Genomic DNA, 55,785 nt, shown 5'->3' with positions numbered 1-55,785 from the left:
ATCATGAACCCCGACTCGCGCAAGGTGTTCGAGACCCGGGCCGGGGTGATCAGCGCCATGCGTCGCTTCTTCGAGGAGCGCGGCTTCATGGAGGTGGAAACCCCCATGCTGCAGCCGATTCCCGGTGGCGCCACCGCGCGCCCTTTCATCACCCACCACAATGCGCTGGACATCGACATGTACCTGCGCATCGCACCGGAACTCTACCTCAAGCGCCTGGTGGTGGGCGGCTTCGAACGGGTCTTCGAGATCAACCGCAACTTCCGAAACGAGGGGCTCTCTACGCGGCACAACCCCGAGTTCACCATGATCGAGTTCTACCAGGCCCATGCGAACCACAACGACCTGATGGACCTCACCGAGGAGATGCTGCGCAGCGTCGCCCGGCAGGTGCTGGGCACCACCACCGTGATCAACACCGTGCGTAACAGCGAGGGCGAGGTGCTCGAGACCTTCGAGTACGACTTCGGCAGCCCGCTGAAGCGTATCACCGTGTTCGACGCCATCCTCGAATACAATCCGGACATCCACGCCGAGGCGCTGGCCGATGCGTCCGCCGCGCGCCAGATCGCCGAGCGCCTGGACATCGACGTCAAGGATGGCTGGGGGCTGGGCAAGGTTCAGATCGAGATCTTCGAGAAGACCGTCGAGCACCGCCTGAAGCAGCCGACCTTCATTACCGAATATCCCACCGAGGTGAGCCCGCTGGCGCGGCGCAAGGACAGCAACCCCTTCGTCACCGAGCGTTTCGAGTTCTTCGTCGGTGGACGCGAGATCGCCAACGGCTTCTCGGAGCTCAACGACGCTGAGGACCAGGCCGAGCGCTTCCGTGAGCAGGTGGCCGAGAAGGAGGCCGGCGACATCGAGGCGATGTACTACGACGCCGACTACGTGCGTGCGCTGGAGTACGGCATGCCGCCCACCGCCGGCGAGGGCATCGGCATCGACCGGCTCGTCATGCTGTTCACCGACAGCGCCTCGATCCGGGATGTACTGCTGTTCCCGGCCATGCGCCCTGAGGTGGATTGAAGGGGCTATGCTTCGGCCTGGCCTTTCCTCGCCACTCTCCGCTACTTGCTGTGCTAAGCGAGGGGCGCTGGGGATCAAGCCGAAGAGGAGGTCCTACGCCAGGGATGGCGTAGGTAGCGTACAGGGATGTATTCACAGCGCCTCCTCGAAGGCTTGTCGCCAGTTCAGCCCACGAGCGTCGGGTTATGCGATAGCGGTGGCGGTGGCGAGCGGGGGGAGGAGTTCATTTGCCAAGGAAGACAAATGTAGCGCCCAGGGATGGGCTCGGTGCGCCTCCTCGTAGCCCTGCCCCTGGATCAGCCCCGAGCCTGCTGTGCCCCCAAAGCAGAAGTATTGGTAAGCAGCGGCACTAGCACCCATAATGATCACCGTTTCGACGTCGAGGAGACCGTGATGAAACTGCTCAACCGCTCCGCCCTGAGCGTCAGGCCGACCCGGCATTTCGTGGAATGGATCAATGCGCTGGAACCCACGGTGGGGGACGACGACCTCACTCTGGCCGACGTCGAACGCGAAAGCACCGTCTACCTGATCCCCGAGATGGACACGCCGGAGTCGCTGGAAGGCTTCGTCCGGGAGCGCTACCTGGAGATCCTCGAGACAGAGCTGAGGGCCTGGGAAGAGGACGAGCGTCAGTGGCCCGAGGCCGTGGACTGGGCCCTGTTCCAGCGTTTCCTGCAGGTCGAGCACAGCTATCTGGCCATTGACCTGGACAATGAGGCGGCGCTGGAGATCTCCGAGGTGGACGACTCGCTGCTGCTGGAAACCGATCAAGACTGAGCCAGGCCCTTATGGCTGGCGCATGGTGAAACCGGCTGCGGCCGGTTTCCTCGTTATGGACCCTGGCGTGTTGGAAACCGAATGAGCCGACTCTTCGAGACCCGGCCTGGCGACGATGGGCTACCGGGCCCCGAGCGGCGCCTGGCGGTACTGGCGCTGATTCTCGGCACGCTGATGGCCGTGGTGGACACCACCATGATCAACCTGGCGCTGCCTTCGATCGCCCGCGACCTGGAGGTGTCCGCCGCGCGTGCCGTCTGGGTCTCCAATCTCTACCAGATCGTCTGTGCCGCCTTCCTGCTGGTGTTCGCCTCCTTCAGCGAGATGATCAGCCGTCGCCGGCTCTACGTGGCGGGCCTGGCACTCTTCGTGATTGCCTCGCTGGGTGCCGCCCTGGCGCGCAGCCTGGAGCTGCTGCTCGTCTTTCGCGCTCTGCAGGGGCTTGGCGCCGCGGCGACGCTCTCCATCGGCCCTTCGCTCTATCGTTCCATCTTCCCCACCCGACTGCTGGGCTCCGCGCTCGGGCTGAGCGCGCTGATGGTTGCCGGGGGCTATGCGTCCGGCCCTGCCCTGGGTGGATTGGTCTTGTCGGTGGCCAACTGGCCCTGGCTGTTCGCCCTGCATATACCGTTAGGCCTGATCTCGCTGTGGCTGGCGTGGCGGGCGCTGCCGCGGGAGCCGGGTCGGCGCGGTGGCTTCGATGGTCGGGGAGCGCTGGGCTCGGTGATCATGCTGGGCAGCTTCTTCCTGGCCCTGGATGCCCTGGGGCACAACGCACCGGCCTGGCAGTGGCTGGGCTGGCTGGCCTTGAGCCTGGTGGCCGGGTATCTGTTCCTGCGTCGTCAGCGGCGCGCCAGCCATCCGCTGCTTCCTCCCAGGCTCTTTCAGGAGCCCCGCTTCAGCCTCGCGGTGTCGGCCTCCGGGCTCGCCTTCGTGGGGCAGGGCCTGGCCTTCGTGGCATTGACGTTCCTCTATCAGCAGGAGATGGGCTTTACACCGCTGGAGACCGCCTGGCTGTTCACCCCCTGGCCGCTCGCCATCATGCTGGTCGGCCCCTTTGCCGGCCGGCTGGCGGACAGGGTCAATCCCAGCATTCTGGCCAGTACCGGGCTGCTGCTGCTGCTGCTGGGTCTGGCCTCGCTGGCGCTGCTGGAAAGTGACGCCAGCGTGCTGGACAGCCTGTGGCGAACGGCGCTTTGCGGCATGGGTTTCGGGTTGTTCCAGCCGCCCAACAACCGCGAGATGATGACCAGTGCCCCGCGGGAGTTGAGTACCGCCGCCTCGGGGGTGCTCAGCACCACTCGCACCGTGGGGCAGTCGCTCGGCGTGGCGCTGGTGGGTGCTTTCCTGGCTGCCAATGCGCCGGTACAAGCTACCCTGTGGATCGGCTGTGTGGCCTGTATCCTGGCCCTGGCCGCGAGCCTTGCTCGAATGCCGCTGGCCGGCGCCGCCCAGGTGAGCTCGCGGCAGACGACGTCGCCACCTAGATAGTACAATGAGGCCTTATCCTTCTCCATGGAGCCCCTATGAGTGTCCAGGCCGATATCGAAGCGAAACTGCAGGCCCTCGAGCCCACGTTTCTGACGGTGGAGAACGAGAGTCACCGGCATGCCGTGCCGGCCAATTCCGAGACCCACTTCAAGGTCACGCTGGTTTCCGCGCATTTCCAGGGGTTGATGCCGGTGAAGCGCCATCAGCGACTCTATGCGGTGCTCTCCGATGAACTTGCCGGCCCTGTGCATGCCCTTGCGCTGCATCTCTATACCCCGGACGAGTGGGAAGCTCGCGGCGGTGCGAGGCCTGAATCGCCCGACTGTCGTGGCGGCAGCGCGTGACATCGGAGCCGCAGCGGCTGCAGTATCTGGAAGCCATGGGCCTGACCGCCTGGGTGGCCAGATACAGACTGCCCAATGCCCGGCCCTCCGAGGCGTGTGAGTGGGTCACGCAGGCTCCCGCCGCCGCGGTTGCGCCTGCCGAGCGCCTGCATGCGCTGCTGGAAGAGGCCGAACCGCCAGCAGCGAAGCAGCCCGCCAGTGTGACTTCCCCACCGCCCAGCATGCGAGCCGTGCAGCCGGGTCGAGCCAGGCAGATGCTGGGTGGAGATGCCGGGGAAGCTGGATCCGGCCCGGAGGCGGGCATCGAGGCAGTCGGCCCGCCGCGTGAAACCCCGCTAAACCAGGAGCCGCTGCGCTTCTCCTTGCAGGTGGCGTGCCTGGAAGACCGCTGGCTGCTGCTGAAGCCGGGGGACGAGCCGCCGACGGAAGTTCACCTGAACCTGCTCGGCAATCTGCTGCATGCCGTGGGGATTTCCCTGTCACGCTCACCCCGCTTCCAGGGCTTTCGCTGGCCTCCGGTGGAAGGGCTGCCCGCAGAGGCGCCACTGGAAGAGGCGAGGGAAGGGGTCCAGGCCTTCATTGCGGGAGCGGGTCGGCACGGCTGGGCACCGGAGCGGGTCTTGCTCTTTGGCAGCGACGAGACGCTCGAGCAGGTACTCAACCTGGACGGCGAGCACTGCGAACTGCTGGACCTGCCCGGCTGGCGGGCACCCGACCTCGATGAGCTGGCGAACAGCGCCGAGGCCAAGCGCGGCCTTTGGCCATCGCTGGTTGCGTGGCGTGAGGCCTGGTGCAGCAACAGCAAGGGTGGAGCGCCGTCGGACACTGGTGACGAGGCTCCAGGGCATGATTGAAAGCGTACTCCGGCGCCTGGGTGTGGCCGACCTGGAGCGCCTGGTGGCGCTGGAGCGAACCCGCCCTCGCCCCTGGGGCCGCGATCAGCTCGAAACGCTCCTGACTGACGAAGCGGTTTGCGTTCTGGGTGTCGAGGCGGAGGGACAGCTCGCCGGGCACGCCGTGGTGGCTCGCCTGCCTTTCGAGGCCGAGCTTCAGGCCATGCTGGTGGCACCGCCCATGCGTCGCCGCGGCCTGGCTGCGAGCCTGCTCACGGCAGTGATCGACCAGGCGCTGCGCTGGGAGAGCGAGCGATTGCTGCTGGAAGTCAGGGAGAGTAATGCGGGCGCCATCGCCCTCTATCGCCAGGCGGGTTTCGACGAGGATGGCAGGCGTCGTGGCTACTATCCCGCCTTGTCGCTCCCTGGGCTGGAATCGCCCGATCATGACGCTATCGCTCAGCCGCCGGCCGGCGGGAGAGCCGTCATGCCATCAGGATCAGGGCCAGAGGGGACTTCGGGCGCCGGCGCGGGGCGTGAGGATGCGATACTGATGTCGCGCCGGCTGCTGTAGGCTGGATCAGTCGTTGCTTGTTTCTACCTCTTCGAACTTGCCCAGCAGCGCGGTTAGCCGACGCTCCCACTCCTCGCGCTCCTGCTTGAGGCGGCTGTTCTCCTCGCGCAGCTCCTCGGCTTCCATCTTCAGCAATTCCAGTGCTTCTACGGCGCTGGCGACTTTCTGTTCGAGCCGATTGAAGAGTTCGGTGCTCATCCTGTCCTCCTGAAAAGACGTCCTGTGCGGCGGGCCCATGCCCGCCGTCGATCTCCGACGCGCAGCGTAACGCCGAGGGCCTCGGCTCGGCAAGCGTTGCCGAAAGGCGACGATGAAGCGTCAACTGCCGTCGGCCGGAAGCCGTCGATAAAGCCGCCCGGTGCTGTCCCCGGCGCGTATCTCCCGGTGGAGCTGCCAGCTGACCGGCACCTGGGGAGCCAGCTCCGATTCGGTTTCAAGATAGATATAGGCCTCCTCCGCCAGCCAGCCTCGCTCCAGCCACTCGCAGCAGGGCTGGGCCAGCTGTTGGCGAAAGGGTGGGTCGAGAAATACCAGCGTGAATGGCGGGGTGGCGTCGGTGGGGGGAGCGGCCAGAAAAGCGAGCGCATCGGCGTTAACCACTCGGCCGCGCTGAGTAGCGCCGAGGGTCCCGAGGTTTGTGCAAAGTGCCTGGGCGACGCGGGCGTCGCGTTCGACGAACAGCGCCTCCCGTGCGCCGCGGGAGATAGCTTCCAGGCCCAGGGCGCCGGTGCCGGCGAAGAGGTCCAGCGCACGCGCCCCCGGTGTCACTGGTGCCAGCCAGTTGAACAGCGTTTCCCGAACGCGGTCGGGGGTCGGGCGCAGGCCGGGACTGTCGAGCACCGGCAGCAGGCGGCGACGATACTCGCCACCAATGAGGCGCAGGCGACCGCCGCCATGACTCTTGCGGGGCTCGCTGGCAGTGCGGCGGGAGCGGGAAGGCGTACGGTGTCGTGTCATGGCCGAATTGTACCCCTCGACTTGTCCACAGTCATGGTGCGCGGTGGTAGGATGTAGCGATCATTCACCCGTGAGGCTGAATTCCCCCATGTTCGGTTTTTTCAAGCGCAAGAAGCAGCAGGAAGAGCAGCAGCAGCGGCCAACGGATTCGGAGCACCTGGCCGAGGAAGAGGCATCGGCGACACCGGCCCCGGCGGCTGAGGAAACCTCCCCCGAGCCGGCCCCTTCGGAGCCGGCAATCACCGAGGCGCAGCGGCCCGAGGAGGTTGCCATGGCCGGCCCGGCGGCCGCCGAGGCGCGTGAGGGGACCGATGCGGTCGATTCCCTCGGCCAGGAGGAGGAGAATGAGGTGCTGCGCGAGGAAGCGTTGTCGCCCGAATCCCAGCCCGCCACAACCCAGCCCGAGCCACCGACACCTGAGCCGTCTGGGTCCGAGCCCGAAGCCGAACCGTCGACACCCGAGCCTGAGCCCGGGCCTGAGCCGGCCCGCACGCCGCTGCAGGAAAAGCCGGTCTCCGAGAAAAAGGGCTGGTTCGCACGCATTCGCTCTGGCCTGGGCAAGACCCGCGCCAACCTCACCGATGGTATCGCCGGGCTCTTCCTGGGCAAGAAGCAGATCGACGACGAGCTGATCGAGGACCTGGAGACCCAGCTGTTGATGGCCGACGTGGGCATCGAGGCCACCACCGAGATCATCGACCGGCTTACCGAGCGTGTATCGCGCAAGGAACTCAAGGACCCCCAGGCACTGTATCGGGCGCTGCAGGACGAACTGGCCGTGATGCTCGATGCGGTGGCGCAGCCGCTGGCGCTGCCGCCCAAGGGTGAAGGCCCCTTCGTCATCCTGGTGGTGGGGGTCAACGGCGTGGGCAAGACCACCACCATCGGCAAGCTGACCCAGCGCTTCCAGCGCGAGGGCAGGAGCGTGATGCTGGCTGCCGGCGATACCTTCCGTGCCGCCGCGGTGGAGCAGCTCAAGGTATGGGGCGAGCGCAACAGCGTACCCGTCATCGCCCAGCACACCGGTGCCGACAGCGCGTCGGTGATCTATGACGCCGTCGCCGCCGCCAAGGCGCGCAAGGTGGACGTGCTGATTGCAGATACCGCGGGCCGGTTGCACAACAAGGGGCACCTGATGGAAGAGCTCAAGAAGGTGCATCGGGTGATGGGCAAGCTGGACGGCACGGCGCCCCATGAGGTGATGCTGGTGCTCGATGCCGGCACCGGCCAGAACGCCCTCTCCCAGGCGGCCACCTTCAACGAGGCCGTGCCGGTGACCGGGATCACCCTGACCAAGCTCGACGGCACCGCCAAGGGCGGCATCATCTTCGCCCTGGCCAAGCAGCTCGGCACGCCGATCCGCTTCATCGGGGTGGGCGAGAGCCTGGACGACCTGCGGCCCTTTGCGGCGCGGGACTTTGTCGACGCTCTCTTCGACCAGGACAACGATAGCGACGCTGCCTCCGCATGATCGTCTTCGAACACGTGGGGAAGCGTTACGGTGGGCGTTTCGACGCGCTGGCCAACCTCGACTTCTGCGTGCGCCGGGGCGAGATGGTCTTTCTCACCGGCCACTCCGGTGCCGGCAAGAGTTCCCTGCTGCGGCTGATCATGCGCCTGGAACGGCCGACCCGGGGGCGGGTGCTGGTAGCGGGCCACGATATCGCCCGGCTGCACGCCAGCCAGGTGCCGTTCTACCGTCGCCAGATCGGCGTGGTCTTCCAGGACCACCAGCTGCTGCTGGACCGCTCCATCTTTCACAACGTGGCGCTGCCGCTGGAAATCCGCGGCGTGGAGCCCCGCGAGGCAGCGCGCCGGGTGCGGGCGGCATTGGACAAGGTTGGTCTGTTGCATCGCGAGCGTGCGCTGCCCATTGAACTCTCCGGCGGCGAGCAGCAGCGGGTGGGCATCGCACGTGCTGTGGTCAACAAGCCATCGCTGCTGCTGGCCGATGAGCCTACCGGTAATCTGGACCCTCAGCTCTCTGCCGATATCATGGCCCTGTTCGAGGACTTCAATCGGATAGGTACCACCGTGGTGATTGCCAGCCACGACCTGGCCCTGATCACCCGGCTGCGGCATCGCATGCTGCGGCTGCGGGATGGTCGACTGGTGGCTGACGAGGAGGCAGCATGAGCCGAGGTGCCGCTCGTCAGCCACCACGGGGGGCGCGCAGCCAGGGCCAGGGTCCGCGCGCCGGCAGTCGGCTGCGCGCCTGGGGGCGCCACCATCGTGCCATGTGCCTGGACAGCGCCCGGCGCCTGCTCAGCCATCCGGTGGGCAGCCTGCTGACCATGCTGGCGATCGCCATCGCCCTGGTGCTGCCGGCGGCGCTGTGGCTGGCGCTGGACAGCGCCCGGCTGCTGGACGCCGAGCTGGAGGAGAGCGCCACCCTGACCGTCTACCTGGCACATCAGGTCGATGAAGCCCAGGCTGGACGCATCGACGAAGCAATCGCTGCCCATGAGGGAGTGGCGCGTACCCGCCTGATCACTGCCGCCGAGGGCATGGCCGAGTTCCAGCAGGCGCTGGGCCTGGCCGACGCCCTGGGTCGACTCGATGACAACCCGCTGCCGGCAAGCGTGGTGGTCACACCGGTGGACCCGGCGCCTGAGGCGGTACGCGAGCTGGCCGAGTCGTTGCAGGGTATGACCGGGGTGGATGAGGTGCGCCTCGACCTGGCCTGGCTGGAGCGGCTGCGCCACCTGGCTGAGCTCGGCAGTCGCGTGGCCCTGGCGCTGGGCGTGCTGTTCGGGCTCGGAGTGCTGCTGGTGGTGGGCAACACCATTCGCCTGGCGGTGGAGAGTCGTCGCCGGGAAATCGAGGTGGTGATGCTCATCGGCGCGACCCACGCCTTCGTGCGCCGCCCCTTTCTGTATAGCGGTGCCTGGTACGGCCTGGGAGGTGGCCTGCTCGCCTGGGGGCTCCTGGGCCTCGGCAGCGAGTGGCTGGCGGCCCCCGTCAGCGCCCTGGCGGCCAGCTATGGTGCCACCTTCCAGCTACCTCAGTTGGGCGCCGCGGGCTCGGCAACGCTGCTGATCTGCAGTACACTATTGGGCTGGCTGGGTGCCTGGATCGCTGTGAGCCGCCACCTCGCGGAGGTTCGGCCGCGGTAAAAAGCGGAGATTCGGCCGCGTTAGAGCGGAGATTCGGCCGCGTTAGAGCGGAGATACGGCCGCGGTAAGGGCCAGTGTGTCGGCTCGCTGGCACACACCCGCGGAATCTGCCACGCTAGCCAGTAAATGCGGAACATTCTGTGGTCGTGGCCGTCAAATATGGCGGTCACGAACAGTACGCACCAGGGTTTCGAGGGAGACAACCTGCATATGAGCACCAGTCTTCTACCGGTGGGACAGTTATCACCGGGCCACGACCTAAACGGGTATATTCAGGCGGTAAACGGCATCCCGATGCTGACCGCGGACGAGGAGCGCGAGCTCGCCTATCGCCTTTATGATGAGGGCGACCTGGAAGCGGCGCGCCGGCTGGTGTTGTCGCATCTGCGCTTCGTCGTGCATATCGCGCGCAGCTACTCCGGCTATGGCTTGCCCCAGGCCGATCTTATCCAGGAAGGCAATGTCGGCCTGATGAAGGCGGTGAAGCGCTTCGACCCGAACCAGGGTGTACGCCTGGTCTCCTTTGCAGTGCATTGGATCAAGGCGGAAATCCACGAGTTCGTACTGCGCAACTGGCGGATCGTCAAGATCGCCACTACCAAGGCCCAGCGCAAGCTGTTCTTCAACCTGCGCAGCGCCAAGAAACGCCTGGCCTGGCTGAGCAATGATGAAGTCAATGCCATCGCCAAGGACCTGGACGTCAAGCCTGAAGTGGTGCGCGAGATGGAAGGCCGTCTCTCGGCTCACGATGCCGGCTTCGATGCCTCGCCCAGCGATGATGAAGAGTCAACCTACCAGTCGCCGGCACACTATCTCGACGATGCCAGCTCCGATCCGGCCACCCTGCTCGAGGACAGCGACTGGGAGGACGATGCCAGTCGCCGGCTGCAGTTCGCCCTCGAGGCGCTGGACGAGCGCTCCCGCGACATCCTGCAGCGCCGCTGGCTGGCCGAGAGCAAGGCCACCCTGCACGAGCTGGCCGACGTCTACGGCATTTCGGCCGAACGTATTCGCCAGCTCGAGAAGAACGCCATGAAGAAGATCCGCCAGCAGCTGGGTGATACGCTGGCCGCTTGAGCCGCATCGCTCCCGCTCGCATGGACATCGAAGCCCCGGTCACTCACCGGGGCTTCGTACATAGGGGCTATGTGAATAGGGATTACGGACGGGGGCGTGGAGTCAGGCGCTCTGTCGGGCCTGGCGCATCAGCTGCGCCGAGAGCAGGGCCCACTGGTCCTCCCAGTGTTCGGTGGGAAGGCGCCGGAAGTCGCTGCGAACATACTGGGAGATGCGCCCCTCTACCTGGGCCATCAGCAGGTTGGCTGTCGCCGACACCGGCAGGGTGGGGCGGAAGCCTTCCCGCAGCTCGGCTTCTCGCAGCACCTGCTTGAGCTGGGTCTCCAGGCGCTCGAAGAGCTGATGGATACGCAGGCGCAGCCGGGCAGTCTCACCGGTCAGGACATCGCCGCCGAGCAGGCGTGACAGGCCGGGATTCTTCTCGGTGAAGGCGAGCAGCAGGGTGAGGATCTGCCCGCAACGCGGCACGGCGTCGGGGACTTCCTCGAGAATGCGGGTAATGCGCTCGAACAGCGTCTCTTCGATAAAGGCGATGAGCCCCTCGAACATACGCGCCTTGCTAGGAAAGTGGCGGTAGAGCGCTGCCTCGGACACGCCCACCTGGCGTGCCAGCGCCGCAATGGTGATGCGCTTGCCGCTGTCTTCCTCCAGCATCAGCGCGAGTGCCTGCAAAATCTGCTCGCGGCGGCTGGGTGGGGGAGTTGCCTGCGTCATGTTGGTATCTTTTTTTGGTTGTATTGCGGTACTGAAGGTGTGTCCGCCACGGCACGGTGCCGCGCGGACATCGCGTTCAGCCGGCGTCGTTGCCGTGGCGTTCGGCATCGGTGATCAGGGTGCCGACACCGGCGTTGGTGAATATCTCCAGCAGGGTGGCATGGGGGACGCGGCCGTCGATGATATGGGCGCTCGCCACGCCCCCCTTGACCGCATCCAGGGCGCAGCGAATCTTGGGCAACATGCCGCCATGTATGGTGCCGTCGGCGATCAGCGCGTCCACCTGGACGGTGGTCAGCCCGGTGAGCACTTCGCCCTCGGCATTCATCAGGCCGGCGACATTGGTCAGCAGCATCAGCTTCTCTGCGCCCAGTGCCTCGGCGACCTTGCCGGCCACCAGGTCGGCGTTGATGTTGTAGCTGTTGCCCTTGGCGTCGACCCCGATGGGGGCGATCACCGGAATGAAGTCGCGCTCGGCGAGCATCTCGATCAGGTCGGTGGAGATATGCTCGACTTCACCGACATGGCCGATATCGATGATTTCGGGAGCGGTCATCTCGGGGGTCTGGTGTTCCACCTTGAGCTTGCGCGCCCGGATCTGTGAGCCATCCTTGCCGGTCAGGCCGATCGCCTTGCCGCCGGCCTGGTTGATCAGGTTGACGATGCCCTTGTTGACCAGGCCGCCAAGGACCATTTCCACCACGTCCATGGTCTCGGCGTCGGTGACCCGCATGCCGTTGACGAAGCGTGACTCGATCTTCAGCTTGGTCAGCAGATCGCCGATCTGCGGGCCGCCACCGTGGACCACCACCGGATTGATCCCGACCTCTTTCATCAACACCATGTTGCGGGCGAAGGAGTCGATCAGGGTGTCCTCGGTCATGGCGTTACCGCCGTACTTTACGACGACGGTCTTGCCGGTGAAGCGCTGGATATAGGGAAGTGCTTCGGAGAGCACTTCCACTACCAGGCGCGGATCACGCGTTGTTTCGGTCATGTTCCTTCCTTAAATGAACGGGGTGCTGCCGTCAGCTCGGCAGCGTCAGCGCCGGGTCGACCTGCTTGAGGGCGTCGGCAAACCGTGCATGAATGCGGGCCAGCGCGTCATCGCTCTTGCCTTCGAAACGCAGGACCAGGACTGGCGTGGTGTTGGAGGCACGACACAGGCCCCAGCCGTCCGCGTAGTCGACTCGAATGCCGTCCAGGGTGGTCTTGACGCCATCGTCACCGAAGTCACCTTCGCGAGCCAGCTTCTCGACCAGCTCGAACTTGGTCTCGTCGGTGACGTGAACGTTGATTTCCGGCGTGCCGATATCCTGGGGGTAGCGTGCGAAGAAGGTGTCGGCGTCCTGATCCTGCCTGGACAGGATTTCCAGCAGCCGGGCGGCGCCGTAGATGCCGTCGTCGAAGCCGTACCAGCGCTCCTGGAAGAAGATGTGTCCGCTCATCTCGCCGGCCAGCAGGGCGCCGGTCTCCTTCATGCGCGCCTTGATCAGCGAATGGCCGGTGCGCCACATTTCCGGCGTGCCCCCGGCCTGCTCGATCACGCCGGCCAGGTTGCCCGTACACTTGACGTCGAAGATCACCTTCGCGCCCGGGTTACGTGACAGCATGTCTTCGGCGAAGGCCATCATCAGGTGGTCGGGGTAGATGAGCTGGCCGGTCGGCGTCACCACGCCGAGCCGGTCGCCGTCGCCATCGAAGGCCAGTCCGATATCGGCACCGCTTGCCTTCACCTCGCGGATCAGGTCTTGCAGGTTCTCGAGCTTGCCCGGGTCCGGGTGGTGGTTGGGGAAGGTGCCGTCGATCTCGGCGAACAGGGGGATGGTATCGGCACCGAGCCGTTCGATCAGCTTCGGGCCCAGCTCGCCGGCCACGCCGTTGCCGCAGTCCACCACCGCCTTGAGCGGGCGCGCGAGCGTAATGTCGCCGAGAATTCGCTCCAGGTAGGCGTCGCGCAGGTCGTCCTGGCGCACGCTGCCCTGGCCCTCGCTGAGGTCGCCCGACGCGATGCGCCGGTAGAGCGCGGTGATGGCCTCACCGGAGAGGGTCTCGCCGCCCAGCACGATCTTGAAGCCGTTGTAGTCCGGCGGATTGTGGCTACCGGTGACCATGACGCCCGAGGCGGTGCCTTCCAGAACGTGGGTGGCGAAGTAGAGTACCGGTGTGGGCACCATGCCGATATCGATCACGTCACGGCCGGCGGCGGTCAGTCCGCGGGTCAGCGCCTCGCTCAGCCGGGGGCCGGAGAGGCGTCCGTCCCGTGCCACCACCACGGTGGATTCGTTGCGGGCAGCGGCTTCCGAGCCGATGGCACGACCGATCAGCTCGACGGTCTCCTCGGTGAGGGTGTCATCGACGATGCCGCGAATGTCATAGGCACGGAAGATGGAGGCCGGTACGGGGCTGTTCATGACTGGGCTCATAGCGGTTCCTTGTCAAACAGGTGTGTTTTCATGTGCCAGGTTGCGAGGACCCTGCCGGGCGGCCCGCTCCATGGGACGGCCGGCGCGGTGTTTCGACTATCAGCGACGCCCCGAGCTGCCGAAGCCGCCTTCGCCGCGCAGGCTGGCCTCGAAGCCATCGACGATCTCGAGTTCGGCTTGCACCACCGGGACCAGTACATACTGGGCCAGACGCTCGAAAGGCTCCAGTACGAAGGTAGTGGTGCCGCGGTTCCAGGTCGAGATCATCAGCTCGCCCTGGTAGTCTGAGTCGATCAACCCCACCAGGTTACCGAGTACGATGCCATGCTTGTGACCCAGCCCGGAGCGGGGCAGGATCATGCCGGCGAGACTGGGGTCGCCGATGTGAATGGCGAGACCGGTACGTACCAGTTCGCACTGGCCGGGTTCGAGGGTCAGCGGCGCATCGAGCAGCGCGCGCAGGTCCATGCCCGCGGAGCCCAGCGTGGCGTAGCGGGGCATGTAGTCGTGCAGGCGCTCGTCGAGCAGCTTGACCGCAAGCCTGGGCCTGTCGGTCGGTGGGGTGACGGGCGGTATGGGCTGAGTCTCGGGCATGGTGGTTCCGTTGTGTGCGGCTACATTCGATTTGCGTTTGTCGCGCTCAGTGCGTCGGGCCGTCGGGCAGGCAGCTCAGGGCTCGCCTCAGAATAGCGTCGGCCAGCCGTGTCTTGGTCTGAGCCGGCAGGCTTTCGCTGCTTTCTCCTTCGCCATCACGCCACAGCAGCAGGGCGGCATTGTCATCGGCACCGAAGCCGAGACCTTCGGCAGAAACATCATTGGCGACGATCATGTCCAGCTGCTTGCGCGTCAGCTTATCCCGGGCGTAGGCCTCCAGGTCGCGGGTCTCGGCGGCGAAGCCCACCACCAAGGGGCGGTGGCTGGCCGGTTCGCGCTTGAGGGCGACATCGGCAATGATATCCGGATTCTTGATCAGCTTCAGCGTCAGGCCATCCTCGCCTTCCTGCTTCTTGATCTTGTGCTCAGCGACTCCGTCGACGCGATAGTCGGCCACCGCCGCACAGCCAATGAAAATATCGCACCCGGCGATCAGCCGGAGGCAAGCCTCATGCATCTCCCGCGCCGTTTCCACGTCGATGCGATTGACTCCATCGGGCGTCGTCTGTGTCACCGGGCCGCTCACCAGGGTGACCCGGGCGCCCAGTCGAGCGGCGGAAGCGGCCAGGGCATAGCCCATCTTGCCGGAACTGTGGTTGGAGAGGTAGCGCACGGGGTCCAGCGGCTCCCGGGTGGGGCCGGCGGTGATCACGATATGCAGCCCCTGCGCCGGCAGCTCCTGCGGCGGCGTCTCGGCGGGCTGAGCGAGGAGTTCTGCAACGATGGCTTCGGGCTCCAGCATGCGCCCCGGCCCCACGTCGCCGCAGGCCTGGTCACCGCTGTCGGGCCCCAGCAGGCGCCAGCCATCCTGCTGCAGGCGCTCGGCGTTGCGCTGGGTGGCCACGTGGCGCCACATGGCCTGGTTCATGGCCGGTGCCATGACCTTCGCGGCCTCGCTGGCCAGGCACAGGGTCGTGAGCAGGTCGTCCGCCATGCCCGTGGCCAGGCGCGCCATCAGGTCGGCGGTGCCGGGGGCGATGAGCACCACATCCGCCCAGCGAGCGAGCTCGATATGGCCCATACCGGCCTCGGCCTCGGGGTCGAGCAGAGAGGTGCGCACCGGCTCTCCCGTCAGCGCCTGCAGCGTCAACGGGGTGATGAAGGCCTGGGCGCCCTCGGTCATGACGACGCGCACCTCGCAGCCCGCCTGCTTGAGCAGGCGGGCGAGCTGAGCGCTCTTGTAGGCGGCAATGCCGGCGCTGATACCGAGAAGGACGCGCCGACCAGCCAGCCCGTTGCCTGAAGGAAGCGTTGACATGGCTGATTCCTGAACTGAAATCCGACCGCTTACCATACCATCGTGAGGGGCTTGGCGCAGCCGCGGTAATCTTTTGTGTTGCGTCTATAATGCCTTGTTAACAAGGATGCATGAGGAGAGGGCAGGGATGTCGATTCGTGATTGGCCCGAGGGCGAGCGCCCGCGGGAGAAGCTGCTGGCGCTGGGTGCCGAGGCACTGTCGGATGCCGAACTGCTGGCAATCTTCCTGCGGGTGGGCGTGGCCGGACGCTCTGCCGTCGACCTGGCCCGCGACCTGCTGCTGGCGTTTGGCGGGCTGCGCCAATTGCTGGAGGCCGACCAGTCGCGTTTCTGCGCCGAGCGGGGGCTGGGCACGGCAAAGTTCGTCCAGCTGCAGGCGACCCTGGAGCTCTCCAAGCGCCATTTGGCCAGCCAGCTTGCCCGTGGCGATGCCCTGACCTCGCCGAGCCTGGTGCGGGCCTATCTGGCCGCACAGCTGCGTCACCTGGGGCACGAGGAGTTCGCCGCGCTGTTTCTCGATACCCAGCATCGGGTCATCCAGTTCGAGTCGCTGTTTCGCGGCACCCTCGACAGCGCTTCGGTCTATCCCCGTGAAGTGGCACGACGCGCCCTCGAGCTCGGTGCCGGTGCCATCATCTTTGCCCATAATCACCCCTCCGGCGTGGCCGAGCCCTCTGATGCCGACCGGCGTATCACCCACCGGCTGCGCGAGGCGTTGGGGCTGTTCGAGATCCGGGTGCTGGATCACTTCGTCGTGGGCGACGGTGAGGTGGTGTCCTTCGCAGAAAGGGGGTGGCTTTAACTCTTCCTGATTACGACTCAGCAGGCGCCTGGTGGAGGCCGACGCGTTGGCGGTGATCGTTGGCGTCGGCAACACCGCCGGGAGGCCTGCGCTTCTAGTGAAGCTGCTCCTGCATAAGTAAAAGCAGCTGTAGGAGCGCTGCTCCGCATCGCGACTGGCGCCGCCAGGCGCCTCGGCGGAGGCCTCAGGGCTGGCGATGGCCGCCAACCTCGGCAACATTGCCGGGAGGCCTGCGGCCTCCAGTCGTGAGCTGAAGCTTCCTCCTACAGCGGCGTGGCAACGTTGGTGGAGAAAGTCGCTAAGGGAGGACGATTTATAACGTCTTGACCATCCGAGCTCTTTCAGTGTGGCTCAAGATTGGCCCGATGGCTGATCGAGGCGGGTAACTCTTTGTCGCCGGCAAAGCCCTAGGGCATGAAAGCTTGCGGGAGTAGGGGGCAAAGAGTGTAGAATACGCGGCTGCTATTGCCTGACGGGGTGTACTCTGCTATAAAGTGCAGCCTTTGAATTCCCTTGGGTCAAATGACAACGGGCTCGTTCCCGGTTTGCCCGACAGGTTTTGAACACTCAGGTTGAAATCACCTGGCCAAGCGGTTGGAGGCTCCCATGTCCAAAGTATGTCAGGTTACCGGCAAGCGCCCGGTGACTGGTAACAACGTTTCACACTCCCAGCGCAAGACCCGTCGTCGCTTCTTGCCGAACCTGCACTCCCACCGCTTCTGGGTGGAGTCAGAGAATCGCTTCGTGAAGCTGCGCGTCTCTTCCAAGGGTATGCGTATCATCGACAAGAAAGGTATCGACGCTGTGCTCGTCGATCTGCGCAAGCGCGGCGAAGCCGTCTAAGCGATACAGTCCAGGGAGAGAGCAGTCATGCGTGACAAGATCAGAATGGTGTCCAGTGCCGGTACCGGTCACTTCTACACCACCGACAAGAACAAGCGGAACACTCCGGACAAGCTCGAAATGAAGAAATTCGATCCGGTGATCCGCCAGCACGTGATGTACAAGGAAGCCAAGATCAAGTAAGCCTTGGTCGTCTTCCGCAGGTGTTCAAACCTGTTTTCTGAACCCGGCCCATGCCGGGTTCAGGCGTTTGTGAAAACACCACTGATGGGCGGCGTAGGGCAGTCCATCGACCGAGTTGAGCGAGCGACCCCATGCCCGAGCTTCCCGAAGTCGAGACAACCCGCCGCGGCATCGCCCCTCACGTGGAGGGCCGCGAGATCGTGGAGGTCATCGTGCGCCAAGGGCGCCTGCGCGTGCCTGTGCCCGAAGACTTCATCGATCGCCTGGTAGGCTCGCGCATCGGCAATCTGACGCGGCGCGCCAAGTACCTGCTGCTGCCTATTGAGTCCGGCCAGCCGGCCGGCAGTCTGATCTGGCACCTGGGCATGTCAGGCAGCCTGCGCATTGCAAGGCTGGGCGAACTGCCAAAGAAGCATGACCACATCGACCTGGTGTTCGACGATGGCGGGCTGTTGCGCTACCACGATCCACGCCGCTTCGGTTTCGTCGACTGGCTGGCCGGTGGGGTAGAGCAGGACCCGCGCCTGGCACGCCTGGGTCCCGAGCCACTCTCCGGCGCTTTCGACGGGGAGCGGCTATATCGCCTCTCCCGCGGCCGGCGCATGGCGGTGAAGCCGTTCCTGATGGACAACGCGGTGGTCGTGGGCGTGGGTAACATCTACGCGGCCGAAGCGCTCTTCCTGGCCGGTATCGACCCGCGCCGTTCCGCCGGGCGGATTTCCCTCGAGCGCTATGAGCGGCTGGCGGCAGCGGTTCGGGAGGTGCTTGCGGCCGCCATTACGCAAGGCGGGACTACCCTGCGCGACTTCGTCAGCGGCACCGGCGAACCCGGCTATTTCAAGCAGCGGCTCAACGTCTACGGTCGTCATGGGCAGGCTTGCCGGCGCTGTGGCGGCGAACTGCGACTGGTGACCCTGGGGCAGCGTGCCAGTGTTTTCTGTATCGAGTGCCAGCACTGATCGGCGGCTGCCGTCGACCGGTACCATTTTTTCTGAACTTCCGGGTGCTGCCAGGCATCGCCCGCACTTGCCGAGAAGCATCATGACGAACAACGTGACCCAGAACCTGCGCCTGAAGAAAAACGCCGATCGCCGCCTCAAGGCCGGCCACCTGTGGCTCTACTCCAACGAGATCGACATCGAGGCGACGCCGCTGAAAGGCATGGAGCCGGGCGCCCAGGTGATTGTCGAGGCGGCCAACGGCAAGGCGATGGGCGTGGCCTACGTGAACCCCAACTCGCTGATCAGCGCACGGGTCGTCTCTCGCGACCCCAGCATGCGTCTCGACCGCTCGCTGCTGGTGCATCGCTTCAACCAGGCGCTGGCGCTGCGCGAGCGGCTCTACGCCAAGCCCTTCTATCGGTTGGTACACGGTGAGGGCGACCTGCTCCCCGGCCTGGTCATCGATCGCTTCGACGACGTTCTGGTGGTTCAGCTCAACACCCTTGGCATGGAGCGGCTCGGTGAGGAGGTCGTCGCTGCGCTGGACAAGGTGCTCTCGCCGCGGGTCATCGTGTTCAAGAACGACTCCTCGGGTCGTCGCCAGGAGCAGTTGGAACGACAGGTCGAAGTGGTCAAGGGCGAGCTCTCCGGCCCGGTATTGATGGAAGAGAACGGCGTGCGCTTCAGCGTGCCGGTGCTCGACGGCCAGAAGACAGGCTGGTTCTATGACCACCGCGCCAATCGCGCCTGGCTCAATGGCCTGGTGGCCGGCAAGCGGGTGCTCGACGTATTCAGCTATGTGGGCGGCTGGGGCGTGCAGGCGGCGGCGAACGGGGCCAGCGAAGTGCTCTGCATCGACAGCTCCGCCCAGGCGCTGGAGCATGTCGCAGAGAACGCAACCCTCAACGGCCTGCAGGAGCAGGTGGCGGTAGGCGAGGGTGACGCCTTCGAGGCCCTGGCGGCACTCAAGGCGGATGGCGAGCAGTTCGATGTGATCGTCCTCGATCCGCCTGCCTTCATTCGCAAGCGCAAGGATATCCCCAACGGTGAGCGCGCCTATGCCAAGCTCAATCGTGAAGCGATGCGGCTGCTGGGCCGCGATGGCCTGCTGCTGTCTGCCTCCTGCTCCATGCACCTGGCGCCGGAGCGGCTGATGGAAGTCGTGCGGGGAGCGGTGCGTCATCAGGACCGCCATGGCCAGGTGGTATTCCAGGGGCATCAGGGATCGGATCACCCGGTGCACCCGGCGATTCCTGAAACGGCCTATTTGAAAGCCTTCGGCGTCAGGGTGTTCAGGGATTGACATGAACGCCTACGTTCGCGTCTTCGCCCACTCCAATGCGCTGCTGGTCAGCCACGTTCGCAACGTGCTGGCCGCGGCGGATATCCCGGTGGAGCTGCGCAACATGACCCTGGGCGGTGGCGCCGGCGAGCTGCCCCTGGGGGAGTGCGAACCGGAGGTCTGGGTGGCACCCCACAATCGGGCGCGTGCCGAGGCGCTGATACAGGATGCCATGGCAGAAGGCGATGATCGCGCTGACTGGACTTGTCCGGGGTGTGGTGAAACCCTTGAGGGGGTCTTCGAGTCCTGTTGGCAGTGTGGAACGGCAAGGGAGTGACGGATGAGCCTGGATTGGGATCTGCCTACCCCGTTCGTGATCGATATCGAGGTCGATGCCACCGATATCGATGAGTATGCCCACGCCAATAATACCGCCTACCTGCGCTGGATCGAGCGGGTCAGCTGGGCGCATTCGGAATGCCTGGGCCTCGATCTGGATCGCTACCGGGCGCTGGACCGGGCCATGGCCGTGCATCGTCACGAACTCGATTACCTGGCACCGGCCTTCGAGGGTGAGCGCCTGAAACTGGCGACCTGGATCGTCGATTGCGACGGCCGCCTGACCCTGACTCGCCGCTTCCAACTGATACGCCCGGCCGACGGCCGTACCCTGCTGCGGGCACGGACACGATTTGCCTGTATCGAGCTCTCCAGTGGCCGGCCGCGACGGCTGCCGGTCGAGTATGCGGCGACCTATGGCGATGCGCTGGTGGCCGAGTAAGTCTTCGTTGATTTCCTGACAAATGCTTTTCTGATGAGATGATTTTCTGCACAAATTCTGAGTTTTGCGATTTTTTATCGTATTGATCCGTGGATACTTCGTGTATGGACTGGCTGTGCTGTAATGGAAGCCAAGAGCAACAATAACGCTGTCCATGCCTCAGGAGTTTCCATGAAGATTGCCGTGCCGAAGGAAATCAAGAACCATGAATATCGCGTCGCCCTGACCCCGTCCGGGGTGCGGGAGCTGGTGGCCCGTGGCCATTCGGTTGCCGTTCAGACCGGCGCTGGCGAAGGCGCCGGCTTTCCCGATGCCAGCTACGAGGCGGCGGGCGCCAGCCTCGAGGCAAAGGTGGACACCCTCTGGCGTGACGCGGAGCTGATCCTCAAGGTCAAGGAGCCCCAGGCGGAGGAGTTGGCGCGTCTGACAGCTGGCCAGACGCTGTTCACCTACCTGCACCTGGCTGCCGAGGAGACGCTGACGCGGGGCTTGATGGAGAGCGGTGCCACCTGCATCGCCTACGAGACCATCACCGACCGCCAGGGTGGCCTGCCGCTGCTGGCGCCGATGAGCACCGTGGCGGGGCGTATGGCGGTTCAGGCCGGGGCGCACAGCCTGGAGAAGGCCCAGGGCGGTGCCGGCGTGCTGCTACCCGGCGTTCCCGGCGTTGCTCCCGGGAAGGTGGCGGTGATCGGTGGCGGGGTGGTGGGCGAGAACGCGGCGCGCATGGCGCTGGGGCTGGGCGCCGAGGTCACGGTACTCGATAAGTCCATTGAACGCCTGGAAGTCCTCGACGACCGTTACCAGGGGCGCATGAAAACCGTATTCTCCACTGCCGATGCGCTGGACCAGGTAGTGCGCGAGTCCGATTTGATCGTGGGGGCCGTTCTGATTCCCGGTGCCGCCGCCCCCAAGCTGATCACTCGTGCGATGCTCGCTGACATGAAGCCCGGCAGCGTACTGGTGGACGTCGCCATCGACCAGGGTGGCTGCTTCGAGACCAGCCGTGCGACAACCCACGACGATCCGACCTATATCGTCGATGGCATCGTCCACTACTGCGTGGCCAATATGCCGGGGGCGGTGGCCCAGACCTCCACGCTGGCACTGACCAACGCCACCATGCCCTTCGTCATCGCCCTGGCTGACAAGGGCTGGCAGCAGGCGCTTGCCGACGATGCACACTTCCTGCCGGGGCTCAACGTCCACGACGGCCAGGTCACCTACCGTGCCGTGGCCGAGGCCTTTGGGCTGGAGAGCGTCGACCCCTCTAGCCTGATTCGGTAATCGTCGAGTGCGCCTCAATAAGTGGCACTTTGGCGAGCGGCACCGTGGACAGGCCTTAGTGGAGGCCTGGTGCCATGGAAGGCCTCTTGCTCTTGTGGGGCAACAAGCCCAACTGGCTGTGTACGGCTGAGCCGCAGCCAGCGGGGCTGTTCCGGCGGCAAAGGTTGCCAATGAGGCGCTGTAAATCCTTCCCTGGACGCTACATTTGCCTTCCCTGGCAAATGACCTCATTGGCAACCTGCCCCCGGCGCCCCGCTATCCTGGCCAGTCGCCTTGTCCGCCTCCTCGCGTTACCATAGCGGGCATTTCCGCTAGCAGAGTCCGCCTTTCATGAGTGCAGCATCCCAGAAGACACGCGTTCTCACCGGCATCACTACCACCGGTACCCCCCACCTGGGCAACTATGTCGGGGCGATCAAGCCCGCCATCGCCGCGAGCCAGGATCCCACCGTCCAGTCCTACTACTTCCTCGCCGACCTGCATGCGCTGATCAAGTGCCAGGATCCCCAGCGGGTGCAGGAGTCGCGCCTGGAAATTGCCGCCACCTGGCTGGCGCTGGGCCTGGATACCGACAACGCCATCTTCTATCGTCAGTCCGACGTGCCCGAGATTCCCGAACTGACCTGGATGCTCTCCTGCGTCTGCGCCAAGGGGCTGATGAACCGCGCCCATGCCTACAAGGCGGCGGTGGCCGAAAACGAGGCGGCCGGCAACCAGGATCCGGACAAGGGCATCACCATGGGGCTGTTCGGCTATCCGGTCCTGATGGCCGCGGATATCCTGATGTTCAACGCCCACAAGGTGCCGGTGGGCCGCGATCAGATCCAGCACATCGAGATGGCCCGCGATATCGCCGGGCGTTTCAACCATCTCTACAAGGGCGACTTCTTCACCCAGCCCGAGGCGGTGGTGGACGACAACGTCGCTACGCTGAACGGACTCGACGGACGCAAGATGTCCAAGAGCTACAACAACACCATTCCGCTCTTCGTCGCCGAGAAGAAGCTGCTCAAGCTGGTGCGCAAGATCAAGACCAATTCGCTGGAGCCGGGTGAGCCCAAGGATCCGGACACCTGCACCCTGTTCCAGATCTACTCGGCCTTCGCCAGTGTTGAAGAGACGGCGGCCATGCGCTCGGAGTACCAGGCTGGTATCGGCTGGGGCGAGGCCAAGAACCGGCTGTTCGAGATGCTCAACGAGCAGCTGCGTGAGCCCCGGGAGCGTTATCTGGCGCTGATGGAGGATCCGGGGCATATCGAGCAGGTGCTGCTCAAGGGTGCAGAGCGGGCGCGCGCCGAGGCCGCGCCGTTCATGGATCGTCTGCGTCATGCCGCGGGGCTTGGCCGCTTCGTCTGACGGCCCAGACCAACCGCACCACCATGAGGGCGCCTTACGGGGCGTCCTCGCGCTTTCAGGCTGCACTTACCCGTCGCACTGTTCCCGCGCATTCCGAGCGGCTAGGCTTAACGAGTCGCAGTATTCGCGAATAGGTATCGTTGCCTGAGCCATTCGGCTGCATCAATCGAGGGAGTCAGCTAATGAACACGACGCTGGAGACGGGCAGGCCGCTGGTCGCCTCCCAGGTGCTGGCCGTGCTGCTACTGGCGGGTGCGCTGGCGATCGGTGTCGCCTTCGAGGCAAGAATGGGTGTGCTGATGGTGGTGGGGGCCGCCCTGGGCGTGGCGCTCTACCATGCCGCCTTCGGCTTCACGGCCGCCTGGCGGGTCTTTATCAGCGAGCGCCGTGGCCGTGGCCTGCGTGCCCAGATGGTGATGCTGGCCATTGCCGTGCTGCTGTTCTTTCCTGCGCTGGGTGCCGGCACCCTGTTCGGTCGCGAAGTGACAGGATTCGTCGCGCCCATCGGCGTTTCGGTGGTGGTGGGCGCCTTCCTGTTCGGCATCGGTATGCAGCTGGGCGGCGGCTGCGCCTCGGGCACCCTGTTTACCGCCGGCGGCGGCAATGCCCGCATGATGATCACCCTGCTGTTCTTCATCGTCGGCTCGGTGATCGGCAGCGCCCATTTCAGCTGGTCGATGGCGCTGCCGGCATTCCAGCCGACTTCCCTGGTGAATGAATTTGGCACCGGTGGCGGGATTCTGGTCAGTCTGGCCCTGTTTGCGGCTATCGCCTTGGTCACCGTCATCATGGAGAAGCGCCGTCATGGCCAGCTCGAAGAGGCGCCGAGGGTCAATGTTCTCAACCAGCGCTGGCTCGTGGGCCCCTGGCCGCTGCTGGCTGGGGCCGTAGCGCTGGCGCTGCTCAATTTCGCCACGCTGGCTCTGGCCGGGCGGCCCTGGGGTATTACCTCGGCCTTTGCACTGTGGGGTGCCAAGGGTTATGAGCTGCTGGGCGGCGACGTCAGCGGTTGGGGCTACTGGCAGGCACCCGGTAATGCCGCGGCGCTTCGCGCCAGCGTATGGAGCGACATCACCACGGTCATGAACGTGGGCATCATCCTCGGCGCCATGATGGCGGCCACCCTGGCCGGGCGGTTCGCCCCCAGCTTTCGTATTCCACTGAAATCATTGGCTGCCGCAGTGATCGGCGGGTTGATGCTTGGCTACGGGGCTCGCTTGGCCTTCGGCTGCAATATCGGCGCCTATTTCAGCGGCATTGCCTCGGGTAGCCTGCACGGTTGGGTGTGGCTGGTGGCGGGCTTCGCCGGCAACATGGTGGGTGTCAGGCTGCGCCCCCTCTTCTTTTCCGGTGGGCCGAGCCAGCCGCCACGGGTAAAGGGTAGTTGAGCCGGCCCCGGACGGGGCGGAGCATGATAAAGTTGGTGGCAAGGCGCCGTTAGAGCGCCCGTAGCCCGGATTCCAGTCAACGCATCGAGATCACAGATGACCACCGAACAAAGACGCCCACTCTACATTCCCTATTCCGGCCCTTCGCTGCTCGAGATGCCGCTACTCAACAAGGGCAGTGCCTTCAACCAGGAAGAGCGGCTGGAGTTCAACCTGATCGGCCTTCTGCCGCAGAACGTGGAGTCCATCGAAGAGCAGGCCGAGCGAGCCTATCTGCAGTACCGGCAATGTCACAGCGACCTGGATCGCCATATTCACCTGAGGGCCATTCAGGACGACAACGAGACGCTTTACTACCGACTGGTCTCCGAGCATCTCGAGGAGATGCTGCCAATCATCTATACCCCTACGGTGGGGCAGGCTTGTGAAGAGTTCTCCAATATCTATCGTAACCACCGGGGCCTCTTCATTGCCTACCCGGACCGGGAGCGAATGGACGACATCCTGCGCAGTGCTACCAAAGACAGGGTCAAGGTCATCGTCGTGACAGATGGCGAGCGAATTCTCGGCCTCGGTGACCAGGGCATCGGCGGCATGGGGATTCCCATCGGCAAGCTGGCGCTCTATACCGCCTGTGGTGGCATCAGTCCCGCCTATACGCTGCCGATAATGCTCGATGTGGGCACCAACAATCAGGCGCTGCTGGACGATCCCATGTACATGGGCTGGCGGCACCCGCGAATTTCCCAGGAGGAGTACGACGCCTTCGTCGATTCGTTCATCGATGCGGTGAAGCGTCGCTGGCCCAACGTTCTGCTGCAGTTCGAGGATTTCGCCCAGGCAAACGCTGTCCCGCTGCTGGAACGCTATCGCCATGAGCTATGCTGCTTCAACGACGACGTTCAGGGCACGGCATCGGTATGCGTCGGCACCCTCATGGCTGCCTGCCAGGCGCGGGGGGAGACCATGGCGGATCAGCGTGTCGTCTTCGTTGGCGCCGGGTCGGCGGGCTGCGGCATTGCCGAACAGGTCGTGGTGGCAATGCAGACGGAAGGCCTCTCCGAGCGAGAAGCGCGAGGGCGCGTGTTCATGGTGGACCGGGAAGGCCTGGTCACCAGTGACCAGGCCTGGCTGCGCGATTTCCAACGCCGGCTGGCACACGACCCCGCCATGACCGAGGGCTGGGATGGGCAGGCACTGGCCGAAGTGGCTCGGCAGGTGAAACCCACCGTCATGATCGGTGTCTGCGGCCAGAAGGGCATCTTTACCGAGGAGGTCGTGCGTGCCATGCATGCCGGCTGTGAACGGCCACTGATCATGCCGCTCTCCAACCCAACCTCCCGCGCCGAAGCGACACCCTGGGATGTCCTGAACTGGACCGACGGCCATGCGCTGGTAGCCACCGGGAGCCCTTTTCAGCCTGTGGTCTACGATGGCAAGACCTACCCCATCGCCCAGTGCAACAACGCCTATATCTTTCCCGGCATCGGCCTTGGAGTCGTGGCCAGCGGGGCCAGGCGCGTCACCGATGCCATGCTGATGGCCGCCTCACGTGCATTGGCACGGGAAGCACCGCTGGTCAAGGACGGGGAGGGTGCCCTGCTGCCGGCGCTTTCGCAGATCCGCGAGCTCTCCAAGGCCATCGCCTTCGACGTCGCCGCCCAGGCCCAGGGTGAAGGTGTCGCGCTCAAGACCGACGGCATCAAGCTGCGTCAGGCCATCGAGCGCAGCAGCTGGGAGCCGGAATACAGGCGTTATCGTCGCCGTTCTTTCTGAGTGGAACTTGACAGCGCTGCGCCACGCCGAGGTTCGGCGTGGCCTTTCCTGGTCTCATGCCAGTCGACGCGCCGCGTGTAGCGTTGATTCAATGCAGCGCGTTGGCCGGCAAGCGGACGCCAGCTGTTCTAGGCTGCAAAGAAAGGCTGGCGATTATCGAAGGAAGGCCGGCAGGGGGGGAAGGTGGCAGAAACAGACGAAGGGGACAGCACTACCGCCTACATGGCACCCGATATACCGTCCGACGAGGCAGCGCGGCTGGAGGAGCTGCACAGCCTCAAGCTTCTCGACAATACCTCCGACCTGCGTTTTGACCGCTATACCAATCTGGTCGCGGATATCTTCGACTTCCCCATCGTACTGATTACCCTGGTCGATCGTGATCGCCAATGGTTCAAGTCCAGCTGTGGGCTGAGCATGCGTGAAACCAGTCGCGACATCTCGTTCTGCGCCCACGCCATCAATGGCCATGATGTCATGGTGGTACCCGATGCCCGGGAAGACTCTCGCTTTGCGGGTAACCCCCTGGTGACAGGCGGTACCGGTATTCGCTTCTATGCCGGCGCTGTTGTCCACGGCCCTTCCGGCCAGCCGCTGGGCACCCTCTGCGTGCTGGACCGCAAGCCACGCTCGTTCGACGAAGCGCAGTGTCGCCGCCTCAGGGAATTTGGTGATCTGCTCGAAAGTGAAATCGCACACCGCCATGATCTGGAGATTGTGCGCGCCTCGATTCAGTTTTCAGCCTACTACGATCCACTCACGGGCCTGGCCAATCGCCGCCTGCTGCAGGACCGCCTGAGTCAGTTGACTGAGTGGGCCGACGGCGAGGAACGCCCCGTCGGTGTGCTGCTGTTTAATATTTCCGGACTGCGCTTGATCAACCAGAGTTTCGGTAGTGAGGTCGGGGACGACCTGCTCTGCCAGTTCGGGAAGCGCCTTCAGGCCCTGTGCCCGCCGGGCGGCACCCTGGCACGCCTTCAGGCTGATGAGTTCATTCTCTGCTTTTCGCCTCACAAGGGTGATGATCGATACATCGATGCCATGGCCAGTCAGGCCAGAGAAAAGTTGAGCCGTCCCTTTCTGGCTGGGGGGCGCCAGCACTACCTGCAGGTCAAGATCGGTGCCAGTGTCTTTCCCCAGCATGGCACGACGCCGGCGGGGCTGATCGAGCGGGCATCGGCGGCGATTCGTTTCACGGCAAGTGGGGAGACGCCGGGTATCTGCTTCTTTACCCATGAGGAGGCGCTGGATATCTCGGAGCGGCTGAGGATCGAGTCACGGCTTCAGCTCGCCCTGGAAAATTGCGGCCTGGAGCTGGCCTTCCAGCCCATCATCGATCTGTGGACCGGCCAGGTTGCTGCTGTGGAGGCGCTTTGTCGCTGGGAAGATGCAGAGCTGGGCAGGGTCGGTCCGGATCGCTTCATTCCCATTGCCGAGCAGAGTGGCTTGATCCACCTGCTGGGAGGCTGGGTCCAGCAGGCAGCCTGTGAACAGATTCGGCAATGGCAGCAATTGGGCCAGTGCCGGATTCCGGTTGCCATCAACGTGGCCGCAGCGGAGCTGCAGCATCCGGATTTTGCCAGAGACCTGCTGGCCATGCTGGATGCCCAAGATATCGATGCCGGGCTACTCTGGCTTGAAATCACGGAACACTCCCTGGTGTCGGATAGTCCGCTGCTGGCACGCAATCTGGCATTACTGACACAGGCGAAGATCCATCTGAGTATCGATGACTTCGGCACCGGGTATTCGTCGCTTTCCTATCTATGCCGCCTTCCCATCAGCGGCTTGAAGATCGATCGATCCTTCATCGAGCGTCTGCCCGGGGGAGAAAAGGAGCTGGCACTTGCCCGGTCGATTATCCGCATGGCTGATGCATTCGGTCTCGAGACGGTGGCAGAAGGGGTTGAGGATGAGCAGCAGCTGGCATGCCTGATTGATCAAGGGTGCCGTTTTGCCCAAGGGTTCCTCATTGCCCGACCTGTCTCTGCCGGGGAGGTGCCCGCATTGTGTCGACGTGCGTTGGTCCCTGGCCTCGCCCCGCCCGGCTCTTCAGGCAAGCGGTAGAAAGCTCGAGAAGGGCGTCCTTGTACTCTGACCTGACCTCGGCGGAAACCGGCGAGGTCAGGTCTATCCAGGGATGTGATTCAGGCCGTCCCGATCATTTTCCTCAGCACGTAGTGCAGGATGCCGCCGTGACGGTAGTACTCGAGCTCGTTGGCGGTGTCGATACGGCACAGGGCCTCGAGTTTCTTCTCGCCCTTGTCACCTTTCACCGTGACCTTCACCTTGCCTCCCGGGGTGAGGGCGTCCAGGCCTTCGATGGAGATCGTCTCATCGCCGGTCAGCCCCAGGGTCTTGCGGTCCTCGCCTTCCGGGAACTGCAGCGGCACCACCCCCATGCCGATCAGGTTGGAGCGGTGGATGCGTTCGTAGGACTCGGCAATCACCGCACGCACGCCGAGCAGCCGGGTGCCCTTGGCCGCCCAGTCACGGGAGGAGCCGGTGCCGTACTCCTTGCCGGCCACCACTACCAACGGTGTTTCTTTCTCCTGGTACTTCATGGCCGCGTCGTAGATGGCCATCTGCTTGCCCGTCGGCACATGGCGGGTCTCGCCACCGACCACGCCGTCGAGCATCTCGTTCTGGATGCGCACGTTGGCGAAGGTGCCGCGCATCATCACCTCGTGGTTGCCGCGACGTGAGCCGTAGGAGTTGAAGTCCACCGGCTTGATTCCCCGCTCCTGCAGGTAGCGCCCCGCCGGGCTGTCCGGCTTGATCGAACCGGCCGGCGAGATGTGGTCGGTGGTCACCGAATCGCCCAGGATAGCCAGGATGTTGGCGTCCTTGACGTCTTCGATGGGGTTGGGGTGGCGCCCCATACCCTCGAAGAAGGGCGGGTGCTGGATATAGGTGGAGCCCTCCGACCACTCGTAGACCTTGCTCTGGGGCACCTTGAGCGCCTTCCAGGTCGCGTCGCCCTCGAACACCTCGGCATATTCACTGCGAAACATCGAGGTCTTGACCTGCTCGACGGCGTTGGCGATGTCAGCCTGTGACGGCCAGATGTCCTTCAGGTAGACCGGCTTGCCGTCCTTGTCCTCGCCCAGCGGCTCGCTGGAGAGGTCGAGGCGGACGTTACCGGCCAGGGCGTAGGCCACTACCAGCGGTGGGGAGGCGAGCCAGTTGGTCTTGACCAGCGGGTGGATGCGACCCTCGAAGTTGCGGTTGCCCGAGAGCACCGAGGCCACGGTAATGTCGCCATCCTCGACCGCCTTCTCGATGGGCGGCGGCAGCGGGCCGGAGTTGCCAATGCAGGTGGTGCAGCCGTAGCCGACCAGGTTGAAGCCCAACGCATCGAGGTCATCGCTGACCCCGCCGGCCTCCAGGTACTCGGTGACCACCTTGGAGCCGGGCGCCAGGGAGGTCTTGACCCAGGGCTTGGTCTTGAGCCCGCGGGCCAATGCGTTACGGGCCAGCAGGCCGGCGGCCATCATCACACTGGGGTTCGAGGTGTTGGTGCAGGAGGTGATGGCGGCAATCACCACGGCGCCGGGATTGAGCTTGAAGGATTCGCCGTCGTACTCGACATGCTGGCTGTCGTGGTGCTCGTAGCTGTCGTGGACGCCCACGGCAGTCTGGCCGCCCTCGGAGAAGAGCTTGCCCTTCTCTTCGCTGTGGGGCTGCTTGCCCTGGTCCCCCTCCTCCATCAGTTTCTCGAAGGTGGCTTTCATGTCCTTGAGCGCGACCCGGTCCTGAGGACGCTTGGGGCCGGCCAGGCTGGCTTCGACCTCGCTCATGTCCAGATGCAGGGTGTCGCTGAAGATCGGCTCGTGGCCGGGTTCGCGCCAGAGGCCCTGCGTCTTGCAGTAGGCCTCGACCAGTGCGATCACATCGTCGTCGCGGCCGGTCAGTCGCAGGTAGCTGAGGGTCTCCTCGTCCACCGGGAAGAAGCCGCAGGTGGCCCCGTATTCCGGTGCCATGTTGGCGATGGTGGCACGGTCGGCCAGCGGCAGGTCGGCCAGGCCGTCGCCATAGAATTCGACGAACTTGCCCACCACGCCACGGTTGCGCAGCATCTGGGTGACGGTCAGCACCAGGTCGGTGGCGGTGATGCCCTCCTTGAGCTTGCCGGTGAGCTTGAAGCCGACCACCTCGGGAATCAGCATCGACACCGGCTGCCCAAGCATGGCTGCTTCGGCTTCGATGCCGCCGACGCCCCAGCCGAGCACGCCCAGGCCATTGATCATGGTGGTGTGGGAGTCGGTGCCCACCAGGGTATCGGGGTAGGCAAAGATCTTGCCGTCTTCCTCCTTGGTCCACACCGTCTTGCCCAGGTATTCCAGGTTGACCTGGTGGCAGATACCGGTACCGGGCGGCACGACGCGAAAGTTATCGAAGGCGTCCTGGCCCCAGCGCAGGAATTCATAGCGCTCGCGGTTGCGCTCCATCTCGATGGCGACGTTGTCCTTGAACGCGCTGGGATTGCCGAACTTGTCGACCATGACCGAGTGATCGATGACCAGGTCCACCGGCGACAGCGGATTGATGCGGGCGGGATCTTCGCCGAGCGCTTCCACCGCCGCCCGCATGGAGGCCAGGTCCACGACCCCGGGCACGCCAGTGAAGTCCTGCATGAGCACCCGTGCCGGACGATAGCCGATCTCGCGGTCGGAGCGGCCCTGCTGCTGCCAATCGACCAATGCCTGGAGGTCCTCGCGGGAGACACTGTCGGCGTCAGAGAAACGCAGCTGGTTCTCCAGCAGGATCTTCAGTGTCATCGGCAGGCGGTCGATGTTGCCCAGCGCCTCGGCTGCCTTCGGCAGGCTGTAGAAATGATAGGTGGTGCCGTTCGCGTCCAGCGTCTGCCGGGTGTCCGGTATCTCGTCACGGCTCATGTAAGCCTCCTGTCACGGTAGTGAACGGTCCTTTTCTTCGAACTCGTGTTTAGAACATGGTCATCATAGGCTCCCCTTTCAAGCGCTGCCCAGGCTTTCTATGCTGAACGAAAGTTCGTTGTGTGGCGCCGACGTTCCGCCGGAAGGAGGAGCTGGCGCTCAGGGAGACCTGGTTATGAATGAAGAGCGCCTCGATACGCGGCCGATACACTGCCCCTACTGCAACATGCCCTTCGAGCTGCTGGTGGATGCTTCTCAGGGGAGTCACGAGACCTGGGAGGACTGCCCCTACTGCTGCGCACCCATCCAACTGCGCATTATCGTCTCACCCTACGATGGGGAACTGGAGGACGTCCTGGTGGGGCGTGACGACGAGGTCCTTTAGCGGGTCGGTGCGGGATGCGCCGCCCGGGGGGTTGGGCTGCTACAATGGCTCTCTTTGCTTTCGGGGGTCCGGCGCTGGCGGTTGCCATGCCGCAAGAACAGGGCCGGCAACCGATACTCATCTATCCAGCGAGTCACGAGGTTCTCCATGAGCGAAGCGCGTCACGAACGCCTGATCATTCTCGGATCCGGCCCGGCCGGCTATACCGCTGCGGTCTATGCGGCCCGTGCCAACCTCAAGCCGGTGCTGATCACCGGGATCCAGGCCGGCGGCCAGTTGACGACCACTACCGACGTCGACAACTGGCCCGGCGACGACGCCGGGGTACAGGGCCCCGAGCTCATGGAACGCATGAAGCGCCACGCCGAGCGTTTCGATACCGAGGTGCTGTTCGATCACATCCATGAGGTCGAGCTGCGCGAGCGCCCCTTTACCCTCAAGGGTGACAACGGCGCCTATACCTGTGACGCGCTGATCATCGCCACCGGTGCCAGCGCCCGCTACCTGGGGCTGGAGTCCGAGCAGAAGTTCATGGGGCAGGGGGTCTCGGCCTGCGCCACCTGCGACGGCTTCTTCTATCGCAATCAGGAGGTCGTGGTGGTGGGTGGTGGCAACACCGCCGTGGAGGAGGCGCTCTATCTGTCCAATATCGCTTCCAAGGTGACCCTGGTGCATCGCCGCGACACCCTGCGCGCCGAGAAGATCCTGCAGGACAAGCTGCGCGAGAAGGCCGAGAACGGCAACGTGGTACTCGAGTGGAATCACGTGCTGGAGGAGGTGCTGGGTGACAATACCGGCGTCACCGGGGTGCGGATCAAGTCCACCCAGGACGGCAGCACCAAGGAGATCGCCGCGCCGGGCCTGTTCATTGCCATCGGCCATAGCCCCAATACGGGCATCTTCGAGGGACAGCTGGACATGGCCGGCGGCTACATCAAGGTGCAGTCGGGTCTGGCGGGCAACGCCACGGCCACCAGCGTGCCGGGCGTGTTTGCCGCCGGGGACGTGATGGATCACGTCTACCGGCAGGCGGTCACCTCTGCCGGTACCGGTTGCATGGCGGCACTGGATGCGGAGCGTTATCTGGACGAACTGTAACGACACGAGGTGAATACGTGTTGCCGTAAAAAAGAGCCAAGGATAGGCTTTGTGGTATCAGCCCGCGGCTTGTCCGGCGAAAGGCCTTTGAGGAGGCGCTGTAAACCCTTCCCTGGGCGCTACTTTTTCCATCCTTGGAAAAAGACCTCCTCTTCGGCCTTTCCCCGGCGCCGCTTGCAGGGTGTCGACGCTACTCTTTTTCGCGGCGCTAGTAATGCGGCGGCACCTCGTCCTGTGGGGACGGTGCCGCCATATCGACCTCCTGCAGCGCCTGCTGCTGGTCGCGCAGCTTCTGCTGCATCACGCTGTTGATCCTTTCCAGCTGCATCAGGCGCTTCTCCTGGGCCGCCACGGCTTCATCCAGCGTATCCAGCCAGTGCTCCTGGTGAGCGATGCGGCTTTCCAGTGCCTCCAGGCGCGATAACAGCCAGGCGGACGTCTCATCGGGGCTCATGCTAGAATCGTTGCGCTGTGTGTCTCTGTTCATCGTGACACCTTCGTCCGGCGATGTGGCCATATGTCGTATCGTCGTCTGAGAACCTGTCGTTTCACCAACAAGATTTCACCAATAACATTTCACCACAACAAGTGAGCATTACGGATCCATGAATCGCAAGGTTATGTTTCGTTGCACTCTCGTCAGTCTGCTGCTGGCCGCTCCGGCGCCGCTGCTGATTGCCCTGTTCATCTACTTCACCGGCGGCGATACGTCGCGCCAGCTTTTTGCCACCCTGGAAGTCGGCGGCGTCACAGTGGTTTATCTTGCCACCTTGGTAGCCGTTTTCCTGCTGCTGCTGGCTGCCACGCTTTTCGTGCATGACGTGAGCCCGCAGCTTGCCGCCATCGCCGATGTCGAGAACGACGATCGCGAGATCGGCGAGGTCAAATGGTTCAATGTCAACAAGGGGTATGGCTTCATCAAGCGTGACAGCGGGGAGGACGTCTTCGTCCATTTCCGCGCCATCCGCGGCCGCGGACACCGGACCCTGGCCGAGGGACAGAAGGTACGTTACTACGTGATCGAGAATGAGAGGGGGCTTCAGGCCGACGACGTCACCGTGATTACTTAGGCGGAGAAAAGCGGCTTTCGCGAGGTTTGTGGTGCCGCTCGGTAGCTTCTTACAGGTTAATCGTATCCGCTTTTTCCTCATCGCCCCGCCTGTTACGGAACAGGCGGGGCGATGTCGTTTGGGTCACTGGCCGGGATCGGGCCATTCGATGACCGCTTCGCTGCCGTCGGGTAGCACGCGCCAGAAGCGGTCGGGGTCGTCGCCGGGCTGCCAGCTGCCAAGCGAGCAGCGCACCTCGCAGCCGAGGCGGGCGGCGGCTTCCCGGGCGCAGTCGCAGTCGCGCGGCCAGGGCGTATGGGCACTATCGAACCACAGGCTGGCGTAGCCGTCGGCGGCGTTTTCCACCAGCAATACCGGCACGCCATGTCCGTCATGGCGGCCACGGGTCTGCCACTTCCTGCGCCCTGCTGCGCTCAGTGGAGCGCAGTCGAGGCGCTCGCCGAGCCAGGCATTCAGTGCTTCCAGTGGAGCCTTGGCCAGGTAGATCTCGATATCCGGGTAGTCAGTCATGCGAACCCTCAGGGCTTGGCGGTGCCGTTGACGAAGAGCTTGGCCAGGATCGCTTCGTAGATCCGGCTCAGATCGTCCAGGTCGGCGGCTCGGACCTGCTCGTTGGCCTGGTGAATGGTGGCGTTTTGCGGCCCCAGTTCCACTACCTGGCTGCCCAGGGTGGCGATGAAGCGTCCGTCCGATGTGCCGCCGGAGGTCGAGAGCCTTGGCGTGCGGCCGAGTACTGCCTCGACGCCATGCACGGCGGCGTCTACCAGCTCCCCCTCCGGCGTCAGGAAGGGCTCGCCATTGAGCGTCCAGTCAATATGGTACTCGATGCCAAAGTCGCCAAGTATGGCAGCGGTGCGTTCACGCAACTGCTCATGGGTCACTTCAGTGGAGAAGCGGAAGTTGAAGACCACTTCCACGTCTCCGGGTATCACATTGGTGGCGCCGGTGCCCGCGCGGATATTGGAAATCTGGAAACTGGTGGCGGGAAAGAAGTCGTTCCCCGCATCCCAGTGCTCGCGGACGAGTGCGTCCAGTGCCGGCATGGCCTGGTGAATGGGATTTTGCGCCAGGTGCGGATAGGCCACGTGGCCCTGTTTCCCTTTGACATGCAGCACGCCGCCCAGCGAGCCGCGCCGGCCGTTCTTGATCACATCGCCGAGAAAATCCGTCGAGGAGGGTTCGCCCACCACGCAATAGTCGAGCCGTTCGTTGGCCTCGCGCAGGTGCTCGACCACGGCGCGGGTGCCATCCACCGCAGGTCCCTCTTCATCGGAGGTGATCAGGAAGCCGATCTTGCCGTGGTGGTCGGGATGGGCCGCGACGAACCGCTCGACAGCGGTGATCATCGCCGCCAGGCTGCCTTTCATGTCGGCGGCCCCCCGCCCTCGAAGCATCCCCTGGTCATCGATGCAGGGCTCGAAGGGGGGATATTCCCAGTGTACATGTGGGCCGCTGGGTACGACGTCGGTATGGCCGGCGAAGGCCAGCACCGGGCCGTGATGGCCACGTGTCGCCCAGAAATTCTCCACGTCACCGAACGGCAGCCGCTCGATATGGAAGCCGATACGCTCGAGCCGCTCGATCATCAGCGCCTGGCAGCCAAGGTCGTCGGGGGTCACCGACGGGCGACTGATCAGCTCGATGGCGAGCGCCAGTGTCGGAGAGAGGGACTCAGTTGTGGGCATGCAGCGCCTCGTTGAGTGCGATGGCACTCTTGTTGGTCAGGCACTCGATGCGACCGTTCTGCGAATTTCGGCGCAGCAGCAGGTCGTCATGACCGGCAAGGTCGCGGGCGGCCACGGTCTTGACCTCCTGGTTCTGGTCGTCGAGCAGGGTGACCTTGGCACCGGCAGTGATGTAGAGCCCGGCCTCGACGGTGCAGCGGTCGCCGAGCGGAATACCAATCCCCGCATTGGCGCCGATCAGGCAGCCCTCGCCCACCTTGATGACGATGTTGCCACCGCCGGAGAGGGTTCCCATGGTGGAGCAGCCGCCGCCCAGATCGGACCCCTTGCCGACCGTGACGCCGGCGGAAATGCGACCCTCGATCATGCCTGGGCCCTCGGTGCCGGCGTTGAAGTTGACGAAGCCCTCGTGCATCACGGTGGTGCCTTCGCCCAGATAGGCACCCAGTCTTACCCGGGCCGTGTCGGCAATACGCACGCCGCTGGGTACCACGTAGTCGGTCATCTTGGGAAACTTGTCGACACAGTCCACCGAGAGTGAGCGCCCCTCAAGCCGGGCCTTGAGGCGACGGGCGGGCAGCTCCTCGATGTCGATGGGGCCTTCGCTGCTCCAGGCGATGTTGCGCAGCAGGCCGAACATGCCGGTCAGATCGAGCTGGTGAGGCTTGGACAGGCGATGCGACAGCAGATGCAGCTTGAGATAGACCTCGGGTGCGCTCTGTGGCGGCAGGTCGCTCTCCAGGAACATGGCGACCAGCGGCCGCTGGCTGGCGGCAAAGGCGTCGACCAGCTCTGCCTGGGCGGTATGGCCGGCGGCCTTGAGGGCCTCTCCCAGCGCGGCGCAGTGCTCGGGCAGGAAGCTGACCGTGGCGTTGCCGGCGGGGACGTCGAGTACCTTGCCGACGGCGTCGATCAGGCTTTCGTCAGGATTGAGCAGGGGAGCGGGATAGTAGACTTCCAGCCAATCGCCCTGGGTGTTCTGGGTGCCGATTCCGAAAGCAAAGCTCAGCATGGGGTGTCCTCGTGGAAGGTAAGGGGGAGTCGTCAGCCCTTCAGGGCGTCATAGTCGCCGTCGTGATAGCCGACGATGATAGAGTCACCGGTATCGAGCATCGGACGCTTGAGCAGGGTGGGATTGGTCATGATCAGCGAGCGGGCCTTGTTGGCGTCGACCTCCTTCTTTTCCTCTTCGGGAAGGTTGCGCCAGGTGGTGCTGCGCCGATTGAGCGCTTCCATCACCGGTACACGCGCGAGGATATGTTCGAGCAATGCCGCCGACAGGCCATCCTCGCGCAGGTCGTGAACCTGATAGGGCAGGCCCTTCTCATCCAGGGCCTTGCGCGCCTTGCGGCAGGTATCGCAGTTCTTGATCACGAAAAGGGTAAACATCATGCCCTCCTTTCAATGAAGCGGCGAATGCGTTGCGCCGCTTCTACTGTTGGCTCGATTTCAGCCACCAGGGCCAGGCGTATGCGTCCCGCGCCGGGGTTGTCGCCATCGGCCTCCTCGCAGCCCATCCCCTCGCGGGTAGCTGGGCGACCCATATAGGAACCTGGCAGCACGCTGACATGCGCCTCGGCGAACAGCGCCCGGGTAAAGGCCTCGTCGTCGCCCCCCGGCACCGCGGGCCAAAGGTAGAAACTCGCCTCGGGGACCGGGAATTCCATGACCGGTGCGAGTATCTCGGTGACGGCAGCGAACTTTCCGCGATAGGCGTCTCGGTTGGCACGCACATGGGTTTCGTCGTTCCATGCGGTGATCGATGCGTACTGCAGCGGCAGTGACATGGCGCAGCCATGGTAGGTGCGGTAGCGCTTGAAAGGGGCGATCAGCTCGGCGTCGCCGGCGACGAAGCCGGAGCGCAGCCCCGGCAGGTTGGAGCGCTTTGATAGCGAGTGGAACACCAGGCAGCGACGGTAGTCGTGTCGTCCCAGGGCGGCGCAGGCCTCGAGCAGCCCCGGTGGTGGCGCGCTCTCGTCCAGGTAGAGCTCCGAGTAGCACTCGTCTGAGGCGATGATGAAGTCGTGCTGATCTGCCAGGGCAATGAGTGTCTTGAAATCATCCAGCGGCGTCACCGCGCCGGTGGGGTTACCCGGCGAACAGAGGAAGACGATCTGTACCTCGCGCCAGGTCTCGGCGGGCACGGCGTCGAAGTCGGGGCGAAAGCCGTTCTCGGCCCGACAGTCCAGGTAGAGCGGCCGGCCACCGGCAAGCAGGGTGGCGCCCTCGTAGATCTGGTAGAAGGGATTCGGTACCGCGACTCGGGCCGGGCGCGAGCGATCCAGTGCGGCCTGGACAAAGGCGAAGATCGCCTCCCGGGTGCCGTTGACCGGCAGCACCTGGTGCTCGGGATCGAGCCCCTCGAGGCCGAAGCGCCGGCTCGCCCAGCCGGCGATGGCGCCGCGCAGTTCGGCAACGCCGGCCGTGGCCGGGTAGCGGGCGAAATCGAGCTGGTGTTCGTAGAGGGTCTTCAATGCCCCGGCGAAGGGGGCATGCTGCGGCTCGCCGATGGTCAGCGGGATGTGGGTGAGGCCCGTTGGGGGCGTCACGCCAGCCTTGAGCTTGGCAAGCCGCTCGAAGGGGTAGGGCTTTAGAGCGTCGAGATCGGGATTCATCGGTGTCCAGGGCGCCGTGGGCCGGCGTCGTATTTGCGTTGTCATGCAGGGCACGGCGCTACGGGCGTGCGGGCAGAACGCCGATTATAGGGAAGGCCCCGGCTTGCCTCAAACCCGCGAGCAGCAGCAGATCCGTGTTAAGTCCGCCAGGCTGCTAGCCGGAAACGTCCAGCACCTCAATCAGGCGCTCACGCAGGCGCTGCTGACGCTCGGGGTCGGTCAGTGGCATCCCACCCTTGTCGGTGATGAAGAAAACATCTTCAACCCGCTCACCCAGGGTGGCGATCTTGGCCGCCGAAAGGGCGATGTCCTGCTCCATGAAGATACGCCCCACCCGGGCCAGCAGGCCTGGGCGGTCCGGGGCGGTGAGCTCCAGCAGCGTGCGGTCATTGGCCGGGTCCTGTTCGATCCGCACTTTTGTGGCGACATGAAAGTGACGCAGCTGGCGCGGCGTGTGGCGGGTAACGATCTGGGGATAGTCTTCCGGATCGTCCAGCTCCTCCACCAGGTGGCGGCGGATTGCCTCGATACGCTCGGCATCACGTATCGACTCGCCTCGGCTGTCGAGAACGATGAAGGTGTTGAGCGTCCAGTCATTGCTCGAAGTGGCGATGCGGGCGTCGTGGATGGAGAGCCCCAGCTGTTCCATGGCGGCGGCGGTGGCGGCGAACAGGTCGTCCACCGAGCGGGTGTGAATGAACACCTTGGTCCCGCCGTCGGACATGTCATCGGTAGGGGCGCTGATCAGGATCAGCGGCAGCTGTGAGTCGCCGTGGGCAAGAATGCCCATGGTCTGCCAGGCGATCTCGCTGGGCGCGTACTGGAGGAAATAGTCCTCGCCGAGGGACTCCCAGAGGCGGTCGACCCGCGGCAGCTCTGCCCCCACCGTGGCCAGCAGTGAGCGTGCCTCGCCCCGGGTCTCGCCGACCCAGTCCTCGCGATCCAGGGGATTGTCCAGGCCGCGGCGCAGGGCACGCTTGGTCTCGGCGTGGAGCTGGCGCAGCAGCGAGGCGCGCCAGCCATTCCATAGCGTCGGATTGGTGGCGTTGATATCGGCTACCGTCAGCACGTAGAGGTAGTCCAGGCGGATTTCGTCGCCGACTCGGGAGGCGAACTCGCGGATCACGTCGGGGTCGGTGATATCGCGTTTCTGGGCCACCATCGACATTACCAGGTGATTTTCCACCAGCCAGCTGACCAGCCGTGTGTCGCGGCTGCTCAGGCCATGACGCTCGGCGAAGCGCTCCACGTCGCGGGCGCCGAGAATCGAGTGGTCGCCGCCGCGGCCCTTGCCGATGTCATGATATAACCCGGCGATCCACAGCAGTTCGAGCTTTGGCAGTTGATGGACCAGGGTGGCCGCCACGGGGAATTCGTCGTGGGCATCGGGTTCGCGAAAGCGCTGAATGAACTTCAGCAGGCGCAGGGTATGCGCATCGACGGTATAGATGTGAAACAGGTCGTGCTGCATCAGCCCCACGGCCTGGCCGAACTCCGGCAGGTACTTGCCCAGGACGCCGTAGCGATTCATGCGCCTCAGCTGCCGCGCCACGTTGCCGCCGGAGCCGAGCAGCGACATGAACAGATGCTGGTGGTGGGGGTCGTCGCGGTACAGGTCGTCGATCTGATGACGGTGGTCGCGGATCAAGCGAATGGTGTCGGCGCGTACCCCCTCGATCTCGGGGTGTTCCGCCATCAGCAGGAAGAGCTCGAGAAGGGCCGAGGGGTGTTCACGGAAGACCGCCCGGCTGCGGGCCTGAATATACCCGCCTGCGATCTCGAAACGCTCGTTGAGGGGTACCGGTTCCAGGCGCTCACCGCTGCGCAGGATCGCCTCGTCGAAATGCTGCAGCAGCATGTCGTTGAGGCCCGCCAGCGCTGTGACGTGGCGGTAATAGCGTTTCATGAACTGCTCGACGGCCAGCCGCTCGGGGGTATCGCGGAAGCCGAACAGCTCGGCGATGGTGCGCTGATGATCGAACTGCAGACGGTCCTCGGCGCGATCGGTCAGCATGTGCAGCGCGTATCGCACCTGCCACAGGAAGGCCTGGCCCTGGCTCAGAATGCGCAGCTCGGCGTCATTCATGAAGCCGTTGGCCACCAGATCCTCGTAGCGCTGGCTGCCGAAGTGGCGCTTGGCCACCCAGCCAATCATCTGAATGTCCCGCAGCCCGCCCGGCGAACTCTTGATGTTGGGCTCCAGGTGATATTCAGAGTTGTTGAAGCGGTGGTGGCGGGTGATCTGCTCCTGCCACTTGGCCTCGAAGAACTGGTCGGCGGGCCACATGCGGTCGGCGGCGATGCGGGCTTTCATCGCGTCGCGAAGCCGCTCCGGGCCGGCCAGGGTGCGTGACTCCAACAGGTTGGTGATCACCGTGATATCGCCGGCAGCCTCGCGCTCGCAGTCGGAGAGCGAGCGCACGCTGTGTCCGATCTCCAGGCCGATGTCCCACAGGAAGGTGATGAAGGCGGTCAGCGGCTCCCGATAGGGCAGGTCGTCATCGTGCTCGAGCAGTAGCATCAGGTCGACATCGGAGTGCGGGTGCAGCTCGCCTCGGCCGTAGCCGCCCACGGCGAGCAGCGCCACGCCATCATCCGGCCATGGCTGCAGGGACCAGGCGATGGCGAGAAGGCGGTCGAGACACCAGGCACGGCCATGCACCAGGTCGCGGATGTCGGCGCCGGCGTGGAAGCGCTTGTCCAGCCGAGCCTGGATGTCGCCGAGGGCCGCCTTGAAAGGGGCGATGGGCGACCGGTTGCCGGTCAGTTCACTGCGAAATGCCTCGGCGTCGAATAGCGACTCATCCGGCGCATAACGATAGTGGTGCAGGAGCATGGGCGAGCGACTCAGTGGTCGAGGAAGGCGAGATCTTCTTCGCCGCGGGCAGTGAGTACCTCGACGCCGGTTTCGGTGACCAGCAGCGTGTGCTCCCACTGGGCGGACAGGCTCTTGTCCCGGGTCACGGCGGTCCAGCCATCGCGCAGCACCTTGGTCTGGTGCCCGCCGACATTGATCATCGGTTCGATGGTGAAGCACATGCCGGCTTCCAGCACGGCGTCGGCCTCGGGCGCATAGCCGTCATAATGCAGCACCTGGGGGTCTTCATGGAAGGTGGCGCCGATGCCATGGCCGCAGAAGTCGCGTACCACCGAGTAGCCGTTGGCCTCGGCGTGCTGCTGAATGGCGCGGGCCAGCGCGGAGAGGCGCACGCCGGGGCGGACCAGGGCGATGCTGTGGTAGAGGCACTCCTGGGTGACGCGGCACAGGCGCTCGCCCTGAATGCTCTCGCCGATGATGAACATCACGCTGGAGTCGCCGTGGTAGCCGTCGGCGGTCTTCACGGTGACATCGATGTTCATGATGTCGCCCTTCTTCAGCTTCTTGTCGCCATCCGGGATGCCATGGCAAACCACATGATTGATCGAGGTGCAGATCGACTTGGGAAAGCCGTGGTAGTTGAGCGGTGCCGGCGTGGAGCCCAGATCGTTGACGATGTAATCGTGGCACAGGCGGTCCAGCTCGCCGGTGGTGACTCCGGCCTTCACATGCGGTGCGATCATCTCCAGCACGCTGGCGGCCTGACGGCCGGCCTCGCGCATCATCTCGATCTCGTCGGGCGTCTTGATGGGAATGTTCATGGGGTCTCGGTTCTGAGGGGTTGTCGCGCCCGGCAAATAGCGGGTGTACGCGGCGGGCGACTTCATCTCGTCGGCGAACTATGGTATAAAGCCGCGCGCTATCCTGCAATCGTCGACCCTCGCTCAAGGCCGTGGCTCGGCTGAGCGTCGACAGCAGTGAGAGCGTGACAACGAGGCGCATACCGCGTTTCGACAATATAGCCTTGAAAAACACACACGCACCGGCACATGGTCCCGGGTGCTGCCGCGGCGCCGCCTCGGTAGTCGGATCCATGGGGTGCGTGGAGGCCTAACCCGATTTTCAGGAGTCATCATGGCACACGTCAATATGCGCGATCTGCTGAAGGCAGGCGCTCACTTCGGTCACCAGACCCGTTACTGGAACCCGAAGATGAGCAAGTTCATCTTCGGCGCCCGTAACAAGATCCACATCATCAACCTCGAGCACACTCTGCCGGCCCTCAATGAGGTGATCGACGTGGTCGAGAAGATGGCCGCGTCCAACAACAAGATCCTGTTCGTTGGAACCAAGCGCAGCGCCAGCAAGATCATCAAGGAAGAGGCCAACCGCGTCGGCCATCCGTTCGTCAACCACCGCTGGCTCGGCGGCATGCTGACGAACTACAAGACCATTCGTCAGTCGATCAAGCGCCTGCGCGACCTCGAGACCATGCGCGAGGATGGCACCTTCGAGAAGCTGACCAAGAAAGAGGTCCTGATGGCGACCCGCGAGCAGGACAAGCTCGAGCGCTCCATCGGCGGTATCAAGGAAATGGGCGGCCTGCCCGATGCCCTGTTCGTCATCGATGTCGATCACGAGCGCATCGCCATCAACGAAGCGAACAAGCTGGGTATCCCGGTCATCGGTGTGGTAGACACCAACTCCGATCCGGACGGCGTCGACTACGTGATCCCGGGCAACGATGACTCCATCCGCGCCATCCAGATCTACGTCAAGGCGATCGCTGACGCTTGCGCACGTGCGAAGGAAGGCCGTCCCGACGAGTTCGTCGAGGTCACCGAGAGTGAAGGCGGCGACGCGACTGCCGCTGCCGAGTAACGGCGAGCCAACCGGGCAGCGTGCCTGTCCGGTCGCGTCGGGTCTGTTTCAACCCCGGCCCGCTCTTCCGCCCCGGCATCGCCGGGGTGGGAATCCACCGGGCCCCGCAAGGGTCCGGCGCACTTATTTCCAGGTCGAACCGATCCAGGGTTCAACTATCAAGAGGTGAATACCATGGCAGCGATCAGCGCCTCCCAGGTCAAGGAACTGCGCGAGCGTACCGGGCTCGGCATGATGGAGTGCAAGAAGGCTCTCACCGAGGCCGATGGTGACATCGAGGTCGCCATCGAGAACCTCCGCAAGAGTTCCGGTCTCAAGGCCGCCAAAAAGGCTGGCCGCACTGCCGCCGAAGGCGCCGTGGTGACCCGTGTCGCCGAAGACGGAAGCTACGGCGTGGTGGTGGAGATCAACTCCGAGACCGACTTCGTCGCTCGTGACGACAACTTCAAGGCCTTTGCCGACAAGATCGCCGGCGCCTTCTTCTCCGCCAAGAGCGAAGACGTGGCAGCGGTGATGAGCGGCGAGCTCGAGACCGTTCGCGAGCAGCTGGTGCAGAAGATCGGCGAGAACATCAGCGTTCGTCGCTGCGCCGTCGTCGAGGCAGCCGAAGGCGGGCTGGTTGGCGAATACGTCCACGGTGGCCGCATCGGCGTGCTGACCGAGCTCAAGGGTGGCAACAGCGAGGTGGCCAAGGACGTCGCCATGCACGTGGCGGCGATCAATCCGTCCGTGGCACGCCCCGAGGACATGCCCCAGGAAGAGCTCGACAAGGAAAAGGCGATCATCCTGGCCCAGCCCGACATGGCCGGCAAGCCTGAGCAGATCGCCGAGAAGATGGTCGAAGGCCGCCTGAAGAAGTACCTGGCCGAGAACAGCCTGACCGAGCAGCCCTTCGTCAAGGATCCGAACCAGTCCGTTGCCGAGTTCGTCAAGGCCGCGGGTGGTGAGGTTCTCGGTTTCATCCGCTTCGAGGTGGGTGAGGGCATCGAGAAGGAAGAGGTCGATTTTGCCAAGGAAGTCATGGAACAGGCTGGCCGCAGCTAAGGTCAGAGGTTCCAGTTCGAAGAACGGCGTGCGCGGAAGCGCACGCCTTCTCGTATCCGGCCGGCGCGTCGGCCGTAGTAGAAACGCTTCATCCCCTTGCGCCCAGGAGAGTTGCCATGCCTACAACCGAACAGGTCGATAGTTCCGCCCTGCCCCGCTCCGAAAAATCCCGCAGTGAAAAATCCAAGTACAAGCGCATCCTGCTCAAGCTCTCCGGTGAAGCCCTGATGGGCGAGCACGAATTCGGGATCGACCCCAAGGTGCTCGATCGCATGGCACTGGAGATCGGACAGCTGGTCGGCATCGGCGTACAGGTGGGTATCGTGGTCGGTGGGGGGAATCTGTTCCGCGGTGCCGCACTCAACGAGGCCGGCATGGATCGCGTCACCGGTGACCACATGGGCATGCTGGCCACGGTGATGAATGCGCTGGCCATGCGCGACGCCCTGGAGCGTTCCAATATCCGCTCGCGGGTCATGTCCGCCATTCCCATGAGCGGGGTGGTGGAGCATTACGACCGACGAACCGCCATTCGCTACCTGACGTCCGGAGACGTGGTATTGTTTTCCGCCGGAACCGGCAATCCGTTCTTTACCACTGATTCGGCGGCCTGTTTGCGCGGCATCGAGATCGATGCCGACGTGGTGGTCAAGGCCACCAAGGTGGATGGGGTCTATGACAAGGACCCGGTGAAACACGCCGATGCGATCAAGTACGACATGCTGAGCTATGACGATGCGCTGGACCAGAAGCTCGGCATCATGGATTTGACCGCCATCTGCCTGGTGCGGGACCATGACATGCCGGTTCGCGTATTCAACATGAACAAGCCGGGCGCCCTGCTGAATCTGGTGATGGGCGGCAAGGAAGGCACGCTGATAGACAGAGGTTGACACTGTGATCGATGACATCAAGAAAGATGCTGAAAGCCGAATGAAGAAGAGCCTCGAGGCCCTTCACAGCAACTTCAACAAGATCCGTACCGGGCGTGCTCACTCCAGCATTCTCGACGCGGTGACGGTGGACTACTACGGTAGCCAGGTGCCGCTGAGCCAGGTGGCCTCAGTCAACGTGGAAGACGCCCGCACGCTCAGTATCGTGCCGTGGGAGCAGGGTATGGTGGCCAAGATCGAGAAGGCGATCATGACTTCCGACCTGGGCTTGAACCCGGCGAGCGCCGGCACCGTGATTCGCGTGCCCATGCCGATGCTTACCGAGGAGACCCGCAAGGGCTACATCAAACAGGCGCGTGCCGAGGCCGAGCATGCCCGCGTAGCGGTTCGCAATGTGCGTCGCGATGCCAATGGCGACTTCAAGTCCCTGCTCAAGGAGAAGGAGATCTCCGAGGACGAGCAGCATCGGGGTGAAGAGGCGATTCAGAAGCTGACCGACAAGTACATTGCCGAGATCGACAAGCTGCTGGAAACAAAGGAACATGACCTGATGCAGGTCTGAGGAGCGTCAGGCGGAAGCCCCTCAAGGGACTTCCGCCTGGCCCCGCCCATTCCATTGCGAGACATCATGACGTCAGCGCAGACCCCAGGATCCCAGGTGCCGCCGAACGCACCGGGTGGAGACGTGCCGCGACATGTGGCGATTATCATGGATGGCAACAATCGCTGGGCGCGAGCAAGGGGGCTCTCCGGCGTGCGAGGCCATCATGCCGGCGTCGAGGCCGTGCGTGCGGTGATCCGTCGTGCGGCCGAGCGTGGCGTGGAAACACTGACCCTGTTTGCCTTCTCCAGCGAGAACTGGCGCCGCCCGGAAGCCGAAGTGCGTGCCCTGATGGAGCTGTTCCTGATCGCCCTGAAGCGTGAAGTGAAAAAGCTCCACGCCAACGGTATCCGGCTATCGGTGATCGGCGACCGCTCTGCCTTCTCAGCGTCGATTCAGAAGTACATTGTCAGGGCGGAGGAGATGACTCGGGACAACAGCCGCATGCATCTGGTGGTCGCCGCCAACTACGGCGGACACTGGGACATCACCAGGGCCGCCCGGCGTCTTGCCGAGCGTGCGGCCGTGGGTGGGATTGATCCTGCGGCCATTTCCGAGAAGAGCGTTCAGGACGAGCTCTGCCTGGCTCAGGAGGCGCCGGTAGATCTCTGCATACGCACCAGCGGTGAGCAGCGCATCTCCAATTTTCTGCTGTGGCAGATGGCCTATGCCGAACTCTATTTCACGCCACTGCTGTGGCCCGACTTCGATGGTGCGGCACTTGACCTGGCCATCGACGACTTTCGCCGACGGCAGCGCCGTTTCGGCATGACCGACGAGCAGATCGAGGCCCAAGGTGCTTAGACAGCGAATTATCACTGCGGCCTGGCTGGCGCCGCTGATGCTGGCAGGCCTTTTCGGTCTGCAGGGGGGTGCCTTTGCCGCCTTTACTGCCGCCATCGTATTGCTGGCGGCCTGGGAGTGGACCAATCTTGCCGGGGTAGCGGAGCAGAGCCAGCGCCTGGCCCTCGTTGCTGGCCTGGCCGTGCTCATGCTGCTGTTCTGGGCGACAGGTGCCATGCTGGCCGTCTGGCCGCTTTGGCTGGCGCTGGCCGGGTGGCTGGCGAACCTCTACTGGGTGATGCATTACCCCGCCAAGGGGGAGCAGTGGCAGTCGACGTTGCGGCGGCTGTGCATGGGCGTATTGGTATTGTTGCCAGCATGGGTCGGCTTCAATATCTTGCGCGACGCCGGCGCCGTGTGGCTGCTCTTCGTGCTGTTGCTGGTCTGGGGGGCCGACATCGGTGCCTACTTCGCCGGCCGCGCCTGGGGGCGGCGCAAGCTGGCCCCCCGGGTCAGCCCAGGCAAGTCCTGGGAGGGGGTGTTTGGTGGGCTTGCCGTCACCTTCCTGCTGGCGCTGATATTCGCTGCCTGGCAGGGCCTGGGTATGGGCGGGGGCGTGGCGCTGGTGCTCGCTACCGCCGTGGTGACCCTGGTGTCGGTGCTGGGTGACCTGGTGGAGAGCATGCTCAAGCGCTACCGGGGCATCAAGGACTCGAGCAACCTCCTGCCCGGTCATGGCGGTGTCCTCGACCGCATCGACAGCCTGACGGCGGCCGTACCGCTGTTTGCGTTGCTCTCTCTCGGGGTTCTGTAGGTGTTGGCTATCACGGTACTCGGCGCGACCGGTTCGATCGGTACCAGCACGCTGGATGTGGTCGCCCGTCATCCCGAGCGCTATGAGGTTTACGCCCTCACGGCCCATCGCTCCCGCGAAGCCCTGCTGGCACAGTGCCGGTGCCACCGGCCGAGGGTGGCGGTGCTGGACAGGGAGGAGGACGCCGCCTGGCTGCGCCGTGAACTTGCCGAAAGCGGACTGAGTACGGAGGTGCGCAGCGGCGCCGAGGCGCTGGTCGAGGTGGTCGAGGCGGACGAGGTGGACGTGGTAATGGCAGCCATCGTCGGTGCCGCCGGACTGCTGCCGACGCTGGCGGCGGTTCGGGCCGCCAAGCGGGTATTGCTGGCCAACAAGGAGGCGCTGGTGATGTCCGGCGCCCTGTTCATGGACGCGGTGGCTCGGAGTGGCGCCCTGCTTCTGCCCATCGATTCCGAACATAATGCCATCTACCAGTGTCTACCTCACGAGCATCGTGGTGGTCTGGCGAAGCACGGCGTCACCCAGCTGCTGCTGACCGCTTCCGGCGGGCCCTTCCGGGGGTGGTCGCCGCAGGCGCTGGCGACGGTGACGCCGGAGCAGGCCTGCGCCCATCCCAACTGGTCCATGGGGCGCAAGATTTCCGTTGATAGCGCCACCCTGATGAACAAGGGACTGGAGCTGATCGAGGCCTGCTGGCTGTTCGACGCGCGCCCGGATCAGGTAAAGGTGGTGGTGCATCCCCAAAGCGTGATCCACTCCATGGCCGCCTACAGCGACGGGTCGGTGCTGGCGCAACTGGGTAACCCCGACATGCGCACCCCCATCGCCTACGGACTGGCCTGGCCGGAGCGCATCGATGCCGGGGTCGAAGCCCTCGACCTGTTCCAGGTCGCACGGCTGGACTTCGAGGCGCCTGACGAAGCGGCCTTTCCCTGCCTGCGTCTTGCCCGGGAAGCCATGGAGGCAGGAGGGACGGCGCCTGCGGTACTCAATGCAGCCAACGAGATCGCAGTCGATGCCTTTCTTGCCGGACGGTTGGGTTTTGGCGGCATTGCCGAGGTGGTTGAAAGGACGCTGGAGGCGCTGCCTGTGGCGCCGGCCGCCGACCTGGAGGCCATCCTGGAGGCCAACGCGCGGGCTCGCCACATGGCCAGCGACTGGCTGCAGCGTCGTTGAGCCAATCACCGGTGGCGACTGTCATCATGTTACCTAGAAGGAGGCTGACTTGGGCCTGATCCAGAATGTGCTGGCCGTCATCGTGGTGCTGGGCCTGCTGATTACTTTCCACGAGTACGGGCATTACTGGGTGGCGCGGCGCTGCGGCGTCAAGGTGCTGCGTTTCTCGGTGGGCTTCGGCAAGCCCATCTGGTCCCGGGTCGACCGCAACGGTACCGAGTTTGCCATTGCCGCCATCCCGCTCGGCGGCTATGTCAAGATGCTCGATGAACGCGAGGCGCCGGTGCCCGACGAGCAGTTGCATGAAGCGTTCAACCGCAAGACGGTGTGGCAGCGCATTGCCATCGTGGCGGCCGGTCCGCTGGCCAACTTTCTGCTCGCCATCGTTGCCTACTGGGCCCTTTTCGTCGCCGGCACCACCACGGTGGCACCGGTGGTCGGCGATGTGGCCGTCGACTCACCGGCCGAACGTAGCGGTCTGCGCAGCGGTCAGGAGATCGTCGCGGTGGAGGGCGATGCGGTACGCTCCTGGGACGACATCAATCTCCGTCTGATCGCCCGTATCGGCGCCAGCGGCGAACTGTCGTTCCAGGCGCGTGGCGATGCCCGCGAAGAAGCCCGCGAGTTTCGTCTGCCGGTGGAAAACTATCTGGTTCGCCAGGATCCTCCCCAGCCCCTTGCCACCCTGGGTATTACCCCCTGGCAACCGCCATTTCCGGCCAGGCTGGGCCAAGTCATCGACGGCGAGGCTGCCTCCCAGGCCGGGCTTCAGGCCGGCGATGAAGTCCTGGCGGTGAACGGCACGCCGGTCGATGACTGGATGGATTTCGTCAATATCGTGCGCACGAGTCCTGGCGAGAGCCTGGCCCTTGATGTGGCACGCAATGGCGAGCAGCTGAGCCTGACAATGGTGCCCGGCGAACGAGAGCTGGAAACCGGCGTTTCCATCGGCTACGTTGGCGCCGGCGTCGAGAGCGTGGAGTGGCCGGAAGAGTATCGGCGTGAAATTCGCTATGGTCCTGTGGAGGCCCTGGGTCAGGCGGTGGGGCGTACCAGTGACATGACGCTCTTGACCCTGGGCGCTATCCGCAAGATGCTGGTGGGGCTGATCTCACCTTCGAACCTGTCCGGCCCCATTACCATCGCCCAGGTGGCGGGTGATACGGCTCGCACCGGATTGGAAAGCTTTATCAGCTTCCTGGCTTACCTGTCGATTAGCCTGGCGGTGCTCAATCTGCTGCCAATTCCGGTGCTCGACGGTGGCCACCTGCTTTATTATTTCGTGGAAGCGGTCCGCGGCCGGCCGGTTTCCGAGCGGACCCAGGCGATGGGACTGCGTATTGGTTTGGCGCTGATAGCCACGCTGATGTTGATGGCGCTCTATTTCGATCTGATGCGTCTCTGGTAGCGAGCGACACGACCCCCAGCCGGGGGCACAGGGAGAGGTGGAGCCGGACTCCAACCTTGTCAGTCACCCGCACAAATGTATAAGGTGCCTGTCTGGACAGGCAGGCGGATCAACGCGAGCGAAGCGACTGCATGAATATCAAGACCCTCGGACTGGCGGCTCTGCTGCTGGCCGGTTCCAATACGGTGCTGGCCGAATCTTTTGAAGTGACCGACATTCGCGTGGAAGGGCTGCAGCGGGTTTCCGCCGCTTCCGTCTTCAACGCCTTCCCCGTCAGCGCCCGGGATCGGGTGGATGACCGCGAACTGGCGGAGGCGGCACGCAGCCTGTTCGCCACCGGCCTGTTCGACGATATCCAATTGGCCAGGGACGGTGACGTGCTTGTCATCCAGGTGGTGGAGCGTCCCACCATCTCGCGGCTGAACATCAGCGGTAACCGACAGCTATCCGAGGAGGACCTGCGTCGCGGCCTTCGCGAAGGTGGCCTTGCCGAGGGACAGGTGCTGCAGCTCTCCACCCTGGAGGAGATCCAGCGTGAGCTGGAGGGTGTCTACCAGGCGCAGGGCCGCTACAGTGCGCGCATCGAGACCAGCGTGCGTGAGATCGATGAAGGCCGGGTACAGGTCGATATCGATATCAACGAAGGTGCCGTGGCCAAGATCCGCCAGATCAACGTTGTCGGCAATCGTGATTTCGACGACAGCGAGCTGCGTGATGTCTTCGAGCTCAACGACCGTCCTGGCCGCTTCTTCGGCTGGTTCTCGCGTGACGAATACTCCCGTGAAGCCTTGTCCGGCGACCTGGAGCGGCTGCGCTCCTTCTATCTTGACCGCGGCTATGTGGACTTCGCCATCACCTCGACCCAGGTATCGATCAGCCCGGACAAGTCGCGGATCTTCGTTACCGTCAACATCGACGAGGGGCGGCAGTATCGTCTGGGCGACATTCGTTTCGCCGGCGACCTGCAGGTCAGTGAACGTGAGGCGCGGGATCTGCTCCAGGTGGAGAGTGGCCAGATCTTCTCGCGCAGCGACGTGACCGCTTCCACCGAAGCACTGCGTGCTCGCCTGGGTGCCGAGGGTTTCGCCTTCGCCCGGGTTGAAGGCGTGCCGGAGCCCGGTGCCGACGGCTCGACGGTAGACCTCACCATCAGTGTTCAGCCGGGACAGCGGGCCTATGTGCGGCGCATCAACTTCATCGGCAACACCAGTACTCAGGATGAAGTGCTGCGTCGCGAGATGATCCAGATGGAGGGCGCGCCCGCCTCCACCGAGTCGATCAGCCAGTCGCGCCGGCGCCTGGAGCGCCTGGGCTTCTTCAGTCAGGTAGACGTGGATACCCAGCCGGTGGCGGGTGAGTCCGACAAGCTGGACGTTACCTATACCGTCGAGGAGCAGCCCTCCGGTTCGATCTCGGCGAGCATCGGTTTCTCCCAGAGTGCCGGCATCATCTACGGGGCCTCGCTGGCGCAGAACAACTTCCTGGGAACCGGTAACCGGGTCAACGTCGGGGCTCAGCGCAGCGATACCTTCACCAGTCTCAACTTCGGCTACACCGATCCCTACTGGACACTGGACGGCATCTCGCGGGGCTACAATCTGTTCTATCGCGAAACCGACTATGCCGATTCGGATATCTCGACCTTCTCCACCGATGCCTACGGCGCGGGTATCAACTTCGGTTACCCGATCAGTGAACTGTCGCGGCTCAACTTCGGTGCCAGCATCGAGGATCTGACGGTCAAGACATACCGCGACACGCCCTCGGAGATCGTGCGCTACGTCGATGAGCAGGGCGCCGACGCCCAGAGCCTCAAGCTCACCGCCAGTTGGACGCGCAATAACCTTAACCGCGGCATCATGCCAACCTCGGGCAACTATCAGCGTCTGTCGCTGGAGACCGCTGCGCCGGGCAGCGATGCGGAGTATTACAAGCTGCGGGCACGGGCGCAGCAGCTGTTCGCCTTGAATGAAGAGGAGACCTGGGCGCTGAAGTTCGGCTCCACCCTTGGCTATGCCGACAGCATCGGCAGCGACCCCCACCCCTTCTACGAGAACTTCTTCGCCGGCGGCCTCGGCTCGGTTCGCGGTTTTACTGCCAACACCCTGGGGCAGCGCACCACGCCCCGAGAGGCGGGGCGAGACCGTACCCTGGGCGGTAACGTCCTGGTCGAGGGTAGTGCGGAACTACTCTTCCCGATGCCCTTCCTCGAGGATCAGAGGTCGCTGCAGACCGGCTTCTTCATCGATGCCGGCAATACCTTCCTGACCAGCTGTTACCCGGTGGTCGATGGCGATGGCCCTTCGAACTGCTCCTCCGGCGTTGACTTGGGCGAGCTGCGTTACAGTGCCGGTATCGGCCTTTCCTGGCTGACCCCGGTGGGCCCGCTGACTTTTAGTATCGCCGAACCACTCAACGACAAGAGCGGCGACGATACCCAGTTCTTCCAGTTCTCACTGGGTCAGACCTTCTGACCCGGCATTGATCAAGGAGCCGCTCATGCGCAAGTTGTCCGCCATTCTCTGTATTGGCCTGTTCAGTGCCTTGGCATTGCCGACCCACGCCGCCGAGGTTGCCGTGCTGGACTGGCGGCAGGCGCTGCTCTCGTCCGATGCGGCGCAGCGCTCCATGGAGCAGCTTGAGAGCCGCCTGCGCGGCCAGCAGCAGGAAGCCCAGGCGCTGGGTGAGGAACTACAGGGCTTGCAGCAGCGCCTGCAGGGAGGCAGTTTCTCCGATGCTGAGCGCCAGACGATGATGCAGGAGTTCCAGCAGAAGGGTGGTCGCTTCGAGCAGCTGCGCCAGCAGATCATCGAGGAGCAGATGCGCTCCGAGCAGGAATTCCTGCAGCAGTCCGAATCGAAGCTTGAGCAGGCGGTTGAGCAGGTCATCTCCCGGCACGGCATCCAGGTGCTGGTAGACCCCCAGGGTGTGGTTCACTCAGAAGTCGAGCTGCCGAACCTGACCAGGGAAGTGACCGATATCCTCAACTCGCTCAACTGAATCGTCACGGCGGCTTGCCGCCGTGCTCTGCTGACTATCGGGCCTTCATGACACAACCTGCTCTCCCACAGTTCACCCTCGCCGATCTCGCCGAAAAGCTCGGAGCGCGGTTGATGGGTGACGGCTCCCGCCGCATCTCGGGGCTGGCAACCTTGCAGGATGCCGGCCCTGAACAGATCGCCTTCGTGGCCAATCTCTCCTACCTGAAGAGTCTTAACAACACTCGTGCCGGTGCTGTCTTGCTCCACCCCGAGCACGCTAGCGAATGCCCGGTGGATCATCTCGAGCTCGACAACCCTTATCTCGGCTATGCCCATCTGTCGCGGCTATTCGATCCGTTCCTGGCCCGCCCGACCGGTGGTATTCACCCGACCGCCGTGGTGGCCGAAGACGCCCGGGTGGGCGTTGGGGTCGAGATAGGCCCCCAGGCCGTCGTCGAGTCCGGTGTTGAGCTCGGCGACGAGGTCGTGATCGGTCCCGGCTGTGTCGTCGGGGTGAATTCACGCATTGGTGCCCGGTCACGCCTTCATCCCAACGTGACCGTCTGCCATGGTGTGACTATCGGCGAGCGGGCCATTTTGCACAGCAACTGTGTCATCGGTGGCGATGGGTTCGGTTTCGCCCATGACGGAAAGCGCTGGCACAAGATCGCCCAGCTGGGCGGCGTGGTGCTGGGTGACGATGTCGAAGTCGGCAGCTGCTCCAGCATCGACCGCGGGGCGCTGGAAGACACGATCATCGGTAATGACGTCAAGATTGATAGCCAGGTGCAGATCGCCCATAACGTACACATCGGCGACCACAGTGCCCTTGCCGGCTGTGTTGGCATCGCCGGCTCGACCCGGGTGGGGAGCAACTGCATGCTCGGTGGTGGAGTGGGGCTTGCTGGCCATCTGACGATCTGCGATGGGGTACAGGTCACCGGCATGAGCCTGGTCACCAACTCGATTCATGAGCCGGGAGTCTACTCGTCGGGTACCGGCGCGATGCAAAATGCCCAGTGGCGCAAGAATGCGGTGCGCTTCAAGCAGCTCGACGATATCGCCCGCCGCCTGGCCAAGCTCGAAAAGCGCAACCAGGAGGGTTGAGACGAAGTCTGGCGACGTTATAATCCATCGCCTGCCTTTTCTTCCTGCAGGCACTTCGGAAAGCCGGATGCAACATGCCCATGCTGCTCCGGCTTTCCTACTTCCTTTCAGAGGTCGCTACGATGGTAATGGATATCAACGAGATTCGTGACTATCTGCCCCACCGATATCCTTTTTTACTGGTGGATCGGATCACGGAGCTGACACTTGGCGAACTAATCGTTGGCTACAAGAACGTCAGCATCAATGAGCCGTTCTTCAACGGCCACTTCCCGCATCACCCGATCATGCCTGGCGTACTGGTGCTCGAGGCCCTGGCTCAGGTGTGTGGCATCCTGGGGTTCAAGACGGTCAACAAGCTGCCCGCCGATGGCTATGTCTACTACCTCGTGGGTAGCGACAACGTGCGCTTCAAGCGCCCGGTCATGCCGGGGGACTGCCTGGTGCTGGAGGCTCGCGTGGAGCGTGAAAAGCGCGGCATCTGGAAATTCGCCTGCCGTGCTACCGTAGGGGGCGAGCTGGCCTGTGAGGCCGACATCATCTGTGCCGAGAGGAAGGTTGCTTGATACATACCACTGCCATCGTCGATCCCGGCGCGCGACTTGCCGAGGATGTCGAAGTCGGACCTTTTACCGTGATTGGTCCCGACGTCGAGATCGGGGCCGGTAGCCGGATAGGCTCTCATGTTGTGATCAAGGGGCCGACCGTGCTGGGCGCCCGCACTCGAATCTTCCAGTTCGCCTCGGTGGGTGAGGATTGCCAGGACAAGAAGTACGCCGGGGAGCCGACGCGACTGGTGATGGGCGACGATAACGTCATACGCGAAGGGGCAACGCTGCACCGTGGCACCGCCCAGGATCGCGGCGAGACTACCATCGGCTCGCGTAACCTGATCATGGCCTATGTCCACGTGGGGCACGACTGCCTTATCGGCAACGACTGCGTGCTGGCTAACCAGGTGACGCTGGCCGGTCATGTCACCCTGGGTGATTTCGTCATACTGGGTGGGCTCGCCGCGATTCACCAGTTCTGTCATTTCGGCTCCTATGCCATGGCCGGTGGCGGATCGATCATCACCAAGGACACCCCCGCCTTCGTGATGATCAACGGCAACCCGGCCAAGCCCCATGGGCTCAACCTCACGGGCCTCAAGCGCCGCGGTTTTTCGAAAGAGGCGATCCTGGCGCTGAGCGAGTCCTACAAGCTGGTCTATCGGCAGGGGTTGACCGTCGAGCAGGCCCTGGCAGCAATTCGCGGCCGTTTCTCTCTCCCTGAAACCGATGCCTTTGTCGCCTCCATCGAGGTGTCGTCCCGTGGCATCGTTCGCTGACGTGATACGGCCATGACGGTAAGACGTGTCTACATCGTGGCCGGTGAGCTTTCCGGTGACAATCTGGGCACTGGCCTGATGCGCGCCCTGAAGACCCGTCACCCGGACATCGAATTCCGCGGCATCGGCGGGCCGGGAATGATCGGCGAGGGCATGGATAGCCGCTTTCCCCTGGAAACCCTCTCGGTGATGGGACTGGTCGAGGTGATCAAGCACCTCCCCGAGCTGATCCGCGTGCGCCGCTCACTCAGGGCCGACGCCCTGGCCTGGCAGCCGGATATCATGATCGGTATCGATGCTCCCGACTTCAATCTCGGCCTCGAGCGCCAACTGCGCGAGGCGGGCATCACCACCGCGCACTATGTCAGCCCCACGGTGTGGGCCTGGCGCCAGGGGCGGGTCAAGGGTATCGCCCGCTCCGTCGATGCCATGCTCACCTTCCTCCCCTTCGAGGCTGCCTTCTACGCCCGCCACCGGGTGCCGGTGGCCTTCGTCGGCCATCCGCTGGCCGACGAGCTGCCGCTGACCAATGATCGCGCCTCGGCCCGGGCCGCGCTGGGGCTGGACGAGGGCGCGGCGATTCTGGCCCTGCTGCCGGGGTCCCGTGCCAACGAGATCCGCTTTCTCGGCGACACCTTCCTCGACGCCGCCGAGCAGCTGTGCCGAACCCGTCCCGGGCTCAAGGTGGTGATCCCCGCGGCGACGCCAAAGCGGCACGAAGAGCTGAGCGAGCTTCTGACGGCACGCCCCGGCCTCGCCGGTCGGGTGGTGCTACTCGACGGCCTTGCCCGGGAGGCCATGGTCGCGGCCGACGCCGTGCTGCTGGCATCGGGTACCGCGGCGCTGGAGGCGATGCTCTGTCACCGTGCCATGCTGGTGGCCTACAAGATGGCACCGGCCACCCACTGGCTGGCCAAGCGGCTGGTCAAGACGGAATGGATCTCGCTGCCCAACCTGATTGCGCGCGAGACCCTGGTGCCCGAGCTGATCCAGGAAGCGGCCAGTGCGTCGGCCATCGCTGCACGCCTCGGCGAGATGCTCGATGACGACGACTACCGCTTGGCGCTGGAGACGCGCTTCGCCTACATGCATGCCGGGCTGCAGCGCGATGCCAGTCGTCGCGCCTGTGATGCCGTCGAGGCGCTGGTGGAAGGGCGCGCGCTGCCCGAGAGCGTCTCGCCCGCCAGTGCCATCGCCGCTGCCGAGGCGGGGGCGAAGCCAGGACGTGACCGAGCGGGAGAGGTGGGAGAGGAGACGCCCCCGGAGCACGCAGAGACGAGAGAGCGCACCGAGCGATGAAACCATG

56 protein-coding genes (2 of these 56 running past the window's edge) are annotated in these 55,785 nt (G+C 64.2%); 40 read left to right on the top strand and 16 right to left on the bottom strand.

Translation table 11 applies throughout. The features are described 5' to 3' along the window. The 6 genes from lysS to KZO25_RS07840 all read left to right on the top strand — a co-directional run. A protein-coding gene (gene lysS, locus KZO25_RS07865) for a lysine--tRNA ligase (protein WP_066451091.1) crosses the window boundary here: on the top strand, positions 1 to 1,029 show its 3' portion. The gene continues 522 nt to the left of window position 1, outside the view; only the last 1,029 of its 1,551 coding nucleotides appear in the window; its start codon lies beyond the left edge, outside the window; the stop codon is at positions 1,027 to 1,029. Between the two features lie 393 nt (positions 1,030 to 1,422). Next, positions 1,423 to 1,809, top strand: a complete 387-nt coding sequence (locus tag KZO25_RS07860; protein WP_066452386.1) for a hypothetical protein — start codon at positions 1,423 to 1,425, stop codon at positions 1,807 to 1,809. An 81-nt stretch (positions 1,810 to 1,890) separates the two neighbouring features. Beyond that, positions 1,891 to 3,300, top strand: a complete 1,410-nt coding sequence (locus tag KZO25_RS07855; protein WP_066451088.1) for an MFS transporter — start codon at positions 1,891 to 1,893, stop codon at positions 3,298 to 3,300. A gap of 35 nt (positions 3,301 to 3,335) precedes the next feature. Then, positions 3,336 to 3,644, top strand: a complete 309-nt coding sequence (locus tag KZO25_RS07850) for a BolA family protein (protein ID WP_066451086.1) — start codon at positions 3,336 to 3,338, stop codon at positions 3,642 to 3,644. Continuing rightward, positions 3,641 to 4,498: a hypothetical protein gene (locus tag KZO25_RS07845; protein WP_223136521.1), complete on the top strand. Its 858-nt coding sequence runs from the start codon at positions 3,641 to 3,643 to the stop codon at positions 4,496 to 4,498. Before KZO25_RS07850 ends, KZO25_RS07845 begins: the two co-directional genes overlap by 4 nt. After that, positions 4,491 to 5,051: a GNAT family N-acetyltransferase gene (locus tag KZO25_RS07840; protein WP_083517607.1), complete on the top strand. Its 561-nt coding sequence runs from the start codon at positions 4,491 to 4,493 to the stop codon at positions 5,049 to 5,051. The genes KZO25_RS07845 and KZO25_RS07840 overlap by 8 nt, the downstream gene beginning before the upstream one ends. A 6-nt stretch (positions 5,052 to 5,057) precedes the next feature. Here the strand turns inward: KZO25_RS07840 and KZO25_RS07835 are convergent, their stop codons facing one another. Both KZO25_RS07835 and rsmD read right to left on the bottom strand, forming a co-directional pair. Then, a complete protein-coding gene (locus tag KZO25_RS07835; protein ID WP_066451081.1) occupies positions 5,058 to 5,249 on the bottom strand; it encodes a cell division protein ZapB in 192 nt (63 codons plus the stop codon). 120 nt (positions 5,250 to 5,369) lie between these two features. Continuing rightward, positions 5,370 to 6,008, bottom strand: coding sequence for a 16S rRNA (guanine(966)-N(2))-methyltransferase RsmD (gene rsmD / locus KZO25_RS07830; RefSeq protein WP_223136520.1), 639 nt, complete (start codon positions 6,006 to 6,008; stop codon positions 5,370 to 5,372). 88 nt (positions 6,009 to 6,096) lie between these two features. Here rsmD and ftsY point away from each other — a divergent pair, with 88 nt between their 5' ends. The 4 genes from ftsY (at position 6,097) to rpoH (ending at position 10,201) form a co-directional block, all read left to right on the top strand. After that, the gene (ftsY, locus tag KZO25_RS07825; RefSeq protein WP_223136519.1) at positions 6,097 to 7,479 is read left to right on the top strand and encodes a signal recognition particle-docking protein FtsY; all 1,383 of its coding nucleotides are present in this window, start codon (positions 6,097 to 6,099) and stop codon (positions 7,477 to 7,479) included. Then, on the top strand, positions 7,476 to 8,144 hold the full coding sequence (gene ftsE / locus KZO25_RS07820) for a cell division ATP-binding protein FtsE (protein ID WP_223136518.1): 669 nt from the start codon (positions 7,476 to 7,478) through the stop codon (positions 8,142 to 8,144). The genes ftsY and ftsE overlap by 4 nt, the downstream gene beginning before the upstream one ends. Further along, the gene (ftsX, locus tag KZO25_RS07815; protein WP_223136517.1) at positions 8,141 to 9,124 is read left to right on the top strand and encodes a permease-like cell division protein FtsX; all 984 of its coding nucleotides are present in this window, start codon (positions 8,141 to 8,143) and stop codon (positions 9,122 to 9,124) included. The genes ftsE and ftsX overlap by 4 nt, the downstream gene beginning before the upstream one ends. Positions 9,125 to 9,334: 210 nt before the next feature. Continuing rightward, positions 9,335 to 10,201 (top strand): RNA polymerase sigma factor RpoH, encoded by an 867-nt coding sequence (gene rpoH / locus KZO25_RS07810; protein ID WP_223136516.1) that lies wholly within the window; start codon positions 9,335 to 9,337, stop codon positions 10,199 to 10,201. Between the two features lie 102 nt (positions 10,202 to 10,303). Here rpoH and slmA read toward each other — a convergent pair whose 3' ends face one another. The 5 genes from slmA to coaBC form a co-directional block, all read right to left on the bottom strand. Next, a complete protein-coding gene (gene slmA / locus KZO25_RS07805; protein ID WP_066451066.1) occupies positions 10,304 to 10,915 on the bottom strand; it encodes a nucleoid occlusion factor SlmA in 612 nt (203 codons plus the stop codon). 76 nt (positions 10,916 to 10,991) lie between these two features. Then, complete coding sequence (gene argB / locus KZO25_RS07800; protein WP_066451063.1) at positions 10,992 to 11,912, bottom strand: acetylglutamate kinase; 921 nt, start codon at positions 11,910 to 11,912, stop codon at positions 10,992 to 10,994. A 31-nt stretch (positions 11,913 to 11,943) separates the two neighbouring features. Next, entirely contained in the window at positions 11,944 to 13,329 is a 1,386-nt protein-coding gene (locus KZO25_RS07795) for a phosphomannomutase/phosphoglucomutase (protein ID WP_223136515.1), read from the bottom strand. 111 nt (positions 13,330 to 13,440) lie between these two features. After that, positions 13,441 to 13,935: a dUTP diphosphatase gene (gene dut, locus KZO25_RS07790; RefSeq protein WP_223136514.1), complete on the bottom strand. Its 495-nt coding sequence runs from the start codon at positions 13,933 to 13,935 to the stop codon at positions 13,441 to 13,443. Between the two features lie 46 nt (positions 13,936 to 13,981). After that, on the bottom strand, positions 13,982 to 15,253 hold the full coding sequence (gene coaBC / locus KZO25_RS07785; protein ID WP_223136513.1) for a bifunctional phosphopantothenoylcysteine decarboxylase/phosphopantothenate--cysteine ligase CoaBC: 1,272 nt from the start codon (positions 15,251 to 15,253) through the stop codon (positions 13,982 to 13,984). A 127-nt stretch (positions 15,254 to 15,380) separates the two neighbouring features. Here coaBC and radC point away from each other — a divergent pair, with 127 nt between their 5' ends. The 12 genes from radC to KZO25_RS07725 all read left to right on the top strand — a co-directional run bounded on the left by radC (position 15,381) and on the right by KZO25_RS07725 (position 27,959). Beyond that, positions 15,381 to 16,055, top strand: coding sequence for a RadC family protein (radC, locus tag KZO25_RS07780; protein WP_223136512.1), 675 nt, complete (start codon positions 15,381 to 15,383; stop codon positions 16,053 to 16,055). 606 nt (positions 16,056 to 16,661) lie between these two features. Beyond that, positions 16,662 to 16,898 (top strand): 50S ribosomal protein L28, encoded by a 237-nt coding sequence (rpmB, locus tag KZO25_RS07775; protein WP_066451038.1) that lies wholly within the window; start codon positions 16,662 to 16,664, stop codon positions 16,896 to 16,898. 27 nt (positions 16,899 to 16,925) lie between these two features. Continuing rightward, entirely contained in the window at positions 16,926 to 17,081 is a 156-nt protein-coding gene (gene rpmG / locus KZO25_RS07770) for a 50S ribosomal protein L33 (protein ID WP_066451035.1), read from the top strand. Positions 17,082 to 17,212: 131 nt separating this feature from the next. Then, entirely contained in the window at positions 17,213 to 18,040 is an 828-nt protein-coding gene (gene mutM, locus KZO25_RS07765) for a bifunctional DNA-formamidopyrimidine glycosylase/DNA-(apurinic or apyrimidinic site) lyase (protein ID WP_223136511.1), read from the top strand. 82 nt (positions 18,041 to 18,122) lie between these two features. Then, complete coding sequence (locus tag KZO25_RS07760) at positions 18,123 to 19,325, top strand: class I SAM-dependent rRNA methyltransferase (protein ID WP_262488898.1); 1,203 nt, start codon at positions 18,123 to 18,125, stop codon at positions 19,323 to 19,325. Between the two features lies 1 nt (position 19,326). Continuing rightward, positions 19,327 to 19,641, top strand: coding sequence for a DUF2007 domain-containing protein (locus KZO25_RS07755; RefSeq protein ID WP_223136510.1), 315 nt, complete (start codon positions 19,327 to 19,329; stop codon positions 19,639 to 19,641). Positions 19,642 to 19,650: 9 nt separating this feature from the next. After that, entirely contained in the window at positions 19,651 to 20,085 is a 435-nt protein-coding gene (locus KZO25_RS07750; RefSeq protein WP_223136557.1) for an acyl-CoA thioesterase, read from the top strand. 171 nt (positions 20,086 to 20,256) lie between these two features. Then, on the top strand, positions 20,257 to 21,372 hold the full coding sequence (gene ald / locus KZO25_RS07745) for an alanine dehydrogenase (protein WP_223136509.1): 1,116 nt from the start codon (positions 20,257 to 20,259) through the stop codon (positions 21,370 to 21,372). Between the two features lie 330 nt (positions 21,373 to 21,702). After that, the gene (locus KZO25_RS07740) at positions 21,703 to 22,728 is read left to right on the top strand and encodes a tryptophan--tRNA ligase (protein WP_223136508.1); all 1,026 of its coding nucleotides are present in this window, start codon (positions 21,703 to 21,705) and stop codon (positions 22,726 to 22,728) included. Between the two features lie 182 nt (positions 22,729 to 22,910). Beyond that, positions 22,911 to 24,116: a YeeE/YedE family protein gene (locus KZO25_RS07735; protein WP_223136507.1), complete on the top strand. Its 1,206-nt coding sequence runs from the start codon at positions 22,911 to 22,913 to the stop codon at positions 24,114 to 24,116. 96 nt (positions 24,117 to 24,212) lie between these two features. After that, positions 24,213 to 25,892, top strand: a complete 1,680-nt coding sequence (locus KZO25_RS07730) for an NAD-dependent malic enzyme (RefSeq protein ID WP_223136506.1) — start codon at positions 24,213 to 24,215, stop codon at positions 25,890 to 25,892. Positions 25,893 to 26,075: 183 nt separating this feature from the next. Next, a complete protein-coding gene (locus KZO25_RS07725; protein WP_223136505.1) occupies positions 26,076 to 27,959 on the top strand; it encodes an EAL domain-containing protein in 1,884 nt (627 codons plus the stop codon). 80 nt (positions 27,960 to 28,039) lie between these two features. Here the strand turns inward: KZO25_RS07725 and acnA are convergent, their stop codons facing one another. Then, entirely contained in the window at positions 28,040 to 30,790 is a 2,751-nt protein-coding gene (acnA, locus tag KZO25_RS07720; protein WP_223136504.1) for an aconitate hydratase AcnA, read from the bottom strand. A gap of 175 nt (positions 30,791 to 30,965) precedes the next feature. On the opposite strand from acnA, the gene KZO25_RS07715 reads away from it, so the two are divergent. Together KZO25_RS07715 and trxB are read left to right on the top strand one after the other, a co-directional pair. Beyond that, positions 30,966 to 31,175 (top strand): CPXCG motif-containing cysteine-rich protein, encoded by a 210-nt coding sequence (locus tag KZO25_RS07715; RefSeq protein WP_066451018.1) that lies wholly within the window; start codon positions 30,966 to 30,968, stop codon positions 31,173 to 31,175. A 147-nt stretch (positions 31,176 to 31,322) separates the two neighbouring features. After that, entirely contained in the window at positions 31,323 to 32,273 is a 951-nt protein-coding gene (gene trxB, locus KZO25_RS07710; protein ID WP_066451015.1) for a thioredoxin-disulfide reductase, read from the top strand. 208 nt (positions 32,274 to 32,481) lie between these two features. Here the strand turns inward: trxB and KZO25_RS07705 are convergent, their stop codons facing one another. Continuing rightward, positions 32,482 to 32,760: a SlyX family protein gene (locus tag KZO25_RS07705; RefSeq protein WP_201025331.1), complete on the bottom strand. Its 279-nt coding sequence runs from the start codon at positions 32,758 to 32,760 to the stop codon at positions 32,482 to 32,484. Positions 32,761 to 32,878: 118 nt separating this feature from the next. On the opposite strand from KZO25_RS07705, the gene KZO25_RS20155 reads away from it, so the two are divergent. Continuing rightward, the gene (locus KZO25_RS20155) at positions 32,879 to 33,343 is read left to right on the top strand and encodes a cold-shock protein (protein WP_223136503.1); all 465 of its coding nucleotides are present in this window, start codon (positions 32,879 to 32,881) and stop codon (positions 33,341 to 33,343) included. Between the two features lie 123 nt (positions 33,344 to 33,466). On the opposite strand, the gene KZO25_RS07695 is transcribed toward KZO25_RS20155, so the two are convergent. From KZO25_RS07695 to map, 7 genes are all read right to left on the bottom strand, one after another. Then, the gene (locus KZO25_RS07695) at positions 33,467 to 33,853 is read right to left on the bottom strand and encodes a hypothetical protein (RefSeq protein WP_223136502.1); all 387 of its coding nucleotides are present in this window, start codon (positions 33,851 to 33,853) and stop codon (positions 33,467 to 33,469) included. 8 nt (positions 33,854 to 33,861) lie between these two features. After that, positions 33,862 to 35,028: a succinyl-diaminopimelate desuccinylase gene (dapE, locus tag KZO25_RS07690; protein ID WP_223136501.1), complete on the bottom strand. Its 1,167-nt coding sequence runs from the start codon at positions 35,026 to 35,028 to the stop codon at positions 33,862 to 33,864. After that, positions 35,015 to 36,040: a 2,3,4,5-tetrahydropyridine-2,6-dicarboxylate N-succinyltransferase gene (dapD, locus tag KZO25_RS07685; protein ID WP_223136500.1), complete on the bottom strand. Its 1,026-nt coding sequence runs from the start codon at positions 36,038 to 36,040 to the stop codon at positions 35,015 to 35,017. The genes dapE and dapD overlap by 14 nt, the downstream gene beginning before the upstream one ends. Positions 36,041 to 36,072: 32 nt before the next feature. Continuing rightward, positions 36,073 to 36,417, bottom strand: a complete 345-nt coding sequence (locus KZO25_RS07680) for a Spx/MgsR family RNA polymerase-binding regulatory protein (RefSeq protein ID WP_066450995.1) — start codon at positions 36,415 to 36,417, stop codon at positions 36,073 to 36,075. Continuing rightward, positions 36,417 to 37,643 carry a succinyldiaminopimelate transaminase gene (gene dapC, locus KZO25_RS07675; RefSeq protein WP_223136556.1) on the bottom strand — a complete coding sequence of 409 codons (1,227 nt, stop codon included), beginning with the start codon at positions 37,641 to 37,643 and terminating at the stop codon, positions 36,417 to 36,419. The genes KZO25_RS07680 and dapC overlap by 1 nt, the downstream gene beginning before the upstream one ends. Before the next feature lie 154 nt (positions 37,644 to 37,797). Then, positions 37,798 to 40,479: a [protein-PII] uridylyltransferase gene (locus tag KZO25_RS07670; protein WP_223136499.1), complete on the bottom strand. Its 2,682-nt coding sequence runs from the start codon at positions 40,477 to 40,479 to the stop codon at positions 37,798 to 37,800. 11 nt (positions 40,480 to 40,490) lie between these two features. After that, the gene (gene map / locus KZO25_RS07665; protein ID WP_223136498.1) at positions 40,491 to 41,282 is read right to left on the bottom strand and encodes a type I methionyl aminopeptidase; all 792 of its coding nucleotides are present in this window, start codon (positions 41,280 to 41,282) and stop codon (positions 40,491 to 40,493) included. Between the two features lie 313 nt (positions 41,283 to 41,595). Between map and rpsB the strand changes: the two genes are divergently transcribed. The 15 genes from rpsB to rnhB form a co-directional block, all read left to right on the top strand. Continuing rightward, positions 41,596 to 42,342 (top strand): 30S ribosomal protein S2, encoded by a 747-nt coding sequence (gene rpsB, locus KZO25_RS07660; protein WP_066450987.1) that lies wholly within the window; start codon positions 41,596 to 41,598, stop codon positions 42,340 to 42,342. Positions 42,343 to 42,516: 174 nt separating this feature from the next. Beyond that, positions 42,517 to 43,386, top strand: coding sequence for a translation elongation factor Ts (tsf, locus tag KZO25_RS07655; RefSeq protein ID WP_223136497.1), 870 nt, complete (start codon positions 42,517 to 42,519; stop codon positions 43,384 to 43,386). A gap of 116 nt (positions 43,387 to 43,502) precedes the next feature. Then, positions 43,503 to 44,279, top strand: a complete 777-nt coding sequence (gene pyrH / locus KZO25_RS07650) for a UMP kinase (RefSeq protein WP_235588878.1) — start codon at positions 43,503 to 43,505, stop codon at positions 44,277 to 44,279. 4 nt (positions 44,280 to 44,283) lie between these two features. Beyond that, positions 44,284 to 44,841: a ribosome recycling factor gene (frr, locus tag KZO25_RS07645; RefSeq protein WP_066450984.1), complete on the top strand. Its 558-nt coding sequence runs from the start codon at positions 44,284 to 44,286 to the stop codon at positions 44,839 to 44,841. A gap of 66 nt (positions 44,842 to 44,907) precedes the next feature. Further along, positions 44,908 to 45,684 carry a polyprenyl diphosphate synthase gene (gene uppS / locus KZO25_RS07640; RefSeq protein WP_223136496.1) on the top strand — a complete coding sequence of 259 codons (777 nt, stop codon included), beginning with the start codon at positions 44,908 to 44,910 and terminating at the stop codon, positions 45,682 to 45,684. Further along, positions 45,677 to 46,477, top strand: a complete 801-nt coding sequence (locus KZO25_RS07635; RefSeq protein ID WP_223136495.1) for a phosphatidate cytidylyltransferase — start codon at positions 45,677 to 45,679, stop codon at positions 46,475 to 46,477. The genes uppS and KZO25_RS07635 overlap by 8 nt, the downstream gene beginning before the upstream one ends. Continuing rightward, positions 46,478 to 47,653 carry a 1-deoxy-D-xylulose-5-phosphate reductoisomerase gene (ispC, locus tag KZO25_RS07630; protein WP_223136494.1) on the top strand — a complete coding sequence of 392 codons (1,176 nt, stop codon included), beginning with the start codon at positions 46,478 to 46,480 and terminating at the stop codon, positions 47,651 to 47,653. A 49-nt stretch (positions 47,654 to 47,702) separates the two neighbouring features. Then, complete coding sequence (gene rseP, locus KZO25_RS07625) at positions 47,703 to 49,061, top strand: sigma E protease regulator RseP (protein WP_223136493.1); 1,359 nt, start codon at positions 47,703 to 47,705, stop codon at positions 49,059 to 49,061. A gap of 131 nt (positions 49,062 to 49,192) precedes the next feature. Then, a complete protein-coding gene (gene bamA, locus KZO25_RS07620; RefSeq protein ID WP_262488896.1) occupies positions 49,193 to 51,535 on the top strand; it encodes an outer membrane protein assembly factor BamA in 2,343 nt (780 codons plus the stop codon). Between the two features lie 25 nt (positions 51,536 to 51,560). After that, on the top strand, positions 51,561 to 52,061 hold the full coding sequence (locus KZO25_RS07615; protein WP_223136492.1) for an OmpH family outer membrane protein: 501 nt from the start codon (positions 51,561 to 51,563) through the stop codon (positions 52,059 to 52,061). A gap of 47 nt (positions 52,062 to 52,108) precedes the next feature. Beyond that, complete coding sequence (lpxD, locus tag KZO25_RS07610) at positions 52,109 to 53,149, top strand: UDP-3-O-(3-hydroxymyristoyl)glucosamine N-acyltransferase (protein ID WP_223136491.1); 1,041 nt, start codon at positions 52,109 to 52,111, stop codon at positions 53,147 to 53,149. A gap of 122 nt (positions 53,150 to 53,271) precedes the next feature. Then, on the top strand, positions 53,272 to 53,715 hold the full coding sequence (gene fabZ / locus KZO25_RS07605; RefSeq protein WP_223136554.1) for a 3-hydroxyacyl-ACP dehydratase FabZ: 444 nt from the start codon (positions 53,272 to 53,274) through the stop codon (positions 53,713 to 53,715). After that, the gene (gene lpxA, locus KZO25_RS07600; RefSeq protein WP_066450961.1) at positions 53,712 to 54,479 is read left to right on the top strand and encodes an acyl-ACP--UDP-N-acetylglucosamine O-acyltransferase; all 768 of its coding nucleotides are present in this window, start codon (positions 53,712 to 53,714) and stop codon (positions 54,477 to 54,479) included. Before fabZ ends, lpxA begins: the two co-directional genes overlap by 4 nt. Before the next feature lie 12 nt (positions 54,480 to 54,491). Further along, complete coding sequence (lpxB, locus tag KZO25_RS07595) at positions 54,492 to 55,778, top strand: lipid-A-disaccharide synthase (RefSeq protein ID WP_223136490.1); 1,287 nt, start codon at positions 54,492 to 54,494, stop codon at positions 55,776 to 55,778. Beyond that, a protein-coding gene (gene rnhB, locus KZO25_RS07590) for a ribonuclease HII (protein ID WP_223136489.1) crosses the window boundary here: on the top strand, positions 55,775 to 55,785 show its beginning. Its footprint extends 601 nt past the window's final position; only the first 11 of its 612 coding nucleotides appear in the window; the start codon lies at positions 55,775 to 55,777; the stop codon falls past the right edge of the window. Before lpxB ends, rnhB begins: the two co-directional genes overlap by 4 nt.

The organism is Halomonas sp. ANAO-440 (assembly GCF_019915905.1).
Taxonomy (GTDB): domain Bacteria; phylum Pseudomonadota; class Gammaproteobacteria; order Pseudomonadales; family Halomonadaceae; genus Halomonas; species Halomonas chromatireducens.
Note: the sequence above shows the minus strand (reverse complement) of the source record. Positions and strands in the feature narration are given on the sequence as shown.

Bases quoted from the DNA above. Each gene is read 5' to 3' on its own strand.
- rpsB (WP_066450987.1), top strand. From the start codon at position 41,596: ATGGCACACGTCAATATGCGCGATCTGCTGAAGGCAGGCGCTCACTTC.
- KZO25_RS07695 (WP_223136502.1), bottom strand. From the start codon at position 33,853: ATGACTGACTACCCGGATATCGAGATCTACCTGGCCAAGGCTCCACTG.
- lpxD (WP_223136491.1), top strand. From the start codon at position 52,109: ATGACACAACCTGCTCTCCCACAGTTCACCCTCGCCGATCTCGCCGAA.
- ftsX (WP_223136517.1), top strand. From the start codon at position 8,141: ATGAGCCGAGGTGCCGCTCGTCAGCCACCACGGGGGGCGCGCAGCCAG.
- argB (WP_066451063.1), bottom strand. From the start codon at position 11,912: ATGACCGAAACAACGCGTGATCCGCGCCTGGTAGTGGAAGTGCTCTCC.
- KZO25_RS07755 (WP_223136510.1), top strand. From the start codon at position 19,327: ATGAACGCCTACGTTCGCGTCTTCGCCCACTCCAATGCGCTGCTGGTC.
- map (WP_223136498.1), bottom strand. From the start codon at position 41,282: ATGAACATTCCCATCAAGACGCCCGACGAGATCGAGATGATGCGCGAG.
- bamA (WP_262488896.1), top strand. From the start codon at position 49,193: ATGAATATCAAGACCCTCGGACTGGCGGCTCTGCTGCTGGCCGGTTCC.
- ftsE (WP_223136518.1), top strand. From the start codon at position 7,476: ATGATCGTCTTCGAACACGTGGGGAAGCGTTACGGTGGGCGTTTCGAC.
- rsmD (WP_223136520.1), bottom strand. From the start codon at position 6,008: ATGACACGACACCGTACGCCTTCCCGCTCCCGCCGCACTGCCAGCGAG.
- KZO25_RS07860 (WP_066452386.1), top strand. From the start codon at position 1,423: ATGAAACTGCTCAACCGCTCCGCCCTGAGCGTCAGGCCGACCCGGCAT.
- dut (WP_223136514.1), bottom strand. From the start codon at position 13,935: ATGCCCGAGACTCAGCCCATACCGCCCGTCACCCCACCGACCGACAGG.
- KZO25_RS07715 (WP_066451018.1), top strand. From the start codon at position 30,966: ATGAATGAAGAGCGCCTCGATACGCGGCCGATACACTGCCCCTACTGC.
- dapC (WP_223136556.1), bottom strand. From the start codon at position 37,643: ATGAATCCCGATCTCGACGCTCTAAAGCCCTACCCCTTCGAGCGGCTT.
- rpoH (WP_223136516.1), top strand. From the start codon at position 9,335: ATGAGCACCAGTCTTCTACCGGTGGGACAGTTATCACCGGGCCACGAC.
- lpxB (WP_223136490.1), top strand. From the start codon at position 54,492: ATGACGGTAAGACGTGTCTACATCGTGGCCGGTGAGCTTTCCGGTGAC.
- KZO25_RS07840 (WP_083517607.1), top strand. From the start codon at position 4,491: ATGATTGAAAGCGTACTCCGGCGCCTGGGTGTGGCCGACCTGGAGCGC.
- KZO25_RS07615 (WP_223136492.1), top strand. From the start codon at position 51,561: ATGCGCAAGTTGTCCGCCATTCTCTGTATTGGCCTGTTCAGTGCCTTG.
- radC (WP_223136512.1), top strand. From the start codon at position 15,381: ATGTCGATTCGTGATTGGCCCGAGGGCGAGCGCCCGCGGGAGAAGCTG.
- KZO25_RS07850 (WP_066451086.1), top strand. From the start codon at position 3,336: ATGAGTGTCCAGGCCGATATCGAAGCGAAACTGCAGGCCCTCGAGCCC.
- KZO25_RS07855 (WP_066451088.1), top strand. From the start codon at position 1,891: ATGAGCCGACTCTTCGAGACCCGGCCTGGCGACGATGGGCTACCGGGC.
- KZO25_RS07670 (WP_223136499.1), bottom strand. From the start codon at position 40,479: ATGCTCCTGCACCACTATCGTTATGCGCCGGATGAGTCGCTATTCGAC.
- uppS (WP_223136496.1), top strand. From the start codon at position 44,908: ATGACGTCAGCGCAGACCCCAGGATCCCAGGTGCCGCCGAACGCACCG.
- tsf (WP_223136497.1), top strand. From the start codon at position 42,517: ATGGCAGCGATCAGCGCCTCCCAGGTCAAGGAACTGCGCGAGCGTACC.
- ftsY (WP_223136519.1), top strand. From the start codon at position 6,097: ATGTTCGGTTTTTTCAAGCGCAAGAAGCAGCAGGAAGAGCAGCAGCAG.
- KZO25_RS07740 (WP_223136508.1), top strand. From the start codon at position 21,703: ATGAGTGCAGCATCCCAGAAGACACGCGTTCTCACCGGCATCACTACC.
- KZO25_RS07795 (WP_223136515.1), bottom strand. From the start codon at position 13,329: ATGAACAGCCCCGTACCGGCCTCCATCTTCCGTGCCTATGACATTCGC.
- KZO25_RS07760 (WP_262488898.1), top strand. From the start codon at position 18,123: ATGACGAACAACGTGACCCAGAACCTGCGCCTGAAGAAAAACGCCGAT.
- KZO25_RS07835 (WP_066451081.1), bottom strand. From the start codon at position 5,249: ATGAGCACCGAACTCTTCAATCGGCTCGAACAGAAAGTCGCCAGCGCC.
- fabZ (WP_223136554.1), top strand. From the start codon at position 53,272: ATGGTAATGGATATCAACGAGATTCGTGACTATCTGCCCCACCGATAT.
- slmA (WP_066451066.1), bottom strand. From the start codon at position 10,915: ATGACGCAGGCAACTCCCCCACCCAGCCGCCGCGAGCAGATTTTGCAG.
- rpmG (WP_066451035.1), top strand. From the start codon at position 16,926: ATGCGTGACAAGATCAGAATGGTGTCCAGTGCCGGTACCGGTCACTTC.
- KZO25_RS07680 (WP_066450995.1), bottom strand. From the start codon at position 36,417: ATGTTTACCCTTTTCGTGATCAAGAACTGCGATACCTGCCGCAAGGCG.
- acnA (WP_223136504.1), bottom strand. From the start codon at position 30,790: ATGAGCCGTGACGAGATACCGGACACCCGGCAGACGCTGGACGCGAAC.
- KZO25_RS07705 (WP_201025331.1), bottom strand. From the start codon at position 32,760: ATGAACAGAGACACACAGCGCAACGATTCTAGCATGAGCCCCGATGAG.
- ald (WP_223136509.1), top strand. From the start codon at position 20,257: ATGAAGATTGCCGTGCCGAAGGAAATCAAGAACCATGAATATCGCGTC.
- KZO25_RS07735 (WP_223136507.1), top strand. From the start codon at position 22,911: ATGAACACGACGCTGGAGACGGGCAGGCCGCTGGTCGCCTCCCAGGTG.
- dapD (WP_223136500.1), bottom strand. From the start codon at position 36,040: ATGCTGAGCTTTGCTTTCGGAATCGGCACCCAGAACACCCAGGGCGAT.
- trxB (WP_066451015.1), top strand. From the start codon at position 31,323: ATGAGCGAAGCGCGTCACGAACGCCTGATCATTCTCGGATCCGGCCCG.
- dapE (WP_223136501.1), bottom strand. From the start codon at position 35,028: ATGCCCACAACTGAGTCCCTCTCTCCGACACTGGCGCTCGCCATCGAG.
- rpmB (WP_066451038.1), top strand. From the start codon at position 16,662: ATGTCCAAAGTATGTCAGGTTACCGGCAAGCGCCCGGTGACTGGTAAC.
- mutM (WP_223136511.1), top strand. From the start codon at position 17,213: ATGCCCGAGCTTCCCGAAGTCGAGACAACCCGCCGCGGCATCGCCCCT.
- coaBC (WP_223136513.1), bottom strand. From the start codon at position 15,253: ATGTCAACGCTTCCTTCAGGCAACGGGCTGGCTGGTCGGCGCGTCCTT.
- pyrH (WP_235588878.1), top strand. From the start codon at position 43,503: ATGCCTACAACCGAACAGGTCGATAGTTCCGCCCTGCCCCGCTCCGAA.
- KZO25_RS20155 (WP_223136503.1), top strand. From the start codon at position 32,879: ATGAATCGCAAGGTTATGTTTCGTTGCACTCTCGTCAGTCTGCTGCTG.
- KZO25_RS07730 (WP_223136506.1), top strand. From the start codon at position 24,213: ATGACCACCGAACAAAGACGCCCACTCTACATTCCCTATTCCGGCCCT.